This is a genomic window from Lactobacillus kimbladii (assembly GCF_014323605.1).
Lineage (GTDB): Bacteria > Bacillota > Bacilli > Lactobacillales > Lactobacillaceae > Lactobacillus > Lactobacillus kimbladii_B.
The window spans coordinates 115,344-172,502 of record NZ_SCMB01000004.1 but is presented as its reverse complement, the minus strand read 5'-3'; the positions used below and the strand labels follow the sequence as shown (position 1 = coordinate 172,502).

The 57,159-nt window shown below is 36.4% G+C and carries 63 protein-coding genes and 2 pseudogenes (2 of these 65 running past the window's edge); 14 read left to right on the top strand and 51 right to left on the bottom strand.

Annotated elements, in window-relative coordinates:
* The 8 genes from ERK18_RS07315 to rsmG all read right to left on the bottom strand — a co-directional run.
* Positions 1–823, bottom strand: the 5' end (the start) of a protein-coding gene (locus ERK18_RS07315; protein ID WP_045927482.1) for an ABC transporter ATP-binding protein. It extends 902 nt beyond the left edge of the window; only the first 823 of its 1,725 coding nucleotides appear in the window; it begins with the start codon at positions 821–823; the stop codon falls past the left edge of the window.
* 142 nt (positions 824–965) lie between these two features.
* Complete coding sequence (locus ERK18_RS07310) at positions 966–1,748, bottom strand: DUF1129 family protein (RefSeq protein WP_187154903.1); 783 nt, start codon at positions 1,746–1,748, stop codon at positions 966–968.
* Between the two features lie 9 nt (positions 1,749–1,757).
* Entirely contained in the window at positions 1,758–2,858 is a 1,101-nt protein-coding gene (ychF, locus tag ERK18_RS07305) for a redox-regulated ATPase YchF (protein WP_187154902.1), read from the bottom strand.
* A 25-nt stretch (positions 2,859–2,883) separates the two neighbouring features.
* Positions 2,884–3,159: a DUF951 domain-containing protein gene (locus tag ERK18_RS07300; RefSeq protein ID WP_187154901.1), complete on the bottom strand. Its 276-nt coding sequence runs from the start codon at positions 3,157–3,159 to the stop codon at positions 2,884–2,886.
* Entirely contained in the window at positions 3,152–4,039 is an 888-nt protein-coding gene (locus tag ERK18_RS07295) for a ParB/RepB/Spo0J family partition protein (RefSeq protein WP_034978907.1), read from the bottom strand. The genes ERK18_RS07300 and ERK18_RS07295 overlap by 8 nt, the downstream gene beginning before the upstream one ends.
* The gene (locus ERK18_RS07290) at positions 4,017–4,796 is read right to left on the bottom strand and encodes a ParA family protein (protein ID WP_187154900.1); all 780 of its coding nucleotides are present in this window, start codon (positions 4,794–4,796) and stop codon (positions 4,017–4,019) included. The genes ERK18_RS07295 and ERK18_RS07290 overlap by 23 nt, the downstream gene beginning before the upstream one ends.
* A gap of 15 nt (positions 4,797–4,811) precedes the next feature.
* The gene (gene noc, locus ERK18_RS07285) at positions 4,812–5,660 is read right to left on the bottom strand and encodes a nucleoid occlusion protein (protein ID WP_187154899.1); all 849 of its coding nucleotides are present in this window, start codon (positions 5,658–5,660) and stop codon (positions 4,812–4,814) included.
* Between the two features lie 15 nt (positions 5,661–5,675).
* Positions 5,676–6,398, bottom strand: a complete 723-nt coding sequence (rsmG, locus tag ERK18_RS07280; RefSeq protein ID WP_187154898.1) for a 16S rRNA (guanine(527)-N(7))-methyltransferase RsmG — start codon at positions 6,396–6,398, stop codon at positions 5,676–5,678.
* 157 nt (positions 6,399–6,555) lie between these two features.
* Here rsmG and ERK18_RS07275 point away from each other — a divergent pair, with 157 nt between their 5' ends.
* Complete coding sequence (locus ERK18_RS07275) at positions 6,556–7,092, top strand: CvpA family protein (protein WP_187154897.1); 537 nt, start codon at positions 6,556–6,558, stop codon at positions 7,090–7,092.
* A 123-nt stretch (positions 7,093–7,215) separates the two neighbouring features.
* On the opposite strand, the gene ERK18_RS07270 is transcribed toward ERK18_RS07275, so the two are convergent.
* The 11 genes and pseudogenes from ERK18_RS07270 to yaaA all read right to left on the bottom strand — a co-directional run bounded on the left by ERK18_RS07270 (position 7,216) and on the right by yaaA (position 15,523).
* Positions 7,216–8,145, bottom strand: a complete 930-nt coding sequence (locus tag ERK18_RS07270) for an FAD:protein FMN transferase (protein ID WP_187154896.1) — start codon at positions 8,143–8,145, stop codon at positions 7,216–7,218.
* 11 nt (positions 8,146–8,156) lie between these two features.
* The gene (locus tag ERK18_RS07265) at positions 8,157–8,948 is read right to left on the bottom strand and encodes a tyrosine-protein phosphatase (RefSeq protein WP_187154895.1); all 792 of its coding nucleotides are present in this window, start codon (positions 8,946–8,948) and stop codon (positions 8,157–8,159) included.
* Between the two features lie 85 nt (positions 8,949–9,033).
* On the bottom strand, positions 9,034–9,582 hold the full coding sequence (locus ERK18_RS07260; protein ID WP_034978918.1) for an NADPH-dependent FMN reductase: 549 nt from the start codon (positions 9,580–9,582) through the stop codon (positions 9,034–9,036).
* Positions 9,583–9,593: 11 nt separating this feature from the next.
* A complete protein-coding gene (locus tag ERK18_RS07255; RefSeq protein ID WP_187154894.1) occupies positions 9,594–10,133 on the bottom strand; it encodes an NADPH-dependent FMN reductase in 540 nt (179 codons plus the stop codon).
* Between the two features lie 142 nt (positions 10,134–10,275).
* Positions 10,276–10,887 carry a TetR/AcrR family transcriptional regulator gene (locus ERK18_RS07250; protein WP_187154893.1) on the bottom strand — a complete coding sequence of 204 codons (612 nt, stop codon included), beginning with the start codon at positions 10,885–10,887 and terminating at the stop codon, positions 10,276–10,278.
* Positions 10,888–10,996: 109 nt separating this feature from the next.
* A complete protein-coding gene (locus ERK18_RS07245) occupies positions 10,997–11,218 on the bottom strand; it encodes a hypothetical protein (protein ID WP_187154892.1) in 222 nt (73 codons plus the stop codon).
* Positions 11,219–11,710: 492 nt separating this feature from the next.
* Positions 11,711–12,385, bottom strand: a complete 675-nt coding sequence (locus ERK18_RS07240; RefSeq protein WP_187154891.1) for an ABC transporter ATP-binding protein — start codon at positions 12,383–12,385, stop codon at positions 11,711–11,713.
* Between the two features lies 1 nt (position 12,386).
* Entirely contained in the window at positions 12,387–13,448 is a 1,062-nt protein-coding gene (locus ERK18_RS07235; RefSeq protein ID WP_187154890.1) for an ABC transporter permease, read from the bottom strand.
* On the bottom strand, positions 13,448–13,969 hold the full coding sequence (locus ERK18_RS07230) for a TetR/AcrR family transcriptional regulator (protein ID WP_187154889.1): 522 nt from the start codon (positions 13,967–13,969) through the stop codon (positions 13,448–13,450). Before ERK18_RS07230 ends, ERK18_RS07235 begins: the two co-directional genes overlap by 1 nt.
* Before the next feature lie 138 nt (positions 13,970–14,107).
* Positions 14,108–14,712 (bottom strand): annotated as a pseudogene (locus ERK18_RS07225) (histidine phosphatase family protein).
* 43 nt (positions 14,713–14,755) lie between these two features.
* Positions 14,756–15,523 (bottom strand): peroxide stress protein YaaA, encoded by a 768-nt coding sequence (gene yaaA, locus ERK18_RS07220; RefSeq protein WP_187154888.1) that lies wholly within the window; start codon positions 15,521–15,523, stop codon positions 14,756–14,758.
* A 56-nt stretch (positions 15,524–15,579) separates the two neighbouring features.
* On the opposite strand from yaaA, the gene ERK18_RS07215 reads away from it, so the two are divergent.
* Positions 15,580–16,251 (top strand): hypothetical protein, encoded by a 672-nt coding sequence (locus ERK18_RS07215; RefSeq protein ID WP_187154887.1) that lies wholly within the window; start codon positions 15,580–15,582, stop codon positions 16,249–16,251.
* A 122-nt stretch (positions 16,252–16,373) separates the two neighbouring features.
* Here the strand turns inward: ERK18_RS07215 and ERK18_RS07210 are convergent, their stop codons facing one another.
* The 7 genes from ERK18_RS07210 to ulaG form a co-directional block, all read right to left on the bottom strand.
* The gene (locus tag ERK18_RS07210; RefSeq protein ID WP_187154886.1) at positions 16,374–17,069 is read right to left on the bottom strand and encodes an L-ribulose-5-phosphate 4-epimerase; all 696 of its coding nucleotides are present in this window, start codon (positions 17,067–17,069) and stop codon (positions 16,374–16,376) included.
* A gap of 11 nt (positions 17,070–17,080) precedes the next feature.
* The gene (locus tag ERK18_RS07205; RefSeq protein ID WP_187154885.1) at positions 17,081–17,962 is read right to left on the bottom strand and encodes an L-ribulose-5-phosphate 3-epimerase; all 882 of its coding nucleotides are present in this window, start codon (positions 17,960–17,962) and stop codon (positions 17,081–17,083) included.
* Positions 17,963–18,033: 71 nt separating this feature from the next.
* Positions 18,034–18,672: a 3-keto-L-gulonate-6-phosphate decarboxylase UlaD gene (locus ERK18_RS07200; protein ID WP_046331541.1), complete on the bottom strand. Its 639-nt coding sequence runs from the start codon at positions 18,670–18,672 to the stop codon at positions 18,034–18,036.
* A gap of 9 nt (positions 18,673–18,681) precedes the next feature.
* Positions 18,682–18,987 (bottom strand): PTS sugar transporter subunit IIB, encoded by a 306-nt coding sequence (locus ERK18_RS07195; protein WP_187154884.1) that lies wholly within the window; start codon positions 18,985–18,987, stop codon positions 18,682–18,684.
* Between the two features lie 21 nt (positions 18,988–19,008).
* Positions 19,009–20,502, bottom strand: coding sequence for a PTS ascorbate transporter subunit IIC (locus tag ERK18_RS07190; RefSeq protein ID WP_046331539.1), 1,494 nt, complete (start codon positions 20,500–20,502; stop codon positions 19,009–19,011).
* Positions 20,503–20,507: 5 nt separating this feature from the next.
* Positions 20,508–20,984, bottom strand: coding sequence for a PTS sugar transporter subunit IIA (locus ERK18_RS07185; RefSeq protein WP_046331538.1), 477 nt, complete (start codon positions 20,982–20,984; stop codon positions 20,508–20,510).
* A gap of 36 nt (positions 20,985–21,020) precedes the next feature.
* Positions 21,021–22,094, bottom strand: coding sequence for an L-ascorbate 6-phosphate lactonase (gene ulaG, locus ERK18_RS07180; protein WP_046331537.1), 1,074 nt, complete (start codon positions 22,092–22,094; stop codon positions 21,021–21,023).
* 202 nt (positions 22,095–22,296) lie between these two features.
* On the opposite strand from ulaG, the gene ERK18_RS07175 reads away from it, so the two are divergent.
* Entirely contained in the window at positions 22,297–23,058 is a 762-nt protein-coding gene (locus ERK18_RS07175) for a DeoR/GlpR family DNA-binding transcription regulator (protein ID WP_046331536.1), read from the top strand.
* 119 nt (positions 23,059–23,177) lie between these two features.
* Here the strand turns inward: ERK18_RS07175 and ERK18_RS07170 are convergent, their stop codons facing one another.
* Genes ERK18_RS07170 through ERK18_RS07150 form a run of 5 tightly spaced genes read right to left on the bottom strand, consistent with a single transcriptional unit; the run spans position 23,178 to position 26,227 of the window.
* Positions 23,178–23,525 (bottom strand): DUF202 domain-containing protein, encoded by a 348-nt coding sequence (locus ERK18_RS07170; protein WP_261982452.1) that lies wholly within the window; start codon positions 23,523–23,525, stop codon positions 23,178–23,180.
* Positions 23,494–24,336 (bottom strand): PTS system mannose/fructose/sorbose family transporter subunit IID, encoded by an 843-nt coding sequence (locus ERK18_RS07165; RefSeq protein ID WP_187154883.1) that lies wholly within the window; start codon positions 24,334–24,336, stop codon positions 23,494–23,496. The genes ERK18_RS07170 and ERK18_RS07165 overlap by 32 nt, the downstream gene beginning before the upstream one ends.
* Positions 24,337–24,338: 2 nt before the next feature.
* Positions 24,339–25,205, bottom strand: coding sequence for a PTS mannose/fructose/sorbose/N-acetylgalactosamine transporter subunit IIC (locus ERK18_RS07160; RefSeq protein WP_187154882.1), 867 nt, complete (start codon positions 25,203–25,205; stop codon positions 24,339–24,341).
* Between the two features lie 60 nt (positions 25,206–25,265).
* Positions 25,266–25,769, bottom strand: a complete 504-nt coding sequence (locus ERK18_RS07155; RefSeq protein ID WP_187154881.1) for a PTS sugar transporter subunit IIB — start codon at positions 25,767–25,769, stop codon at positions 25,266–25,268.
* Between the two features lie 17 nt (positions 25,770–25,786).
* Positions 25,787–26,227 carry a PTS sugar transporter subunit IIA gene (locus ERK18_RS07150; protein ID WP_187154880.1) on the bottom strand — a complete coding sequence of 147 codons (441 nt, stop codon included), beginning with the start codon at positions 26,225–26,227 and terminating at the stop codon, positions 25,787–25,789.
* 198 nt (positions 26,228–26,425) lie between these two features.
* Here ERK18_RS07150 and ERK18_RS07145 point away from each other — a divergent pair, with 198 nt between their 5' ends.
* Genes ERK18_RS07145 through ERK18_RS07130 form a run of 4 tightly spaced genes read left to right on the top strand, consistent with a single transcriptional unit; the run spans position 26,426 to position 30,731 of the window.
* Positions 26,426–27,439, top strand: a complete 1,014-nt coding sequence (locus tag ERK18_RS07145; RefSeq protein ID WP_187154879.1) for a substrate-binding domain-containing protein — start codon at positions 26,426–26,428, stop codon at positions 27,437–27,439.
* Positions 27,439–28,767: a sensor histidine kinase gene (locus ERK18_RS07140; RefSeq protein WP_187154878.1), complete on the top strand. Its 1,329-nt coding sequence runs from the start codon at positions 27,439–27,441 to the stop codon at positions 28,765–28,767. Before ERK18_RS07145 ends, ERK18_RS07140 begins: the two co-directional genes overlap by 1 nt.
* Positions 28,760–29,449: a response regulator transcription factor gene (locus tag ERK18_RS07135; RefSeq protein ID WP_187154877.1), complete on the top strand. Its 690-nt coding sequence runs from the start codon at positions 28,760–28,762 to the stop codon at positions 29,447–29,449. The genes ERK18_RS07140 and ERK18_RS07135 overlap by 8 nt, the downstream gene beginning before the upstream one ends.
* Positions 29,433–30,731 (top strand): ABC transporter substrate-binding protein, encoded by a 1,299-nt coding sequence (locus ERK18_RS07130; RefSeq protein ID WP_187154876.1) that lies wholly within the window; start codon positions 29,433–29,435, stop codon positions 30,729–30,731. The genes ERK18_RS07135 and ERK18_RS07130 overlap by 17 nt, the downstream gene beginning before the upstream one ends.
* A gap of 55 nt (positions 30,732–30,786) precedes the next feature.
* Here the strand turns inward: ERK18_RS07130 and ERK18_RS07125 are convergent, their stop codons facing one another.
* Together ERK18_RS07125 and ERK18_RS07120 are read right to left on the bottom strand one after the other, a co-directional pair.
* Positions 30,787–33,108: an SLAP domain-containing protein gene (locus ERK18_RS07125; RefSeq protein ID WP_187154875.1), complete on the bottom strand. Its 2,322-nt coding sequence runs from the start codon at positions 33,106–33,108 to the stop codon at positions 30,787–30,789.
* Positions 33,109–33,300: 192 nt separating this feature from the next.
* On the bottom strand, positions 33,301–33,447 hold the full coding sequence (locus ERK18_RS07120; protein ID WP_187154874.1) for a hypothetical protein: 147 nt from the start codon (positions 33,445–33,447) through the stop codon (positions 33,301–33,303).
* A 206-nt stretch (positions 33,448–33,653) separates the two neighbouring features.
* Between ERK18_RS07120 and ERK18_RS07115 the strand changes: the two genes are divergently transcribed.
* The gene (locus ERK18_RS07115; RefSeq protein WP_187154873.1) at positions 33,654–34,205 is read left to right on the top strand and encodes a hypothetical protein; all 552 of its coding nucleotides are present in this window, start codon (positions 33,654–33,656) and stop codon (positions 34,203–34,205) included.
* Positions 34,206–34,223: 18 nt separating this feature from the next.
* A pseudogene (locus ERK18_RS09630) lies at positions 34,224–34,415 on the top strand (hypothetical protein); the annotation flags it as partial.
* A 506-nt stretch (positions 34,416–34,921) separates the two neighbouring features.
* On the opposite strand, the gene ERK18_RS07105 reads toward ERK18_RS09630, so the two are convergent.
* From ERK18_RS07105 to ERK18_RS07085, 5 genes are read right to left on the bottom strand one after another with little or no spacing between them, the layout of a single operon-like run.
* Positions 34,922–35,770, bottom strand: coding sequence for a PTS system mannose/fructose/sorbose family transporter subunit IID (locus ERK18_RS07105; protein WP_187154872.1), 849 nt, complete (start codon positions 35,768–35,770; stop codon positions 34,922–34,924).
* Positions 35,767–36,588: a PTS mannose/fructose/sorbose/N-acetylgalactosamine transporter subunit IIC gene (locus ERK18_RS07100; protein ID WP_187154871.1), complete on the bottom strand. Its 822-nt coding sequence runs from the start codon at positions 36,586–36,588 to the stop codon at positions 35,767–35,769. Before ERK18_RS07100 ends, ERK18_RS07105 begins: the two co-directional genes overlap by 4 nt.
* Positions 36,585–37,061, bottom strand: coding sequence for a PTS sugar transporter subunit IIB (locus tag ERK18_RS07095; RefSeq protein ID WP_122037218.1), 477 nt, complete (start codon positions 37,059–37,061; stop codon positions 36,585–36,587). Before ERK18_RS07095 ends, ERK18_RS07100 begins: the two co-directional genes overlap by 4 nt.
* Complete coding sequence (locus ERK18_RS07090; protein WP_187154870.1) at positions 37,042–37,491, bottom strand: PTS sugar transporter subunit IIA; 450 nt, start codon at positions 37,489–37,491, stop codon at positions 37,042–37,044. The genes ERK18_RS07095 and ERK18_RS07090 overlap by 20 nt, the downstream gene beginning before the upstream one ends.
* The gene (locus ERK18_RS07085; protein WP_187154869.1) at positions 37,481–38,572 is read right to left on the bottom strand and encodes a tyrosine-protein phosphatase; all 1,092 of its coding nucleotides are present in this window, start codon (positions 38,570–38,572) and stop codon (positions 37,481–37,483) included. The genes ERK18_RS07090 and ERK18_RS07085 overlap by 11 nt, the downstream gene beginning before the upstream one ends.
* A 166-nt stretch (positions 38,573–38,738) precedes the next feature.
* Between ERK18_RS07085 and ERK18_RS07080 the strand changes: the two genes are divergently transcribed.
* Positions 38,739–39,539 carry a MurR/RpiR family transcriptional regulator gene (locus ERK18_RS07080; protein WP_187154868.1) on the top strand — a complete coding sequence of 267 codons (801 nt, stop codon included), beginning with the start codon at positions 38,739–38,741 and terminating at the stop codon, positions 39,537–39,539.
* Between the two features lie 90 nt (positions 39,540–39,629).
* On the opposite strand, the gene efp is transcribed toward ERK18_RS07080, so the two are convergent.
* The 3 genes from efp to coaA form a co-directional block, all read right to left on the bottom strand.
* Positions 39,630–40,202, bottom strand: coding sequence for an elongation factor P (efp, locus tag ERK18_RS07075; RefSeq protein WP_187154867.1), 573 nt, complete (start codon positions 40,200–40,202; stop codon positions 39,630–39,632).
* Positions 40,203–40,400: 198 nt separating this feature from the next.
* Positions 40,401–41,390, bottom strand: coding sequence for an ornithine cyclodeaminase family protein (locus ERK18_RS07070; protein ID WP_187154866.1), 990 nt, complete (start codon positions 41,388–41,390; stop codon positions 40,401–40,403).
* 74 nt (positions 41,391–41,464) lie between these two features.
* Positions 41,465–42,379, bottom strand: a complete 915-nt coding sequence (coaA, locus tag ERK18_RS07065) for a type I pantothenate kinase (protein WP_187154865.1) — start codon at positions 42,377–42,379, stop codon at positions 41,465–41,467.
* 94 nt (positions 42,380–42,473) lie between these two features.
* Here coaA and ERK18_RS07060 point away from each other — a divergent pair, with 94 nt between their 5' ends.
* Positions 42,474–43,046 (top strand): SGNH/GDSL hydrolase family protein, encoded by a 573-nt coding sequence (locus ERK18_RS07060; RefSeq protein ID WP_187154864.1) that lies wholly within the window; start codon positions 42,474–42,476, stop codon positions 43,044–43,046.
* Between the two features lie 15 nt (positions 43,047–43,061).
* On the opposite strand, the gene ERK18_RS07055 is transcribed toward ERK18_RS07060, so the two are convergent.
* Positions 43,062–43,511: a GNAT family N-acetyltransferase gene (locus ERK18_RS07055; protein WP_187154863.1), complete on the bottom strand. Its 450-nt coding sequence runs from the start codon at positions 43,509–43,511 to the stop codon at positions 43,062–43,064.
* Between the two features lie 9 nt (positions 43,512–43,520).
* Positions 43,521–45,815 carry an RNA polymerase recycling motor HelD gene (gene helD / locus ERK18_RS07050; RefSeq protein WP_187154862.1) on the bottom strand — a complete coding sequence of 765 codons (2,295 nt, stop codon included), beginning with the start codon at positions 45,813–45,815 and terminating at the stop codon, positions 43,521–43,523.
* Between the two features lie 203 nt (positions 45,816–46,018).
* Here helD and ERK18_RS07045 point away from each other — a divergent pair, with 203 nt between their 5' ends.
* Genes ERK18_RS07045 through ERK18_RS07035 form a run of 3 tightly spaced genes read left to right on the top strand, consistent with a single transcriptional unit; the run spans position 46,019 to position 48,236 of the window.
* Positions 46,019–46,687: a matrixin family metalloprotease gene (locus ERK18_RS07045; protein WP_187154861.1), complete on the top strand. Its 669-nt coding sequence runs from the start codon at positions 46,019–46,021 to the stop codon at positions 46,685–46,687.
* A gap of 23 nt (positions 46,688–46,710) precedes the next feature.
* Positions 46,711–47,355 carry a histidine phosphatase family protein gene (locus ERK18_RS07040; RefSeq protein WP_187154860.1) on the top strand — a complete coding sequence of 215 codons (645 nt, stop codon included), beginning with the start codon at positions 46,711–46,713 and terminating at the stop codon, positions 47,353–47,355.
* Between the two features lie 26 nt (positions 47,356–47,381).
* Positions 47,382–48,236 (top strand): class I SAM-dependent methyltransferase, encoded by an 855-nt coding sequence (locus ERK18_RS07035; protein WP_261982451.1) that lies wholly within the window; start codon positions 47,382–47,384, stop codon positions 48,234–48,236.
* Positions 48,237–48,309: 73 nt separating this feature from the next.
* Here ERK18_RS07035 and ERK18_RS07030 read toward each other — a convergent pair whose 3' ends face one another.
* From ERK18_RS07030 to ERK18_RS06995, 8 genes are all read right to left on the bottom strand, one after another.
* Complete coding sequence (locus ERK18_RS07030; protein ID WP_141639339.1) at positions 48,310–49,512, bottom strand: ABC transporter substrate-binding protein; 1,203 nt, start codon at positions 49,510–49,512, stop codon at positions 48,310–48,312.
* A gap of 357 nt (positions 49,513–49,869) precedes the next feature.
* Positions 49,870–50,580, bottom strand: coding sequence for an ABC transporter ATP-binding protein (locus ERK18_RS07025; protein ID WP_187154859.1), 711 nt, complete (start codon positions 50,578–50,580; stop codon positions 49,870–49,872).
* Positions 50,581–51,363 (bottom strand): ABC transporter ATP-binding protein, encoded by a 783-nt coding sequence (locus ERK18_RS07020; RefSeq protein ID WP_045927447.1) that lies wholly within the window; start codon positions 51,361–51,363, stop codon positions 50,581–50,583.
* 3 nt (positions 51,364–51,366) lie between these two features.
* A complete protein-coding gene (locus ERK18_RS07015; RefSeq protein WP_187154858.1) occupies positions 51,367–52,323 on the bottom strand; it encodes a branched-chain amino acid ABC transporter permease in 957 nt (318 codons plus the stop codon).
* A gap of 8 nt (positions 52,324–52,331) precedes the next feature.
* Positions 52,332–53,210: a branched-chain amino acid ABC transporter permease gene (locus tag ERK18_RS07010; RefSeq protein ID WP_046331507.1), complete on the bottom strand. Its 879-nt coding sequence runs from the start codon at positions 53,208–53,210 to the stop codon at positions 52,332–52,334.
* A 27-nt stretch (positions 53,211–53,237) separates the two neighbouring features.
* The gene (locus ERK18_RS07005) at positions 53,238–54,443 is read right to left on the bottom strand and encodes an ABC transporter substrate-binding protein (RefSeq protein ID WP_390885861.1); all 1,206 of its coding nucleotides are present in this window, start codon (positions 54,441–54,443) and stop codon (positions 53,238–53,240) included.
* A gap of 412 nt (positions 54,444–54,855) precedes the next feature.
* Positions 54,856–56,340: a hypothetical protein gene (locus ERK18_RS07000; protein ID WP_187154856.1), complete on the bottom strand. Its 1,485-nt coding sequence runs from the start codon at positions 56,338–56,340 to the stop codon at positions 54,856–54,858.
* Between the two features lie 525 nt (positions 56,341–56,865).
* A protein-coding gene (locus tag ERK18_RS06995; RefSeq protein WP_187154855.1) for a helix-turn-helix domain-containing protein crosses the window boundary here: on the bottom strand, positions 56,866–57,159 show its end. The gene runs 555 nt beyond the window's last position; only the last 294 of its 849 coding nucleotides appear in the window; the start codon falls outside the window, past its right edge — the gene reads right to left on this strand; the stop codon is at positions 56,866–56,868.

Sequence of the window (57,159 nt, the reverse complement as noted above, 5' to 3'; positions counted from 1 at the left end):
AGATAAGCTGACCGGTTTGTAAACTGCCACCAACAATTTCTTTGGCTCCAAACCAGCAAATAGCCAAGTTAGAAATATTTAACACTGCCATAACAACAAGTGAGTTCAGCGACATGATTTTTTGTGCAGTTGCAAATAGTCTGTAGATAAAGCCGGCAGATTTTTTAAATTTAACTGTTTGTGCTTCTTCTTGAACATAGGTTTTAACTTCACGAATGCCGCGAATGTTTTCCCGCACTACTTGGTTCATGCGGTCATAGCCCCTAAAAATCTTAGGAAAATACTTGCTGGCACTTTTAATAATGATACCGAGCAGAATGACAAAAACTGGTGCAATCACTACAAATACCAGTGATAATTGGGGACTGACAATAACAGACATGATTATTGACACCAATAACATCATTGGCGCTCTGACAGCAATTCTAATTAATATTTGATAAGACATCTGAACGTTATTAACGTCAGTCGTCATTCTCGTCACCAAACTGGCACTAGAAAAATTGTCAATATTTTCAAAAGAATAATCTTGCACATGATAAAACATGTCTTTACGCAAATTGGCTGCAAACCCAGCTGCAGCATGAGCAGAGGCATAACTGGCACCAGCACCTAAAACAAGTGAAAGAACCGTAAACACCAATAAAACAATACCGCTTTTAGTAATGTAGGGCATGTTCCCTTTCATAATGCCATTATCAATTAAAATACCAACCAAATATGGTATTAACATTTCAATGATAACTTCACCAGTGACAAAGAGTGGTGACAGCAAAGACAGTTTTTTATACTGCCTGATTGACTTACTCAGCGTGTTAATCATTAAATACCTCTTTCTAATTTATTAATGCGTTATTTTTAAACGTGTATTCAGTTTAAAAAGGATAAATAGATTCATGATAAATCTATTTATCCTTTAAAACATATAGTTATCTAAGTATAGCCCTTTTCTTGACAAAAAGCACCTATTTGCTCCTATCAGCTGGTGAAAAAGCAGAGCCGATAATTTGATAATGACGACGGAAAAGCCAGCGAATACCATATACCACTGCAGCAATTATTAAATTATATATTCCAGGCAAAACAGGATTTATAATTTGTAATGCTCTCAGAGATAAAACGCCAAAGCAGATAAAGAGCAATGCCATCATTGAAATAAAACCCCAAATTAATTTTGACCAGGGGATCTTGCGATTTTTACTGCCATTAGGTAAGACCCATTCATTATACTTCGTCATAAAAACGCCCAGTGCAGCACCAACAATCAACAAAGTTAAGGCACCCATCTCTGAATTATATTTGTTGTTCTTTTGGAATAAACCAATTAAGCCAAAAAGACCAAATAGCAAAGCTACATAAAACAGGGCATTATCCGCGGCATATTGCCAAAACGGAATATCTGAAGCTTTCTTCTTTTTGGGTTTTAACATGTCAGCAGCTTTTAATTTAGGTGACATGCCGTAATATGTACTGGCAGGTTGACCATGACGCTGTGCAATTATTAAATCATTCAAGAGCGCATCTACTCTTTTTTGAGCCTCTTCATGACTCATCTTGCCTTGTGTTTCAAGTTCTTTTTGCAAGCGAAAAACATAGTCAGAATTTTTATTGCTAAGTTGTTTACGCAACTCGGCAGGCTGCATTTGTTTGACCTCATCATCTATATTTTGATTGATTACTTTTTCCTTTAGTTTTTCCTGCTTGTTAGTATCTATTTTAGCTTGTGCTTCAGTTTTCTTTTCTGCCATTATTATTTCCTAAACGTTAAATCTAAATTCAATAATGTCGCCATCTTGAACTTCATAATCTTTCCCTTCAAGACGCAACCTACCAGCTTCTTTAACTTTCTGCATGGTTTCATATTTGTCTAAATCCGTGTATGAAACTACTTCCGCGCGAATAAATCCGCGTTCAAAATCAGAGTGAATAACTCCAGCCACTTGTGGTGCTTTCATCCCCTTATGGAAAGTCCAGGCACGAGTCTCAGGACCACCAGCTGTAAAGAAAGTTCTTAGTCCCAAAATATGGTAGGCTGCCCGGATTAAACGGTCAAGACCCGACTCAGTTACCCCTTCAGCTTCTAAAAACTCGGCTTTTTCATCATCATCCAAACCAGCAATCTCTTCTTCAGTAGCTGCAGAAATTCCTAGACATTCAGCATTTTCACTTTCAGCGTGCTTTTTAACAATTTGATAATATTGATCTTTTTCGGGATCGGCCATTGAATTTTCAGCAATATTAGCAACATAAATAACTGGTTTATCAGTTAGCAAGAACAAGCCCTTAACAATTTTTTGTTCATCTTCATTGAACTTGATTGAGCGAACTGCGCTACCCTCTTCCAAAACCGGTTTAATCTTTTGCAAAACATTATATTCAGCTTTAGCTTCCTTGTCATTTTGCTGAGCAATCTTTTTCACCTTGCTAATCCGACGATTAACGGCATCTAAGTCAGCGATTGCTAATTCCAGATTAATAGTATTGATATCTTCTTCCGGATCTACTTTACCAGTAACTGAAGTGATATTGTCGTCTTCAAAAGCACGCACAACATGAATGATCGCGTCAGTTTGGCGAATATTTTCCAAGAATTTATTACCCAAACCTTCTCCTTTTGAAGCTCCCTTAACCAAGCCGGCAATATCAGTAAATTCAAAAGTGGTATGAACTATTTTTTTAGCGGGAATCAATTCCTGAATTCTAGCAAGTCTCTTGTCTGGAACCTCAACCATACCAACATTCGGTTCAATCGTAGCAAACGGATAGTTGGCCATTTCTGCCCCCGCTTTAGTAATTGCGTTAAACAAGGTCGACTTACCAACATTAGGCAGCCCAACAATCCCAGCAGTTAGTGACATTTTTTATCCTCTTTCTAAAACAAAATTAGTTATTATCTTGATTAAAGTGTGGTTGTGCTATTTCATTTTTAGGCACATAAAGCTCATTTTTGGTGTTGACCGGATCATTCGCCTTAGTTAAAACTTTTTTAAAGTTATGTGTAAATTTTGAACGCGGCATCATTACGATGTGGCCGCAGCCCATGCATTTTAACCTGATATCTGCTCCTAAGCGTAGAATTTCCCAGTCATTAGTTTTACAGGCGTGAGGCTTTTTTATCAGTACCGTGTCCGCTAAACTATAGGAAATTTCTTTATTCATCAAGATCGACTCCTAGTACATCAAGTATTCTGTTTAATTCAGCAGTTGAAGAAAAGCCAATAGATAAATGACCACTGCCTTTTTTACTTTCAGAAATATTGACAGTTGAACCCAATTTATTAGCCAGCTGATGTTCAGTAGCTCGGATAAAAGGTGACTTCTGCACTGTCTTTTTGCGTGGCTTTTTAGCATTAAGATTGGCGACCAGTGCCTCAACTTTGCGCACTGGCATTCCTTCTTTAACCACTTGTTTTGCTACTTCATCAATCTTGTCTTTGTTTTTTAAACCTAAAAGCGTTCTGGCCTGACCCATTGAAAGATCACCATGCTGAAGCAAATGCTTTGTTTTGCTTGGTAAAGTAAGCAAACGCAAGTAATTTGCAATATAAGGACGGGATTTGCCCATTCTTTTTGAAACTTCTTCTTGAGTTAAGCCTAAGTTTTTTTGCAGCATTTCATATGCCTGGGCTTCTTCAAGCGGTGTTAAATCCTCACGCTGCAAGTTTTCCAGAACCGCAACTTCCATCATTTGGCTTTCACTAAAGTCACGCACAATGGCAGGTATTGTAGTCTTTTTGGCTAGTTTTGAGGCACGAAAGCGACGTTCACCAGCGATAATTTCATAGCCCTTAACTGACTGACGGACGATTATCGGTTGAAAAACCCCGTTTTCTTTAATTGAATCAGCCAGCTCTTTAAGAGACTTATCATCAAAATTTTTGCGTGGCTGATATGGGTTAGGTCTGATATCGCCTAAGTTTAAATCCTGAATTTCTTCCTCATTGTCTTCAATCTGTGGCTCGTCTTCAAACAAGGCTTCAATTCCGCGACCCAGGCCACCATGTTTTTTTGTATCTTTACTTCTTGAGTTTCTTGCCATGATTCTTCAACACCTCCTTAGCTAAATCATCATAAACTTCGGCACCACGAGAATTTGGCGCATATTCAGTAATTGCTTCCCCATAACTAGGTGCCTCCGCTAGTTTGGTAATTCTCGGGATAATAGTTTTATAAACTTTATCAGAAAAATAGGAACGTACTTCTTTAACAACTTCAGCGCCCAGATTAGTCCGGGCATCCAGCATTGTCAGTAAAACTCCCTCAACTCCAAGGTCTTTGTTAAAGTGTTTTTGTACTAAACGAATCGTATTAAGCAACTGACTCAGACCTTCCATTGCATAATACTCACTTTGAACCGGAATTAAAATTGAATCCGATGCTGTAAATGCATTTATCGACAATTGCCCTAAAGAAGGTGGACAATCAATAAAGATAAAATCATAATTGCCACTAATCGAATCTAAAGCAGATTTTAAGCGAGTTTCACGTGCCATCATACTAATCAATTCTGTTTCAGCACCTGATAAATTAATAGTTGCCGGAACTAAATCCAAGCGATTAGTCGAGGTACGGAAAATCGTATCTTTAAGCGGAACATCATTAATCAAAACACTATAAATATCTTGATCAATCTCGGATTTTTCTATTCCCAAGCCAGAGGTTGCATTACCTTGCGGATCAATGTCCACAATTAAGACTTGATATCCGCGTTCCGCAATCGAAGCCGCTAAATTAATAGTTGTGGTCGTCTTGCCAACGCCACCTTTTTGGTTAGCAACCGAAATTACACTCACCATATTTTCCATGCCTTCCTACTTTCTTTTTAATTCTATAGTAATCATATAATCATCAGGATCGTTATTTTCCTTAAACTTAACCTTAATACCTGACTGCTGTGCAAGCTTTATTGCCTTTTTAATCGTATTAATCTGCACTTTTAGGTCTTTGGGAATTCGATTGGCTGCTCGTCTTGTTCTTTCAGCCTGCTCTTTTTCTTTATCCATAGCATTTTTACCGGCAAAATATTGTTCTACATTTTTAACTATTTTTTCGGTGTCGCTCACATTAAGGTTATGAGCCAAAATTTCATCGAGAACGCGGCTTTGATCTTTTTCACTAAGTCCGACTAGACAGCGTCCATGACGAGGAGAAATTTCTCCACTGGCTAAATAGCTCTGCACCTTAGGCGTTAACTTTAAAAGGCGCAACTTATTAGCCACATAAGATTGCGACTTGCCAATATTTTGAGCCAAAGTTGTTTGAGTTAAATTATTTAACTTCATGAGGTTATTATAGGCTTGTGCTTCATCAATCGGATTTAAATCTTCTCTTTGCAGGTTTTCTATTAAAGCTAATGAAGCAGCTTGACTATCATCCATATTGTTTACGATAGCCGGAATTTTTTCCCAAGCTAGATGTTTTGCGGCCCGCAATCTGCGTTCACCAGCAACAATTTCATATTCATCGCCCTTTTCACGCACAATAATAGGCTGAAGCAAGCCATCTTTATCTAAAGTCGTTGCTAATTCACGAATTGATTCTTCAGAAAACTCATGCCGTGGCTGATATGAATTAGGTTTAATTTTACTTAGTTCAATATCTTGAACTTGTTTATTTTTAGGTATTTCTTCATGATGACGCAAAGAAGAAAATAATGACATTTTGAGTCCCCCTGTTTATTGAATTGGTTTACGGTGTGGTGTGCCCGCCTGCCGCGGGTACTTTTTAGGTGTGGCCTGCACTTTTTTCACCAAAATCAGCGTGCGGTCTTCACTGCTATGAGGCAATTGCAATTCTTTTACAGCAGTTGTCTTGCCACCTAAAGTTTTTAAGGCTTTTTGACTGGAATTTAATTCATCTTCGGCTTTTGGTCCTTTAAGAGCGATAAAATTGCCATTTTTCTTAACTAGTGGCAAACAATATTCACTCAACACAGCCATATTGGCAACAGCACGGGCAGTTACAATATCAAACTGCTCACGATACTGCTTATTTTGTCCAACATCTTCTGCACGCCCATGAACCAAAGCAACATTCTTCAAGTCTAGCTGAGTGACTAATTCCTGCAAAAAGTTCAGTCTTTTGCCAAGAGAATCAACTATTGTTACTCGTAATTCAGGCACCATAATTTTTAAAGGAATTGAAGGAAAGCCTGCTCCTGCACCGACATCACACAAAGTCTGAGATTTCGTAAATATTTCGCCAAACGTAAAAAGAGGAGTAATACTGTCAAAAAAATGTTTTAAGTAAACATCATCTTTTTCTGTTATTCGTGTTAGATTAACTTTTTTATTAGTCTCAATCAGACTGGTAAAGTATTGGTTAAATTGGTTGATTTGATTTTCATTTAATTTAAAATTACGTTTTGATAATTCTTGGACAAACTGTTCAGGATTCATTTTTCACCCGTGAAACCTTGTTTCACACCCTTTAAATTTAACGCTAAAAATGGCTTATTGTAAAGTCAATGCATCCCTTTAATTATGGAATATTTTTTGACTATCGTCAAAGTCTAAACGCATAAATTAAGCTATAATATCGTCAAAGGAGATTAATATGATTGTTACTTTAATTGTTCTGGCTTATTTGACACTAAAAACTTATAAAGGATTTCAAACAGGCTTTACCAGACTAATAATCAATTTGGTATTTTCTGCTATTGTCTTCATTGCAGCAATCCTTTTTCAAAATCCTGTCGGCAATTGGCTTTATAGTCAGATCACGGGACAAAATATTCAAACAACATTAACTCCCGGAACCAATCTGATGCTTTTCCGTTTTTTAGCTTTTTTCATTATTGTCTTTATCGGCAAAATGGTGGTTAAGATTTTTAAAGGATGGGTGCCAAATAAAAATCCTCATGCAACTAATTTTGGCAATTTACTAGATAGCGTATTAGGTGCTGTTGCGTCTTTTTTTGCCAGTTATTTTTTTGTTTATATTATTTTGTCTATGCTAAATGCTTTACAAAATCCGTGGTTTATCCAGCAAACTCTTGATTCATCATTTATCCGTTTCATTATTTACAGTACGCCAGGTTTATCCAATGGTCTGTTTAACAGCATTTTTAGCATTAGTCGAACAGCTGCTTAAAATAATTAAAATTCGAACTCCGTTTTTATTTTAAAAAAATAAAAATGACGCCTTTTTCATTTCCCTTTTAAGACAAAAACTTACTGTAACAAAAAAGTGCCTTCCGAGGCACTTTTTAATTTATTATTTTTGAAAATCGTCATACTCAACGTGCTCATCGTTATAAACAAAAACAGCTCCGATGCGATCAGGATTATCATGCCAACCAGCTACCGGCTTACCTGCAAAAAACAGCCTCTTGCATTCAATTTCTGCTTCAACTGAATACTTAGTAAAAGTAGTAACTCCAGCTAAATTTGTTTCAACCGGATAGCCAGTCCGAGGGTCAATTAAATGGTGATATTTATGTCCGTCAACTTCCAGGTACCGTTCATAAGTACCACTGGTAACGGCTGAACATTGTGGCACCATTACCGACGCTATATTATTGCCACGAGGCTCTTTAGGATCCTGCACTCCCACTGACCACTGACCACTAGCCCTTTTAGGAGAATCACCGACAAGTAGAATGTTGCCGCCAAGATTAATAATTCCAGCATGAACGCCATAAGCCATCCAGTAATCCTTAATGCGATCAGCAATCCAACCTTTAGCAATACCGCCAAGATCTAATTCCATTCCTGACTTTTTCAAAAAGACGGTTTGATTAACATCATTTAAGTCAACGCTAAACGGGTCAATCAGTTTCATCCTTTCTTTAATCTGATCATCAGTTGGAACATGGGCATCCTTAAAACCAATCGCCCATAGTTTAACGACTGGACCAATTAAAGCATTAAAGCCAAAATTTTTTCGGCTCTCTTCTACTGCCAATTTGATCAAATCATAGGTACCACTGGAAACTTGCACGGGATGTTTACCAGCCGCATGGTTTACATCCATAACTTCAGATTCATCACGATTAACTGTTAACAGATCTTCATAATGATCAATCAAAGTAAAAGAATCATTAATGACGCTTTTATCCAGTGCTCCAAAGATTTGTAAAGTTATTGATGTGCCTAAAGCATGATGTTGTCCCACTTGTTGTTCTAAAGCTAAATTTTTTATCATTGATTTTATCCCTACTTCTCCAAATAGTTTTCTCTTATTTTTTCCTGCATCTGTTCATCAATTCCTAATTGTTTATCAATATAAGAATCAATATCGCCATAGTTTTCATTGATTGTAATCAAGCTCGTATCAATATACGCATTTGCTACTGAACCTAAAATACGCATGTTAGCACGAAACTTATCATTTTCTCCGGCTTTTTTAAATTGTTCATCACGAACCTTGCGGTAATCGTTGAGCATCAAATTCGAATAAAGATAATCCTGTCGAATCGTCTCTAAATCTACTCCTAAAATGTAAAGCAATATTACAGTTACTAATCCTGTTCTGTCTTTACCTTCCGAACAATGGTATAAAACAGAACCCTCTGTCGTAGCAGCAATCAAATTAATGATTTGACGAATACTATTCTGAGAAAATTTATTGCTGACATGGTCATGATATCTCTGACACATAGTATAGAAGCCAGCATATTGATCATGGCGATAATGCTCAAAATCTATACTCATATCTAGTCCGTTGCCACCAGTATTGTCATCGACTGACAATGGAAATTCGTAATGGTCAACACCTGGTATTTTTTGGTCGGGACTAGCCTTGCACTCAGCTGGAGAACGCAAATCGATAATTCTAGTCAGACCATAATCAAGCAAAAATTTTTCATCTTTTGGAATTATTTTACTTATGTTGCCCGTACGCAATAAGCGATGGCTTTTAATTTTGTGACCACCAAAGCCAATATAGCCACCTAGGTCTCGGGGATTACGCACAGATTTTACAGGTAAAACGACAGGTTCAGTCATGCCAACTTCCTTTCACATCAAAAATAACCGGACAGGATGCTCCTATCCGGTTATTTTACTCTCTGCCAGTTAAACTGGCAAAACTTTATTTATGTGCTTGCTCAACAAACTTAAAGAAGTTATCCATCATGCCATCTAACTGCTTAATGGTTGCTTCATCGGTCAACTCACCAGTTTCTTTGTTAAACTTATCTGGAGCTTGACCAATCAAAACTTCGTTGCCTGGCAAAACATTTGCACTCATATCAGGTGAAAGCAAAATTTCACGCATATCTTCTTGAGCACGACCAGTACCTTGTGAACCGTATGATGCACCAGCAACAGCAACTGGCTTCATCTTCATCACATTAGGACCTGCATGTGAACCCAACCATTCAAGACTGCTCTTTAAAGCAGCAGGAATAGTATGATCATATTCAGGGGTAGTGATTACTATGCCATCAGCACTCTTAACGTCTTCAATCCAGGCCTTAATAGTGTCATCAGCCATTTCTGTTCTGCAGAAAGGAGTCAATTTATCGACTTCTTTTACTTCAATATCTGCTTTATCACTATAACGCTTGGCAATAAATTGTGCTAAAAAGCGATTATATGAAAAAGATGCATTTGTACCAACAATTGCTAATATTTTCATTCTCGGCCCTCCTACTTAGTTACTTGTGCGTACCAACTATCAACTTCATCGAAAAATTGACCTAAGAATTTAACGGTTGACTCATCTTTCAAGTCACCATTATCATCAAACTGTGTTGGTGCAACACCCATCATAAATTCATCACCGTTAAAGACTTTAGCGCCAAAACCCGGTGCAGTCAACAAACTCTTCAAACGACTTTGTGAACGAGAACCACCTTGTGGCATTGGTGAAGTTGAAACAATAGCAACCGGCTTGCCCTTAAATGGGTGAGTTACACAGGATAACCACTCAAGTGCGCTACTCAAAGCACTAGTAACAGAGTGTTGTTGCTCAGGAGAGCCGATTAAAACCAAATCAGCGTCTTCAATTTCTTTAGTTAAGGTTTGGATTGCTTCAGGAGCATCTTCACCTTCTTTAAACATTGGCAACCCTTTAACAGTTGCAAACTTAAAATCATACTTGTCGGCAAAATGCTTAGAAATAAATTTAAGCAATGCCTCATTAAATGAATTATTGGCATTTGAGCCAGATAATGCAAGGATTTTCATAAAAACCACCTTTCAGGAAACTAATTTCTGTACTAATTATAGCATATCCGTACCTTTTTAACATGTTTCTGCTTTCAGATGGTTTTAATAATTTAATACCCGCTTCGAACCAATAAATCCTTTACTAATAATGCATTAAGGTTTATTTTTTGTTCTTGCCTTCATTAGTATCAAATAATGAAACATTATTTGTCTTGCTTAGCCAGTCATTTAAGATTGCATCGTTAATCTGTGCTGTTAAAACATTTATAATTTGTGTTTGCGAAAATGTTGCAATTTTATTAACTAATAATGAAGCAATACCACTGGTAGTAATCCAGTTAGCAATGACAACACTTCTAATTTTATCTTCGGAATAATTACTATCTGGATATTGCTCCTTAAATTTTTCAATACCAAAATTAATTAATGTATCGGCTATAATTTTACTACCAAATTTACCGTCAACAAACATCGCCCTGAAAAGATTTTCTTCTTCCTTAGCAAAATCAATATACGATAAATCCATATCAATCAATGGCTTACCAGTGTAACTTTTTTGTAAAATATTATTCTTTAAGTTGTCCGCAATTTTACGCAAAACCTCTTTGCGTAAATCTTCCATACTATTAAACTCAAGATACAACGGTTGAGTAGAAAAATGACCAGCCTTAGCAATATTGCGAGCAGTTAAACTCCCAATACCATCTTTAACAACCATTTTGTAGGCAATACTTAATATCTTATTTTTTCCTATTTCTTTTTTTCTAGCCATTTTGGTTTTTCCTTGATTAACTTTAAACGTACTATTTATAAACCAGTTTTCTAGAGACAGTATTACTACTATCAAAACTTCATTTAGACAAATATTTGAAATGAGTCAATTAATCTCCATAATTTAAAAACTCATCATAATAAGTCGAAACCATGCCATTCACTTCTTCTTTGCTTAAGCCTTGCGCAGCACAATAGGAAAAGAAAGCAGCGGAAAGAATATAGCCTCGCTCAGAATCGTCTGTTAAATTGTCTGAGAAAGTCATATTAATACTATGGTTTTGGTAATCGGTTGATAACTTAATCGATTTATCTTCGGGGATATCATTCATTGCTTTACCTCTACATGAATAGCTTTACTCAGTTATATAGTATACTCGTACCGATAATAAATAAAATAAAAATTATACCAAACTGAAGCATATACTCAAAAATACCTTTTTGTTATTTTAGCAAAGAAATCATTATTTCCTAGTAATTTACTCAAGCAGTTAAAAAACAATTTAATAATTCTACTTTTAATTACATTTGTAATCTTACTATAAAAAATAACATCATCTTTTCACTAATAAGAATAGTAAATTTAAAAGTACTTTGTCAAGGGCAAAGTACTTTTTTCTAACACAAAAGAATTAAGGATTTTCTGTAAAATTTAAACTTTTTAAAAATAATTTTAATTAATAACATTATTAATATTAAACTAAAATTATTACAAATAATAAAATTACTACCAGCTTAAAAGATTAATTGATTTCTCGCTTTTAATCAAAATAATTTTTGCAGTTATTTTTTATAGTGTTATTTTTATTTACGAAATTTAATAACTAAATCTTTTGCTTTATTTCTCCATCCATCATTTCATAAATATGGTCTGCGTATTGCTTTAATCTTGGATCATGCGTTACCAACAAAACTGCCTTATTATAATTTTTCGCCAGTTTTTTTAACAACTTTCCTACTTCTGAAACATTTTCACTGTCAAGTGAAGCAGTAGGCTCATCAGCCAGCAAAATTTGAGGATTAGCGTAAAGAGCACGAGCAATTGCTGCCCGTTGCTGCTGACCGCCTGATAATTCATTCGGATATTTATTAAGTAAAGAATTGATACCAAGCTGTTTTAATAATTCCTGCAATTTTTCTTGATTAATATTGCCTGCTTTCTTTACCTTATTAACCAGTTCAAACTGCTCTCTAATCTTTAAAAATGGTACTAAATTATATGCCTGCAACACAAAACCCAGCTGCGTTAGTCGTAAATGATCACTTGCTCTTGCGGAAATACGCGCAATATTCTGACCATTGACAATGACTTCTCCTGTAGTTGGTTTTTGCAAAGATCCAGCTATTGTTAAAAAGGTGCTTTTACCTGCCCCTGAAGGCCCCATGATTAAGACTACTTCTCCTAAATTGGCTTCAAAATTAATATTTTTTAGAGCAACAACTTGTGCAGCTCCAGTACCATAAACTTTTTGAACATTTTTTAATTCGATAATTGCCATATTATTCACCTATTGCCTGCGCTGGATCTACCTTTAAAATTGATCTGATTGGAATTAAACTGCCAATAATTGCCGTTAACAGCAAACCTACTGTACCTGTCAGTATAATTTCTGGCGTGAAGCTGACAGGAACCGCGGCAGGTAAAACTTTGACTGTCACAAACATTGCTGCCAAAGCAATAATTAATCCAGCAAGGACTAATATAATTGCCTGGCTAACGGTCGCTTTTACTAAAGTGCTGCTAGAAATTCCCTGAGCACGCATGACTGCATAATTATGCATTTTTTGCATTGTTAAAATGTACAGGAAAACTGCGATTATAATTAATGAAATAATGTATAAAAAGCCAATCATTAATTCAAACGTCATATTTTGCGCTGTATATCCTGGAAGTTTTTTAATAAATTGGTCAATAGGATATGTCTTGCTATTTTTATAATTATATTTGTAGTGATTATTGCGGGAAATTATAGCTGAAGCCTCTAAAGTTGGCATCCCTTGCCGCAGTTTTTTCCAAGACCCCAATGTCCCGTAAATAATTGGAGCAATATTAATTTTCGCATTCTTAACAAAGCCAACAATTTTGTACTTTCTACTTGAGCCGTTTAGTGCCATTTTGTCACCTATTTTGTAACCTTTAGTTTTAAAGGCTTGGTCAACAGCCACCTCATAATTCTTTTTCGCTCTTCTACCCGCAATAAGTTCCTGATCATGATAGATAAATTGTTTCTTTTTAACCCCAATAAATTGTGCCGAAATCTGGGGGCGTCCGGCTTTCTTAACTACTACTGGAATTTGACCTAGCAATGCTTCATCTTTAGATAATGAGGCCCTTTTTAAATCGCTTTTGGTTAAAAATGACTGACTCATGCTTACGTTAGCATTCTTATTTAAGACTACTTTTTGAGCATCCCAAGATTCAAGTGCTTGCGTATTTTCACTGGCCAAGCCAGTTGCCAGCGCAGATAAGACAAATATGAGATAACTAATCAAAAAAATCATTAAAATTATTAAGCCATAACGTAGTTTCTCTCTTTTTATTTCTTTAATTGCTAAAAACATTAGTTCTTTCCTTTGTTTAACAGTTCCAAGCTCGCCTTAAAGCGAGTCATAAGTGCTGATTTTTGAACTGGATTTGCTAATACCAAGCGAATGGTGGCATGACTCAGCACCATTGCACTCCAGTTCTGCGGATCTAATTCAGCCAAAATTTTGGGTGAAACAGGATGACCAAGGGAACTTTCGTTATACAAAATATGCATCTTTATTAATCCCGCATATGTACTTGTCTTCATTTTTTCAATAAAATGAACAACATTATCATAATATTGTTGTGAATCAAACTGCGACTTTATTTTTATTGGTAAATGAATACTTTTTAGAGCCAACTTGTACATATAATAATATGCATCTTCTAAATCAGCAAAATATTTGTAAAAAGCTCCGCGTGCGATGCCCGTTTCTCTCACTATCCGTGCTACTTGCGCTTTGGCCAAAGGATAGTTGCTGAATTCTTTTAATAACGCACTTTCAATTTTCTTCTTTTTGCCAGCAGGCAAGTTAATAAAAGTTGACTTAGCCATTGCCCTAATCATCCCTTTTTTCTTCAAGTGACATTGTGTCACTTTATAAAAATAATAGTTTATTTATTTTTAGTCGTCAATTATAAAGCTCGCATAATTGCTTTCACAAAAAAAGCCTCTTGAATGAGACTTAGTACGTTATGCGAAAGTTAATATACGGTTATAATAATTTGCCCGAGGAATACCATTACGATAGGAAACTTTTGCTAAAGCGCAATTATCCATAGTATCAAAATAATTCATATCACCATGCGTAAAATAGTGGGCAAACATCATTCTGATTAAAGTACCATGACAAAATACGAGCACTTTTTTAGTCAAATAATTCTTTTTCATATCATCTAGAAAACTGCCGCACCTTTGGTCCAGTGCCGCAAAAGATTCGCCACTAGGGGCATACTTTATATATTCAGCCGCAGCTTTCCCCCAAGGATCTATGGCATCAGGATATTTTTGCACCAGCTCTGAAAGAAAATGACCGTCCCATTCGCCAAAATTAATTTCCGTTAACCTCTGATCAATTTTTATCTCTTTTTTCCCTTAGTAAAAATTTCAGCGGTTGTCAAAGACCTCTTTAAAGGGCTTGAAAAAACCACATCAAATCCTGAAGGATCGAAATTGGCAGCAACTCTTACAGCACTTGCGCGTCCAGATTCATCTAAATCATGATCAAAAACGGAACCTTGAATACGACCGGTTTTATTTAAATCTGTCTGACCGTGACGAATAAAAACAATTTCCATAATAGCCTCACATTTCTATATCTTAAATTTTGTTACTAATTTTTTAGCGCCGTTTGAAATCGAACTCTGTCCTGAAAACATAAGTGTCATTAGTACTAACTTCTGACTCAAACCTAAAACCAAAATCATGAAAGTCCTGCAGCTGCTCCGGTGCAGTTAATTGGTTTTCAGCAATATAGCGCACCATCTCTCCGCGAGCCATCTTGGCATGTACTCCAACTGTTTTCCACTGACCGTTTTTCTTTTCTTGAAAGTCAACAGAAATCATCTGCCTGCCATTCTTAACGTATGGGATGACATTGCGCGAGTATTCTTTAGAAGCCAAATTAATGAGTATCTGATCTTCATGAAAAAGATTGTCTGCAATTGTCGCGCCCCAAAATCGGTATAAATTTGGTTGCTTAAAACCCTCTACTTTATTTTTCATTTCCAGTCTGTAAGGCCACACTCCATCAAAAGGCCGCAAAACACCGTACAAACCTGATAATATCCGGACATTTTCTTGCAAGTAAGATAAAGCGGGCTTAGTAAACAGGTCGGGAGCCATATATTGATATTGAATGCCAGAATAGGAAATAATGGCAGGAGTTAAACCATCTTTTTGACTCAAGTTTAGAGTTTTAATCTGCCCTTGACCTTCTTTAGTTGTACGCTCACTAGATTGCCAGATTTTTTGTAATTCATTAAAACTGCATTTCTTTAAAAAAGCGGCTAATTCTTGAGCTTGAGCTAAAAATTGTGGAGACGTTTTTGCAGAAAAAGAATCATTATCAACTGTCATTTTCATTGCTGGTGAAATAATAATTTTCATCTTTACCACCTTTTGGGTTAAACTTATTAATAATATCTACTGAAGGAGAGAAATCAATGAGTCCTGATTTTGCCATCGTATTAAATTTTAAACTAAAAAGCGCAAAAGATGTAGACGCTGATTTTTTAGTTCAAACTGCTCGCAATATAGGTGCCCGTGCTGTCAGCGTTGACGCCCAGCAAACCGCTTTTAAAAAAGCTTGTGCAAAATACACTATTGCTTTGGTCGATGCAGAAACTATTAAAGAAAGTTGTGATTTAGTCCCAGCAGATGCAGTTGCAAAGCTTGTAGCAAATCGTAAAGATGGGCAAAAGACGATAATTAATATTCCAGTTACCGATAATGGCAAGCTGTCCTCTGAAACCGAAACTATGCTTAAGCAAATCAACAACTGGATGCATCTTTTTGGTCACGCTTTTAATGAAGGCGAGCCATGCACCCTCAAGGCTGCTCAAAATAATGCTTTTGTATTACAAAACAGACACGTGCACTACCAAAAGTATCTTTTTGTCAAAGCACCTCTGCCAGAAGCAATTAAAGTCCAAGGTTTAGCTAATAAGCCTAATCGCATCGAAATGATTGAGCACAGGACTGAGCTCGATTTCACTTCTGCTGATAATGAATTGAGCATCAACTTAAAGGATGTGCCTGAAAGTGATTTTGCCTGGCAGGTAATTCGGATACAAGAACACCGGCCAGAAGACGACATTAAAGAAACTAAATATTAGCAGCTTAACAATTTCAAATTAAAAACTGATAAACCTTGTTAAAATTATGCCACTTGAATAAAAATTCAGCCTGCATCTTCAAACAAAGACTTATCAGTTTTTTTAATAAATCAGTTTTTATTTTACCGTTGACCGTAATAAGCATTCGGACCATGTTTACGGTAGTAATGTTTATCCAGCAAATACTGCGGTAATTCGGAATTCTGATGGGTTAACTCTAAAGTGTGAAAGTCTTCTTCTGCCACTACTTCCAACACCTTGGCATTATAAACAGCTTTTGCAGGAGTTACACCCCAAGCAAACGGGCCATGCTGACTGACTAAAGCTGCTGGTGTAGCTTCGTAATCAAGATTACGTTCTTTAAAAGTACGCACAATTGTCTTCCCAGTATTGCCTTCATAATCTTCCTCTATTTCTGCCTTAGTCAAGGCATCAGCAGCGGGCACAGCAGTATAAAAGGTATCTGCATGAGTTGTGTTCAGTGCCGGAATATCCATTTTGGCAGCCGCAAATGAAACTGCCCAAGGTGAATGGGTGTGCACAATCCCACCAATTTTAGGAAAATGATTATACAAATAAGTATGGGTTGGTGTGTCTGATGACGGATTTTTGTCTCCTTCAACTACCTCGCCTTTTAGATTAATAACCACTAGATCTTCTGGCTTCAGCTTCTCATAAGGGACCCCAGAGGGCTTAATTACAAATAAACCCTGCTCTCTATCTATTCCTGAAACATTGCCCCAAGTAAAAGTCACCAAATTTAACTTGGGTAGTGACATGTTAGCCTCATAGACTTCTTCTTTCAATTTTTCCAGCATCTTATTCTCCTTTAATTTACCTTTTCTTGAGTAATGCCTACCCGTTTAAAAATATCATCAAAAAATGCCTTGGCACTTTTTACTTCATCAAGTGCATTGTCATCACCATTATCTCCAGACCACATTTCAATAGTAAAACTGCCGTTATAATCTAATCTGACTAAAGTACGGAGCAAACCAGTAAAATCAACGCAGCCCTGACCAAAAGGCACATTCTTAAACTGACCCTTAAAAGTTGGGGTAACTTTTTTACTGTCTTTTAAATGAATGGCACAGACAGTATCAATGTATTTTTCAAGTTGGGCCGGCACATCGTTTTCAGGCCATGCACTCAAATTGCCTAAGTCAGGATATGCCTGCAGCCACGGGCTTTTAGCTAAATCATGATAATGGGCAATCTTAGGCAGGTTATTAATAAAAGGATCATCCATCGTTTCAATTGACAGCATAATATTTTTCTTGGCTGCCATATGGACGCATTTAATCAGATTTTCAACGTAATATTCTCTGGAAGTCATAGTCTTTTTTTCATAATAAACATCGTAGCCGGCCATTTGAATATTGTGAATGCCCAAATCGACACAAAGATCAATTGCTTTTTGCATCATTATCAAGGATTTCTCGCGCATTGCCGGATCAGCTGAACCTAGGGGGAAGCGTCGGTGACCTGATAGCATTAAGTTATTTATCCTGGTATTTGTCTCCCACATTAGATTACGGATTTCATTTCTCTTTTCTCGTGTCCAATCTAAGCGTGCTAAACGTTCATCGCTTTCGTCAACTGAAAATTCTAAAAAATTAAAGCCCAAGTCATGTGTTAATTCAAAAGTTTCCCGCCACGACAAGTTCTGGGGCAAAGCTTTTTCATAGATTCCTAAAGCATTAACTGTCATTATTCTCTCCTCATATTTATTAAAAAAGGGAAAATGAACGTTCGTTCACTTATCCCTTTTTTAGTATTTAATTAACCCCAAATTCTGTTGATTTCGTCTTTAAACTGTTTGGCAACAGCGTGTGGGTCATCTGCTTCTCTAATTGCACGACCAGCAATAAAGGTATAAACCGGAACTCCCTTAAACAGCTTTAAAATTTCGGGATGAACGCCACCGGTAACGGAAACCTTAAAGCCCATATTGATCAGATTTTTGACATTTTCAACATCCTGCTCCGACCATTTTTGGCCAGCAAACTTGGCGTCACGACTTTGATGGTAAACTACCTGATGAATACCGTGATCAAGCCATTCCTGCATTCTTTCTTTATTATCCCAGCCTTCATAAAGTTCTACTTGAACTTCAATTTCCTTTTGAGCATTGCTCATAGTAGGAACAGTAGCTGCGTTAATGCATGTCATCCAGTCAGCACCGGCATCTTTGCATGATTGACCACACTTTGTACCAGCATCAGCACATTTAATATCAGCCAGCAAGATTTTATCTGGAGCCATTGCACGCAGGTTCCTAACCGCACTTAAGCCATCTTTATAAACCAGAATGGTCCCCGCTTCAACAACATCAATTACGTCTTCTACTTTACGTAAAACTTCTATGGCTTGTGCAGTATTATCACTGTCTAAAGCCACTTGTAATTTTGGTAAATCCATTATTTTCTCCTATTTCTTTTTAAACTTTGTGGGAATGTCAGAAGCATTTACTTTGTCTTCAACTTCTTTAGCCGAAATAACATTTTTTATGCCAATGACCTCACCGCCACGCTTTTTAACTTCATCAAACATATTGATAAATGGAATTGAGGTAAAAACTACGTCATAGTTACGCGCAATACCTTTTGCTTCTGAAATGGAAGTATGATCAGCTTGAGTTACTTGGTAGCCCATCTTCTCCAATGTCTTCTTGACAGTCCGCAGCAACATTAAGCTCGTTCCTGAACCATTAGCACACGCAGTCAAAATCTTCATATAGAATCGTCCTTTCTCTAGTTATTCTTCTTTATTATTTAATTTCTTCCATGCTGGGTAATCTTCAGTGATCATAAAGTATCCTTCGGGATCGGCACGGTACTGTAATTGTGGAATAGCTAAAAGTAAAATAATGATTACTGCTACACCGATATAGCCGAGATATTTCATGATTACCGTGAAGAATGGCCAAACAGTAGCCCAGTCAAACATGCCGAGGTAGCCACCGTATCTTGCCATACCTACCCAGGTAGCGATTAAAGCTGAACCTGCAACTTGGATTAAGCCAGAAATGAACGGCATAATCATCGCACACTTATAGCCTCCACGGTCATTTGAATAAAGGCCTATAGCGGCATTGTCAAAGAACAGCGGAATAAATCCGGCTATGACTAAAGTTGGGGAGTGGAAAACAAGCAGTAAGATAATCATAGTAAATTGGCCTAATGCACCAAACATAAAACCAATAGTTTGTGCATTTTGGGAGCCAAAACCTAAGGTGGCAGCAACGTCAATCCCAGGTACAGCTCCTGGCAGCCAGCGATCTGAAATTCCCGTGAAGGATTCAGTTAGTTCATTAACGAAAGTTCTGACGCCAAGCTGAAGGATTGCCAGGTAAACTGAGAATTGCAAGGCTGTTTGCAAAATGTAAAAGATAAAACTTTGACCCTTTTGCATAAAGTGAGCCTTGGTTAAGTAATCTGGCCCCAGAACTACTAAAATTGCGCCGATAAAAATCAACATTAAGATTGAAGTTGATACCATATTGTCATTAAAGATTGACATAAAACTTGGCAGTTTAATGTCTTCAAGTCGTTTGTTTTTACCATTGCTCTTTTTCACCGAATGCTTTTCAATCATTTCGGAAAGCTTGGCAAAAAAGTAAATACCAAACATCTGCTGGTGAGCAACAGCAAAACCGGCTCCATCAGTTAGTTCCTGAGTAATACCAACAGTCAGGTTTGAGCCTACAGCCCAGTAGAGTCCTAAAATCAAACTCATGATTGCTAAAATCGAAAAGCGGTTTAATTTAGGAAAACAGAACAATATCAACCAAAAGGCAGTTGCCGCCTGCTGCACCTGCACATTGCCCGTAGTAAATACGGCCCGCAGCTTAGTGTATTTTGAAAATCTGACCAATAAGATATTAATAATATAGGCAAATAACAGTAAAAGCATTGTGTCCGCAAATGAACGACCAAAGCGCTGCATGATGCCGGCGTTAACGGCATTTTGCCCAAAATATGGGTCGATAATCATCGCACTAAGATGAAACCGATCTTTAAGACCTACAAGAATCGGCCTGAAAGTGTTAACTAAACCACCAGACCCGGCAGCTAATATAAAGTAGCCAACTGTAGCCTTTAAAAAACCTGACAGAACTTCATACCACTTTTTACGTTCCAAAATATAGCCAATGAGAACGATAAAGCCGATCATGAACGCTGGTTGATTTAAAACATTAGTGGCAAAGTAGCTCCAAATAGCTAATAAAGCATTTAAAATATTTTGCATTTTTCTTACCTGCTTTTTTCTTTACTCTTATCATGTTTTTGCATGACTTTTTGATAATCTTGTAAATTCTTCACTTTACGTAGGTCTTCAATCATGTCATCTTCCATCAGCAAGTTGGAGAGGTTAGCAATATTTTTCATATGAGTAGGGTTATCTTTAGCAGCCAGCATAAAGAATAGTTGCGCATCTTTTTCTGAATCATTTGGGTCAAAGGAAACTGCCTCTGGGAATATTGTCAGACCAATACCAGTACCTAAAACCTCCGAACTGTTGGCTTGCGAATGGGGCATTGCCACACCGGGAACAATCACAATATACGGTCCATATTGTTTGACGTCTGCAATTACCTGATCAATATATTTATCCGTGACAAGATTATTTTTCTTCATTATTTCACCGGATATCCTGATGGCTTCCTGCCAATCTTTTGGGTGTTTCTGACTAATATTAATCAAGTGATTTTCTAAAAAATATCTGAGCATGATTTCCTCCTACCAAATTTTTAATGAAAAAGAGAATTATAGTAATTCTGGGAATGGTAAGTCAGGATCATTCTTAAATGCATCATGAAAGCCACGATCGTACATATATTCAAATTTATCTTTATCTTGAGGGAAGTTAAATTCTCCACCGACTTGCCAAATGTAAGGCTTAAATTGATATTGTAAGCGGTTCTTTTTTCTGTTCCACAGAGCCAGAATATCTTTAGGATCGCTGTAGAAGTTTGTCCAAATGTCATAGTGCATTGGGATAATAACTTTTGTCTTTAAAGCTTCAGCCATACGTAAAACTTGTGAATCATCAAGTTTATCCGTAATTCCGCGTGGATTTTCACCATATGCACAAAGGGCTACGTCAACTTTATTTTCGTTACCATGTTTCACAAAAGTGTTAGAATAGTGTGAATCGCCTGAATGGTATAAGTTTCCACCTGAAGTTTCAACGAGATAGTTAACTGCTACTTTAGCCATTTCTATTGGCTTAGTACCTGCCAATTTAACATTCGGATCATCTTCTGTAACAAGTTCAGTCCGGTCAAAAGCTTCTAAAGCCTTGATGGTTACTGAACCAACCTTAACTTCATCTCCAGGTTTAACTACAGTGATTTTTTCTGCCGGAACGCCCCATTCTTCCCATTCATCAGCTACGCCTTGAGGGCCGATAAATTTTGCATTAGGGCAAAACTTGTTAACACAAGCTGCTGTATAAATATCCAAGTGGTCGTGGTGAGTATGAGTAACGCACAGTGCATCTAAATCTTTGATAGCAAATGGGTCAATTACGTAAGGCTTATTACGTAAATTAGGTTGTAAAGCCTCGCCACCTGTCATTCTCATCATTTGGTGTCCTTGACGCATCTTGCCATCGCCATGAGTATGTTTACCGGTACCGTTCCACATATCGATTGCAATATTCGTACCTTCATGTGTTTTAAGCCAGGTACCCATGCAACCTAGCCACCAGATTGCAAACGATTTTTCTGGTACCTTTTTGGCAGCAATTTGCTCGTTTAAGAAAGTTCCCCATTCTGGGAAATTATTTTCTGCAAAAACTTGTGGTGTCACTTCATTAATATTAGTTGGCTTCGTCATTTTTTCCTCCTATGTTCTTTTTATCCTTGTTTTCATGTTAAATTATATTGTAGTATGTTATCGCTTTCAACCATATTAAAAGATAATTATTACTTTTTATGGTGTTTTTACAAAAAATAAGTTATTTTATTGATAATTATCATATTTTATGGTAATTTTTGTTACTGAAAATAAATAGTTGTTATTATGGTGAGAATTTAAAATGAAGAACTCGTATCAAGAAATCAAAAATAGACGCCAAAAAATCATTGATTTACTTAACCATCAAAAAAAGATCAGCTTAGATGAATTGAGTCAAAAGCTGAACGTTTCTATTATGACAGTTCGCAGAGATTGCAGCAATCTGGCTAATCAAGGCAAGATATTGCAGGAAAAAGGCATCATCTCGTTAGTAAAGCCCGAAGAAGTTCCTTTTACTGATTCTGTCAGCTACATTAAACAAAGGCTCGGCGAAGAAGCAGCTTCTCACATTGAGAAACATAACTGGGTTTTTATCAATTCAAGTACTACCGCTTTTGAGGCGATCCCGTACTTACTCAAAAAAGACGTCAATATTTTGACCAATAATGGCTATGCCGGAAATTTAGACATGCGTGCCAGTAACAGCCAAATTATCCTAAGCGGTGGCAATGTCACTCGCAAAATGATTATGAGCGGTGACTTGGCAGTTGAACCTTTTTTAAAAATCTTTGCCGACTGGGCAATTATCGGCTGTGCGGGTTTAAGCCTTAAGCGAGGCATTTCAACACCTTTTATGGAAGAAGCCAAAGTAAACAAAGCTATTATTAGACAGTCCCGTAAACTAATAGTGGTTGCTGATTACAGCAAATTTAACCAATTTTCTAATTTTGTAATCGGTCAGGCCAGTGATATAGACTTATTGATCACTGATTCTTTTACGCCTAGAGATACGGTTGAAGGGTTCATCAAAGCTGGTGTGCAAGTTATCCAAATACAGTTATAAGCATTAAATTTAATATAAGCATTTATCATCTTTATTTTTATAACTAAACAAATAAAAAGACTAATAAATTAACGCGTCATTAACGTAATTTATTAGTCTTTTACTATTTGCCAGAACTTTTATTTATTTTTTAAATAGTTAACTTTCTTTTCGTAATCAGAAATTATCAATTTGACATTCTGCTTGCCACGGTGCCTGCCATAAGCAACAATAGCCCCGCCAAGAACACCAAATACCAGTAAAATCACACCCACAATAAAGAGCCAAGTGGTTTTGCCATAAAAATAATAGCATAAAACCAAACCAATCGCGGCAATTGCTAATAAAGTCTGCAGCCAATACTGTAAATTTTGCAGCATCTTTTTTTGATAATTAACTTCGTTTTGATAACCGGCAGTTATTTTCTTAAGGTCCATTATTACACCGTTTTTACTTCTAGTATTTAAGTCCTGGATTGAATAAGCCAAGGACAACACCGACAAAAGCTACACCAATTAGAATGATCATTGTCCAGATAGCAGAAACATGCTTTTTGGACATTAACCACCAGCAGAAAAGAGTAACGACTACTGTTAAAATACCGGGGAAGATACCATCTAACTGCTTTTGCAAATCAAGGAAAACATGTCCAGTACTATCTCTAAGTTGTAAAGAAGTAGTGACGTTAACCCAGGTAGCCAAAACACCACCAACAACCATACCACCGATAATGGAGATTGCACGTCTAACGGCTTTACCTTGCTTACCTACTAAAAAGCCGACAGCTTTATCTCCCAGCTTGTAACCACGGAAGTATAGGAAGCGTTGCCCAAAGTAAGCAATGAGATCCCAAACGATGATGTAAAAAATAGCACCAACTGGTGAACCGTTTCTTGACATACCCAAAGCGATACCAAGTAAAATCGGAATCAAAGTACCGTCAATTAAAGAGTCACCAATACCAGCTATTGGTCCCATCAAACCGGCACGCATGTCATTAATAGTTTGACCATCAATATTTTCACCGTTTGCACGAGCTTCTTCAAGACTGGCAGTAGCACCGATGATAACTGAACCTAACATTGGGTTGGTGTTGAAGAACGCTGTATATGCCTTAATATTATTAGTCTGTGTTTCATTATCATTAGGATATAATTCCTTGATAATTGGCAACATCGAACATAAATAGCCAAACGTCTGCATGTGCTCTTGTGAAAAACAGGTTAATGCACCCCAAAACCAGATATTAAAAGACTTACTTAGGGTCTTATGACTAATTCTCTTTTTTTCTGCATCCATTTTTAGATGTCCTCCTCTTCTTCATCGTCACCAACGGCATTTTCATTTGATGAGGCGTAACTAGTACTTGAACTTTCTGAGCCCTTAGCCATTTCAATTTCGTACATAATTACAGCAAATAATAATGAAATAACAGTCACAGCAACAAGGTTTAAATGTAATGAAGCTGCTAAAGTGAAACCAACTAAAAATGGAATGAAATCAGTCGCTTTATTAATAATTTGGCGAAGCAAGATAGCAATACCAACACATGGCAGCATCGCACCAACAGTAAATAGGGTCTTCATTGGAATGCCATCCATTGGTAGGGCTGTTCTCAAAGCTGTTACAGCTTCTGCACCAAAATGTGTCATCAAAAGTGTCGGCAGGAACGAAAATACCAAATGAGATAACCAAGGCCAGCCAAAGTCAACTCCGTAAAGACGATTTAACTTACCTTTTTCAATATCTTTCCAGCCAAATGCCTGCCAAATCAGGTTCATGAATGCCACTGCATAAAATAGTACCGATCCGACTGTACCTACCAAAGTAGCAAGAGATTTAGCCATGTTTGCAGCTGCTGAACCCATTGGATTAAGTCCACGTGATGAAATAGCAACCATAGCCAGAGGAATACCAATATATGAAATTGCCCGCACATCAGCAGCAACCGTACCTCCGGGTGTAACTAACGCAATGTAAACCAACTGGGTAGCAACTCCACAAGCAATTCCTAGCGGCAGATTGCCTAAAACAATACCACAGACCAATCCACCAACTAGTGGTCGTCCAATAGTATAATTACCTACTGCTTGACCAGCCATACAGGAGTTTGAACATAAACACGCAAATACTCCCAAAATAGCGGCTTGTAACCAACTTATAGTCATTTTTTCTCCTTCTTCTTACTTAAAGTTATTAGGTTAGATACTCGTTTGAGTAAATGTATTTCAATAACCGAATTTCCCTTTGAATTTATCCCAGTAGCCTAATTGTTTATCTGGTAATAAAGCAAAGTGAACCTTATATCCTTTTTGGCTAATTGCCTCAAAAGCATCACCTTCTTCTTGTGTAAAAGATTGATTACTGCCTAATTTGATTGCTCCCGGACGGTCATTACCTGGACCCACAATTAACTCTTTTTGGTCACTTGGGACAAAATCAAGATCGACCAAAATGTGTTTCATATCTTGTGGATTCTTGGTAATCAAAAAGTACCGCGTCTTAGAATTCAATACTTTATCCTTAACATCATTAAAATGAGTCATTGTCCATATAAATGTTTTCTTACCCTGATCTTCACCCGCGGATTTATATGCGGATTTTAAGATAGGGTTGGTAGCTGCCTTGTCATTTACAGCTATAATCCCGTCACAAGGACGTTCTTTTGCCCAACGGGTAGTAATTAAACCATGAATTATCCGGTCATCGACTCTAATCAATGAAACAGTCATTGTTTTTCCTCCTAGATTTAAATGTCATCTTCGTTATCAACTGAATTTTGAGGTACTTCATATCGCTTTATTGCTTTTTTACCTTCACTTAAAGCTGACTTAACCAATTCTTCTTTAGGCATTGTGTCCAAGGAGATTAGCGCGGTAAGTGCCATTGAAAAGTTCATTCCGCCGATTACTACAGAATTTGATAGATAACCCTTTTCGGAAAAGACATTTAAAAAAGTAGTAAGCGGACTACCGCCAATGATATCAGCAATGACGACAAATTCATCTTCTTTTTTAAACTCTTCTTTTTGCAAAAAGGCGGTAACTTTCTTAGTAAAGTCTTCTGCAGAATCACCATTGTGAAGACATAATGCAAAACAACGCTTAATAGCATCCCCAGCAAACATTTCCAATGAAGTTTTTACTCCTTCAGCAAATTGTCCGTGAGAAACCAAAATTAAATATTTCAATACTTCATTCCTCTCTTCGTTAGTATAAGTTAAAATTAGCACAAGCACTGTTTATGCTAATAGTGCTAAATGTCATAAAATCAGGTATGACAATTGTCACTATTTAAAAGCGCTTTCTAAAATATGGTTGAATGTAAAAGTCTTTTCAGCAATAATTACTATATAAGTAATAAATTTTCAATGTAATGAGATGATGATATGAATTTATCCAGGAAAAAAAAGCAGCATAATTTAAAATCCCACTACAAAACTAGAATCCTGCTTTTGAGTGAATTGATTTTTGCTGCTTTTTTTATATCGATAGTATACGTAGCATTTATTGCATATCCCAGTCAGAATGATCAGATAAAAATTGGCTCTACTTATATGACTATGAATAATAGTTTTTTCCCCGTTTTAAACGAGCAAATAGCTAATTATATCGAAGACCACCATGACCGTTTATACAATAGAGATCCAGCACTAATTGTGAATAAACAGGTTGAAGAGCTTCATGCATTCATCCGCCAAGGTGTTAATGCCATTATTATTAATCCGGTTGATGGCAACAGTATGAAAATTCAAAATGCACTGCGTTTAGCAAAGAAAAGGGGAATTAAAATCGTCGTGGTCGACTCACAGATGAAATCAGCTCGTTATGCCGACTGTACCATTCTTTCAGATAATTATCATGCTGGTCAATTATGTGCTCAGCATCTATTAAGACATAAAAGATCCGCACAAATTTTACTTTTGGAACACTATTCAGCTTATTCAGCAAATAATCGCATAAAAGGATTTACTGATACTATCAAAAAATCACCGAAAGCCAACCGGTTTCACATCGTGGACAAAATTAATACTTACGGGCAGTCCGAAATAGCATTACCATTAGTAGAAAAGGCGCTTAAAAAAGGACCCAAATTTGATACCATCATGGCATTGAATGACCAAGCAGCTGTTGGCGCCCTAGCCGCAATCGATGAGGTGCAGTTGGAGCGACAAATAGCTGTTTATAGCGTGGATGGATCTGAAAACATGAAAAAGCTTTTAGGCGTTAATCAAAATGCCATTGCCACTGCTGCTCAAACTCCTTTAAATATGGGTAAGACAGCTGTCAAAATAGCGTACAAGCTAATTGCTGGCAAAAAAGTGCCTTCAAAGATTATTTTGCCGGTCTATTTAATAACTAATAAAAACATCAATCGTTATAACATTTTAGGGTGGCAATAATGCCTAAATTCAAAGTCTTAATTTTTTTACGCAGAACAATGTTGTGGCTCAATTTTTTTGCCATCTTATTTAATGCCACATTATTTATTTATGCCACAGACTATGTCATTAAAACATCACAATCCTACCAATTTTTGGAATCATTACACCATATTCCCGATTCGCCTCAAGCAATTTTTGGACAAAGCATGGTCAGTTTCTCAATTTTGGCAGTTGTAATGTCATTTCACCACCATTATTCAGCTTTTAAACATGACACAGAGTTAAATAACACCATAATCTTCGTAGAGTTCATTTTAGCTATTTTTGTTTTTCTATCTCTACGCCTGACATATAATGGTATTTTCTTGTTAATTTTCGTAGATTTTATTATTAGTAACCGCAATCAATATGACTTTCGTGACTATTTAGTCTGGGTAGTGGTAGCGATATTTTTACTTTTTTTACTTGTAATCACAGATTATTCAATTCTTAGTCATTTTATAACCTTGCCAGACTTAACGATTTACTTAAATTTCTTACCCATTAATATCGGACCAAAATTATTAGTTTGGAAAAACTTTATTACCATTTTTAATTTGACCTTATTCATCTTAATTTTAATTTATTTTGCCATTTACCAGTTAAACCAAGAAAATGATATTCAAAACAAATTGGCTTTAGCTTCCAAAGCCAACTATGAATTAAAAAATTACGCTGCTTTGTCAGAATATATCGCGAAAGATCGCGAAAGGAAACGCATCGCACGTGATATACATGATTCTGTTGGGCACGCCCTTACAGGTATTGCAGCTGGAATTGATGCAACTTTAGTTTTAATTGATATTAATAAAGAAGAAGCCAAAAAGCAGTTGGAGAAAACTCAGATTGCTGTTAAACAAGGAATTAAAGATGTGCGTAAAGCATTAAATCGTATTCGCCCCGGCGCGCTAAATAATTATACTTTACAAGAATCTCTTAAAAAAATGCTAAGGGAATATGCTGATATTTCCCGCATTAAAATTGATTTTTCTTACCATTGGGGCTCAGCAGATTTTGAAAAAACAACCGAAAACGTGGTTTTTCGAATAATTGAAGAATCAATTACTAATTCGCTCAGACATGGTCACGCAAGCCAGGTTTCTATTGCCTGCACTAAACCGGATCAAAAGACATACCAAATGGTAATTAAGGACAACGGCACGGGAACCCAAAAAATTGTCCCCGGCTATGGAATTACGCAAATGAAAGAACGGGTAGCTATAATAAATGGGAAAATTAATTTTGACGGCCAAAACGGTTTTACAATAGTAGTTGATATTCCAGCAGAGGATGATATGTATGATTAAAATAATGATAGCTGACGATCAACAATTAATAAGAGACTCGTTAAAAATAATTCTTGATGCCAATTCCGACTTCACCGTTACGGATACCGTTGCGAATGGTCAAGAAGTACTGGCGAGTATTAAAAAGAAGAAACCAGACATTATCCTAATGGATGTGCGGATGCCGGTCATGGATGGTACTGTTTGCACAAAATATGTCAAAGAAAAATATCCTAGTATTAAGGTAATAATCTTAACTACTTTTGATGACGATGATTTTATTTTCAGCGCGTTAAAATATGGTGCTTCAGGTTATTTATTAAAAGGCGCTTCAACAAAGGAGCTATATCAAGCAATCAAAACTGTGTATCACGGCGGGGCAATGATCAATCCCGATATTGCCGAAAAAGTCTTTCGGCTCTTTTCCAAAATGGCGCAGGCAAATTATGCTATTCAAGTAAACGATAAAGATACTAAGAACTTTTCCCAGCATGAATGGCGGGTAATCCAGCAAGTTGGGCTAGGCTTATCCAACAAAGAAATTGCAGCTAAACTCTTTTTATCAGAAGGAACCGTTCGGAATTACATTTCAAAAATTCTGGATAAGCTACAACTGCGCGATCGCACACAACTAGCAATTTGGGCTGTACAAACTGGAGTTACAAGCGAAAATATTAAGGATGACAATGAAACGCAAAAATAAAATCATTATAATTCTGGTTATATTTATCCTAGTCATCAGTGGTGCTTTTTATTGGCGCTACCGTGTGAAAGAAAATGAAAAGACGTTAACCATCGGGCTTTATACCAGCAGCAGCTGGAACGTACCCAACGGACACCAATATAAAGTAATTGACTATGCTATCCGCAAATTTAAGCAAGAGCACCCTAACATCAAAATAAAGTATGAAAGTGGTATTCAACAAGAAGATTACCGCAATTGGTTAAGTGAAAAAATCATTGAAAATAAAACTCCAGATTTGATAATTGTTCCCAACCGCGATTTTAATGCTCTGGCCAGTGAAGGCGCATTTAAAAGCTTATCCTCTTTTATGTGGCAAGATAACATCAAAAATTCAACTTTTTATGCCAGCACACTTAAAGCGGGGCAGTATAACGGTCAGCAACTGGCCTTGCCTTATGAAGCTAACCCCACACTAATGGTCATGAACAAAACGCTGCTGCAGAAATTCAACATCAAGATGCCGAGTTATGACTGGACACCGCAACAATTTTATAAACTGTGCCACCAAGTGACCTATTCCAATACCAAGAAAAAATACTATGGTGTAACGATGAATTACAATTGGCAAGACGCCCAATTTGCCTATGGTGCACAAATATTTAATAAAAATGACGGCAACGTTGAATTAACTTCGGATCGTTCCAGACGAGCTTTTGCTCTGATAGAAAACATTGTTAACGATCAGTCGACTTTTAACGTCACCTCCGAGCTATTTGACAAAGGGCGCGTAGCCTTTATGCCGTTAGGGCTCGCCCAATATCGGACCTATACTTCTTATCCTTTCCATATCACCCGCAATAACAAATTTTTATGGAAGTGTACCAAAATGCCCGGTATTAAAAAGATTAAGGCGACGCCAATTGAAACCACCATGTTTGCAATATCGAGTAAAGCTAAAAACACCAAGGGAGCTTGGGAATTCATGAAGTTACTATGCACCAATAAAAAAGTCCAAAGAGAAGTCATGAAGACCAATATGGGATGCTCGGTTTTACCAGCAGTTGTAAAAAGCACACAAGCACAAAAAATTTTGGATGAAAAGGTGATCAATTTTCATAACCTTACTATTAAAAAGCTTGATTTGATTATGAAAGACGGTGCAGTTTTACCTAAATTCAAAGGTTATAATGATAATCTGGAAAAGCTAGATTATAAAATACAAAATGCCCTTAAAGCCGGCAATTTAGAAACCCAACTATTCAATATCCAATTACAGGTTAATCAGAGTGAAACAAATTAAATAGCAAAAATGCACTTTCAGATTGTGAAAGTGCATTTTTATCTATTTAGAGTAGTTAAAAATTAGCTCGTTTGACATACATGTTCTTGCCAATGATATAAAAGGCTTTATGCTTGAGTTTCACGCTGCCACCAAAAGTTACCAATTTTTTGCCTTTCTTAAAGTAGTAACGTTTAATTCTTTGTCCTTTTTGATTGTAGACAAAAGAATTGTGGCGTAGTTGCCGTTTCCTGCCCGTCACATTAGTTGCCAGAATATACTTATCATTTGCCAAAATATAGTATTTCTTGCCTTTGATTTCTTTTACACCATACGTAGAAATCGTTGCCCCAGCATTTATTTTAAGAAAAGACTTTTTGCCATTGCTGTGATAAACCCAAGAATTATGCATCACAACCCTTTTTTGTACCTGTTTTTTCTTTGTTGAATTATCAGTTTCTTTATTTGTATCAGGCTTATTAGCCAGAGGGTTATTTACGTTAGGAGTTTCAGTGTTAATTACGTTACTTCCGCTATTTGTACTTCCACCAGGTTCACTTGCTGTAGCTTTTTCTGCAAAGCCGATCAGGTCTTTGCCTACTTGACCATAGTTTATTTCGTATTGATTCTTATTACTTTCATCTTGGGCGTCTATTTTCACATCTTGCACATTGTTAACACAAAAGCGGGCTACAGTTGCCGCTTGACCATTCTCAAAGAAAATTTCAATAGCATTTTTATCAGTATAAACTGTGATTGTAAATTCAGCTGAGCCTTTCAAGCCGGTGTCATTAATATAACCCATGCCGCTTTCATAACCATTCTTATAATAATTAGCCGCGTTTCCTGATAACTCACTGCTTACGCCATCAAGACGATACTTGCCGGTTGCAGGATCAAAAATTAGGATATTGTTGTCCTGCCCCTGATTAAGCACCAGTCTCACAGCCCCTTGATATGCACTTTGGACTTTAGTTGAAAAGTGCAACACATACTTACTATTTGCTGGTTGCTTTTTTAAATTTAATAAATTGTAGTAGTCATCAGCAATCGGCTTTTGGCTGGCAACTTCTCCTACACTCTTTTGAACATTCTTTTCCTTTAGTTCAGTAGTTAAAGGCACACTATTGATTGTCAAATCGTCATTTAAACTTATTTTTCTGGCTAAGGAATATGTTCCTATCCGCGTTGAATTTGGTAAAAAGCCTTCTTGATTCGCCTTAATCCCTGAATTGGTATAGTTCCAGTTGCCAATCCAACCCATTGAGATGAGTGAATCATCCGCTTTTTCCAAGTTGTAATTGCCACTAAAGTTGGCACCATAATAATCAGTACCCTGGTCTAGCCTTTTCGCTTCCGTTTCGGGGGTAAACATTCCCTTGTCGTCCAGGTGTCCAACTATATAATAAGTGCCAGTTGTCTGTTTCGCTTGTGGCGCTTTGGCACCGAAGAAAAGCACTTGTTTTGTTTCTCCGCCTGCCGTTTTCATGCTTCTTAAAGCGGGGCATTCGACAGGTGCTTCAAACGGCAGTCCTTTGAAAAAAGTACTGCTGGCAATTTTGCTGTCAGCCTGATTACCATTTGCGTTAGACCAGTTAAGACCATCATCAGACTGGTAAACGCCAATATTATCGCCTTCAGCTACGTACATAATGAGTTTATTGTGCCAATAAAAAACAGCAGGGTCTCTTTCATCTGATCTATTAATTGAAGTCCACGGCCAATAATGATCTAATATGATTTTTTTTTCATTTAAAGGATGAGCAAAGGTCTTGCCGTTATCATCAGACCAAGGGGCCCAAATATTCTGCTGGTTATCCTTATTACTTAAGCCTGAAAAGAATGCGACTTGAGCACCTTTGGGAACGCCCGTAATATTGCCTTCGTTAACAATGATTGAGCCTGTCCAAACACTACTCCAGGCATCACCTATATCACCTTTTAAATCCTTGATGGCGATAGTGGGCTGAGAAAAATGAATGAAGTCCTTTGTGGTTACACGCTGCCAATTTTGCTGGGCACCAGCATCACCATTAATTATTTTGGCTGTATGTAAATAATAAATAACCCACTCTTTATTTTCATTATCATAAACTATTGTTTGCAAGTCATTAGACCAACCTTCATCCGTATCCAGATGATAGGAGCTCTCCCGCTCCGGTGATGTGTCACTGGGGTTGAGATATGTATAACCACCATCTGTATAACCATTAGAAACATACTTGCCGTTTAACAAGGGATCCTGACCTTTCCGCTCAAAGTTTTTTTGTTGTATCAGTACTGCTGGAACATCAATTTGAGCTGCTTTGGCATTGGTTGTACTTAAAACTTTTAGACTTAAGCCCAAAAGTGTTGCCACAGTGATTTGAGTAATAAAACGATATTTACTGCACTTCATAGTTATCTCCTAAAAATTAAATTACATTTTTTAAAGCGCTTTCTAAGTCATGACAAGGTCATTATAACGGTAAAATATCAAGACTCAAAGATGATAAATGTCACTTTTTCATGATTATTAATTGCTCTTTGCCCTTAAAAAAGGTATCTAGCGTTTAAACTAGATACCCTTTTAGTTAAGATATTGCAGCAATTATTCAATATCTGCTTCTTTTTGAGCATGTGGAATATGATCATTATTCAGAATTTCGATATTATGCTGCACTATTGAATATACCTTTATCATCATTGCTATCTCAGCAGCTGCTATCACCCATTTAGATAATGGCTCTATACTCATAGTAATTTGCCTCCCAGCTATTCTTACACCTTTAACAAATGGGCGGTGGAGCTCTTTTTAACGTCTGTTTTTATTCTATATAGTAAATAAATAAAAGTGACTATTATTTTGTATTGTATATATTTATGCAAAAAATATGTGAATTTTAAATCTATATGCGGTATCATTATATTAAAGAATATATTGTAATATTGAGGAGATAAAATATGCAGTATAAAAAACCTTTTTATAAAAAATGGTGGTTTTGGCTTGTTATTGCAGTAATCACTGTCTTTACTAATCTCGGGTCTGGCAACAATGAAACAGAAAATACACACCATTCCACTGAGTCTCGCTCAGCAAAAGTAGAAAAAAGCAGTAGGCAAAAAGCAGTAGCTGAAAAAAGACAGGAAGAAAAAGCGCGAAAACTAGCTGCTAAAAGAAAAAAAGTCCAAGCCAAAAAACTGGCAGCTAAAAAAGAAAAATTAAGGAAAAAGCAGTTAGCGCAAAAGCAGCGGGAAAAGCGCGCCAAACAACTAGCCCAAAGAAGAAGACGCGCACAAAAAAGGCAGTTACTTGCTCAAAAAAGGGCACAAGCAAAGCAGGCTGCCGCTAATGACCGCAATAGTCGGACAGTTTACGTAGCTCCAACCTCCGGCAAACGCTACCATTTTGATCCTGATTGTCGCGGATTGCGACCGGCAAATGGAAACATTACTCAAATGCCTTTAAAAGAAGCTATTAGCGAGGGTTACACCTTATGTAAATGGGAAGATTAGGGAGAAGAATAAATAATGATCAAAATCGGTTTTAGAAAACCCAGTTTAAGAAAGTCTATCTCTGCCAGAACAAAAGGCAGAGCGACGAGAGCTATTAAAAAAGCCATTATCCCCAACTATGGCAAGCGTGGTATGGGTTGGGCCCATCCTAAAAGAAAGATATATAATTCAATTTATAATAAGACTACTTTTGATACTCGTAAATTATTTATTAATAATAGTTCTAATAAAAGCCAGTCATCTTCTGGCACTATTAATAAGCAATATAAAATGAATTATCAAAATGAAGCAAGCATGAAAAGTAATAAAAATAATTTTCAGTCAACAGCAGGTAGCCCAAAAGCACAAATTAGATATTTTAAAATTAAAAGCCAAAAAGATATCAAAACTAACCGCCAGTTATACTATCTAAAAATTGTCCGTTCCTGCTTCTTATGGCTGGGAACAGTCCTTGCAGTATTCGGACAACTGAAAATAGGGATCTATCCTTTAATTATTTGGGCTATACTAAAAATTCCTACACTGTCATTTGGAGAGCCAATTAATCCCAAAGAAGTTAAAAATAAAGTTTCTGAACTCCATAAGAAGTCCTAGAAAAATATTTTAATAAGCAAGAAATAGCAAGGTTACACCTTAAAAGGCTGCTAAATTTTGTTAACACAATTTAGCAGCCTTTTTAATTATATTAAAGCTTTAAACTAAAGAATTGCCGGGTATTATAAAATCTTGAAATAGGTTAAGCCAACTACTACCACCATCATTGCAATAATTAACATTGCTGCATGTTTACCATTAGTCTTCTTTAAGATGTAGTAAACCAAAACAGTTACCAGTAGGCTTAACAGACCCGGCATAATTTTATCAAACATCGATTGCAAGCTAATGACATTGCCACCAACTTTGTTAGATACATTAGAGTGAACAACAATTTTTAATGGTGTTTTGACTTTAATAACTGTTGAAATCAGAGCACCAACAACCATTAATCCAACTACATTAGCCATTGTGGAAATACGCTGGATGACATCGCTTTGTTCGTTATTATTTAAAAAAGCAATTCCCTTTTTATAACCAAATGAAACAGCATAGTATCTTGCTCCCATATTAATTATGTTATAGAGAATAAACATCAAAATTGGGCCAAAGATGCTGCCACCAAAAGCAATTGAGGCACCAATACTACCAACGATTGGCAACCAGGTAAATTTAATCAGACTATCACCTAAACCAGCTAAAGGCCCCATCAAACCGGTTTTTAATGGGTTGATCCCATCTTTTTCATCGGGAGTTGTTGTCTCTTCCATCGCAGCTGATAATCCTAAAATCACGGCATCAAAGTTAACGTGAGAATTATAGAAAACCAAATGTCGCTTCATAGCTTCTGATAAGTCTTTTTTATTAGGATAAATCTTTGCCAGCGCCGGTGCAATTGCCCGCATAAATCCTACACCTTGCAGTGTTTCATAGTTTAAGGTAATGCGCATTGTATTGAGTCGCATAAACATGCGCCAAATATCTCTATTATTTAATTTATGTTCTGGCGCAGTTAATTTTTCTTCACTCATAGGTCATAGTCCTCCTCATCATCTTCTTCAGCGCTATTTGTATTGTCGACTTGAGTATTTGGTGAAACTTGCGCTTTAGCATTCGGCTCACGAGTTGCTCTTTCATATAAGAAGGCAAATACTAAGGCGATCAGTGTAATCGGTAAGATATCCAGCTTTAAATAGGACGATAACACAAAGCCTAAAATAATAAACATCCATAATTCACCTTTTTTAAGCATTGTCATCATTAATAATGCAATACCTACAGAAGGAATGATTGAACCTGCTGTACTTAAGCCATTAATGATAAATTTAGGCAGGTCATTTATTGCTTGTTGAATGGCTCCAGCACCAAATTGTAGAGCCAAAAAGGTAGGGAATGCACAAGCAAAACCGTATAAAAATGCTGGTGGCCATGTTAGCCAAAATGTACCTTTAACATCAGCATTATCAGCTAGCCGTTTGGCCCAGCCGTTAAGAGAACAGTTAATTGTTTCGATTAAAACAAGTAGTTGTTGCGCCAAAATTGAAGTTGGAACAGCCAGTGTAATGGCAGTTGCCACCATTGTTGAAATATTGCCACTGGTGTTACCCATTATTGCAAGAGAAGTACTAATCATCGTACCGGTAATGATGTCTGGAGCCATATAGGCACCAACATCACCAATACCCATCCACATAACTTCAAGTGTTGCGCCAATAATAAGTCCAGCTTGCAAATTGCCTAAAATAATACCCACAATTGGTGCAATTAACAAAGGACGCCTGAACATCTTTGTACTGACATTATCAATTCCTAAAAGAAAGGCCAAAGCCGTTAAGATAAAGACTTTCATTTTTGTAAAACCTCACTTAATTTAACGGCTCCATCTGTTGGAACCATTTGAATCTCTATATCTACTCCTAAATCCAGCAATTTCTCCAGTGATTTCTTTTCCTCATCAGTTAAAAAAACAGCTTTGGTATATTGTTTACGTTCATCATTGCCGCGAATGCCACCAATATTTAATTTTGGTATCTGATAACCACTGTCAACAATCTTTTCCACCGTAAATGGAGAGGCAAATAAAAGCATGGTTCTTCTTGTAACTGGGTTATGAGGGACAATTTTTAAAAATTTCTCAGTTGAAAAAATATGTAATTTAACATTACGCGGAACACTCATTTTTAGAACATTCGATTGAATCTTATCCTTGGCAACCTTATCATCAACAATTATCACTTGCTCAATCTGCTTAACATTAAGCCAAGTCGTTACCACCTGTCCGTGAATTAAACGATCATCAATTCTACAAAATTCCACTGCCATCTTTGTCTTGCTCCTCTTCTTTAAATCTTTCTGAAATATTCTGAAAGCCCATGTTATAGGACTTCTCTAGTGATTCTGCTAGTTCAGCCAAACTGCGATTGCGGTTGGTGAATAAATCTAGCAACATTGGCAAGTTCAACCCGCTTAACACCAAGATGTTGTCTTTTTCTAAGCAAAAGGTACCACTGACATTTGACGGGGTGCCACCTAAAATGTCGCATATAATGATGGTGCCATTACTGGTGTCAAGTTCATCATACATTTGATTCATTTTTTCTTTTGCCTGATCCAAGTTCAGGTCTTCAGTCACAGCCAAATAAGCACAATTATCTTGCTTACCTACAATCATTTCTGCACTTCGCAATGCTTCTTTTGCCATGTAGCCATGACTAGCTAAAATCACTGCAACTGCGGAATTTTTATCTGCCATTTTCGTTCCCCTTTTCCAAATAAAAATCTCTGGCATTGGTAATTTCTGCCATAGTTAATTTAAAATGTTGCTGAAAATAATTTTCGGGAGTATCAAAAAGCTTGTATATTTTATTGATTGCCGCTTTAATGTAACTTTCGCGCGTATCAATCATAGCCATTAAATAATCAAGATATGATTTTTTCTGAACCAGTTTATGATACAAGTCATACTTTAACTGGTTCCTCTCTTTGCGAATAATTTTAGTCAGCATGTAATCGCGCACAATATCTTCTTCTTTAATATTCAAAAGCAGCAATATCAGCATTGAGCCAAAACCGGTTCTATCTTTGCCACCACGGCAATGGTGAAGTAATGGCAAAGCTTCTCTGCGCACCACAGCTTTTAGCATTCTGCCATAAGACTTTTGCGCAATCGGAGAGGTTACTAGGTCCTCATAACTTTCAATGACATTGTCGCCACGATCGTTGATATATCTTTCTGGGACTTCACCATTTTCCAAAGACTGTACCAGCTTTTCATTTTCACCCTTTAAATCAACTACATTTGCGGCAGCCTCAGAAAAGCTTGACTGTGGATCACAATTGAGAATTTGTAAAACTGTAGGCAAATATTTATTGGGATGATACTGTCTTTCATGTGGTGAACGATAATCAACAATTGTTTGTAAGTTATAATTTGTTAATATTTGCTGGTCACTTTCATCCAGCTTTGATAACTGATCTCCGCGAAACAAAACACCCCATTTTAAAAAGCGCCCGTCTTTAGCTGAGTAGCCTCCCATATCTCTGATATTTATTGCATTTTCAAGTGGAATAACTCGTTCAGCAAAGATATTCGTCACAAAATGAGAAGCGGTGTTTTTGATAATATAGTATTTTGGTAAATTCTTGCGTGGAATTTTGACTGTAAAATCGCCGCTAGAGCTTTCAGCTATAAACTTTTGTATTTTTTCAAGTTCTGGTACATCACCCATTAAAAGCTGATAAGGGCCATTGTTTTCATTCTGCAATTTAATTATCAGTTGCTCACCATCACGTTTCATAGAAATGTTCGGTAAAATGTATGGTTGCTTTTTCATTAGCTTTTGATACCCCTTTCATTAATGATAATACTACAAGAAAATATTTTTCTCAATTTATTTTTTTAGAAAATTATTTTCATTTTTTATAAAATGTATTATAATGAAAAAAAGCAAATCTATCCGCTTACAATAAACTTTAAGGCTTTCTTGGGAGGAAATTATTTTGAATCCACTTATAGCAATCCAAAAAAATTATTTGAATTTTTCTAAAAATGAAAAAGTTATTGCCAATTATATTTTGCAAAACAGTCCTCAAATAAATAATATGAAAATTACTGAACTGGCACGTCACACTTCAACCTCTATTTCAACCATTACCAGGTTCGTCAAGAAAATCGGCTGTCAAAGTTATTCCGACATGAAGGTTAGCATTGGTCATCATTTAATTAATACTGTTCCTAAACAAAAAGATGACATTTTAAGTGAAGTTTTTACTTTTTATCAAACAGTTATTAAAAATACTCAGCAAATGATAGATCAAAGTCTAATCAAGAAGTTTATTGCGTTGTTAAAAAAGCAAGAACATATTATTGTAATTGGTTCCAGTAGTTCCGGTGTTTCTGCTGCTACATTTGGTCTAAGACTTATGCGAATGGGTTTCGATGCTCAAAGCTTCAGCGATCCAAATTGGATGGAAATGCGTGCCAGTATTGCCAACAGTAATGATCTTTTTTTAGCTATATCAAATAGCGGTACAACTGACTGCATTGTTAAAACACTGACCTTAGCGCAGAAACATCGGGCAAAAATCGTTTCGATTACCAGTTATCTCGAAAATCCTGTTGCCCAACTTAGCGACCTGATTTTTCACGTATATAATCCGCGCTTTGCTAATAACGAGAAATTTATTAATTCCCAGTTTTCGAATATGTACCTAATTGATATTTTGACTTCATGCTTGCAAGAAGAAGCTGATTTACAAGAGTCAATGCTTACTACCAGAAAAGCTGTAGGTGATATTTAGTAATAAAAAGGCCCCAAAAGTTGGACAACTTTTGGGGCTCAATACATTTTATAATTACGTCTTTTTATTATTCTTATAGTAAATATGTAATTATTTACTTCCTTCGGCCCTTGACTTATAGGCACCCTCTGCCGTATTGATAACCAGTTCTTCACCTTCCTTAATGAAGTCGGGAACTTGGACTACCAAACCTGTTTCCATAGTAGCTGGTTTGCCGGAACCGGTAACAGTTGCGCCTTTAATGCCTGGCTCAGTATGGGTTACTTTCATTGTGACAGTTGATGGTAATTCCACACCAAGCAGCTTGCTGTCATTAGCAAATTCCAACTGAACCTCAATATTAGGCATCAGATAAAGTTTATCATCACCTAATTGTTCTGCTGAAACCTCATATTGTTCATAAGTTTCAGTATCCATAAACGTATAAATATCACCTTCATTATAAAGATACTGCGCATTTTTTTTGGTGATTTCGACTAAATCTACTTTTTCCGTTGGACGCATAGTTTTATGAACCACAGCACCACTTTCAACATTACGCAAATCCATCTGCATAACAGTGTTGCCCTTTCCGGGCTTATGATGGTTAGCCTTTAAAACACGAATTAGTTTGCCATCTTGACTAAAGACCATACCTTTTTTTAAGTTAATTGCTTGTAACATTTTTTACTCCTTTAAATCTTTTTCTGAATTAATTACTGATTTTAAGAAAACCACGCTGGAGGTAAAGCAAATTTTTTAATTAATAGTAAAAAAATCTCATTCATAATGATTAGTATAACAAAGTCTGGACTTTATCAACACCACTAAATCGGTGATTTATGATTTTAATATAAACCGCAGGGTTGTTTGATGGTGAAATTACATATTAACTTGTGTGCCTACTTTTTGCTTTGCGGCTTTATCATAAATAGACTTCGTTGCCATCAGGTCTTGAGCTGCAATGCCAACAGTTTCAAAGAAAATTATTTCGTCATCGTTTTCACGCCCAATTAAGTCGCCACTGACTACTTGACCGATTTCGCCAGTAAAACTAGTATTTGCAACCATGCCCTTATTTAAAGGAATAATTATGTCACCAGATTCTGCTAAAACAGCATCTTTAGAATCAAAGTAAATTTTATTTGCTTTAGCGACTAGCTCGGCCGGGGTCTCTTCCATTTGTGGCTGGTAAGCACCAACACCGCAGATTGTTGCGCCTTTTTTAATAAATTGAGCATCATAAACTGGTTTAGTCGACGGCGTAACCGTAATAATCACATCTGCATCCTTCACGGCTTCATTGCCTGTCTTAACAGCAGTAATTTTTGTATGGTATTGCGCTAGTTGTTCTTGCATTTTGGCAGCAAACTTTTGGGCACGTTCAAAATCAAGATCGCTGACAGCCACTTCATCTAGATTACGTACGATCAGCATCGCTTCAAGTTGTGTAGCAGCTTGCCCTCCCGTGCCAATCAATGCACCCTTTCTGCAATTCTTTTTTGCCAAATATTTCAACGCCACGCCAGAAGCAGAGCCAGTACGCAATTGGGTAACATAATTACCATCCAAAATAGCATTAACTACTCCTGTTTTGGTATCAATATTTAACACCTGAGCATTAATTGAAGGCAAACCTTGATTAATATTTTCGGGAAACATGTTCAACACTTTCACACATGCCGCATCATAATCTTCACAAAAAGCCGGCATACACAAGAAGGTATCTTTGCCATTTTGCTTAAGAATCTGAGTTCTTAAAGGCACATCTACTTTACCGGCAGAAAAATATTTAAAGGCATCGGCCACTGCAGCAATGCAGTCTTTTAAGGAATAACATTTTTCAATATCACTTCTGTTTAACAGTAGCATTTGTTCCTCCTATATTTACTCTTTATTTCATACTTTTACAGCCTATTATAAGTTACTCTTTTAAAAGGTACACATTAGATTTGTTTAAGATAAATCTGATCGATAACATGACCTGCAGTTTTATGCAAAATTAAATTGGCGCGTTGCTTGGTTGGAGCAATATATTCACGCAAGTTGACCAAGTTCACCATTTGCCAAGTTTCCTCTGCAAACTTTAAGGCTTCATCCCTAGGGCCATTAGCCATCTCATAATAAAAATTATGCGGATTATTCTTATTTAGTTCCATTACCCTGACAAAACGCTGCATAAACCACTTTTCAATCAGGTCCTCAGGAGCATCAATATAAATTGAAAAATCAAAAAAGTCACTCGTCACAATTTGGCCATTGGTTGGCAGCTGCAACGTATTAATGCCCTCAATAATTAAAATATCGGGTTCACACACATGGCCATATTCCCCAGGCACAATATCACTCAATTCTTGAGAATAAAGGGGATAAACAATATCTTTTTTGCCACTCAATACATCTTGCAGAAAATCGGTAAGTAATTTCATATTATAGCTTTCAGGAAAGCCCTTACGATCAGTCAGATTGCGTCTTTCCAATTCCTGGTTAGAATAAATAAAACCGTCTGTGGTCATTAAGTGCACTTTCAAATCAGGATATGTCCGGCTGAGCAATACTTGTAAAAGTCTGGCAGTGGTAGATTTACCCACCGCAACTGAACCGGAAATACCAATAATAAAAGGTGCGCTAGCAATTTTCTGATGCAAAAACTCGCTTTGCTTTTGCTGCAATGCCCGTTTTTCCTGATAAACCAAATAAAGATACTTAATTAAACTGCTGTAAACTTCTTTAACGTCAGTTAAATTAATAATATCTCCTAAAGATTTTATCTTTGCCAGTTCTTCTTTAGTAATTTTAACTGGTTCAGTGGCAGAAAAAGACTGCCATTTTTCTCTGTTAAATTGTAAATAATTTTTCATCCTAATGTCCTTAAATCTTATGTTCATCAATATAGTAAAATAAAAGTATAAAGTTTCCTAATTAATTCTTCTAATCAAAAAGAAAGGCAAAACTATGAAAAAGATAATTCTATTTGGCGATTCTATATTTAATGGCTACCATGCTGGTCATGACACCAATGTCATAACTGCAGGCGTGCAAAAAGAATTGGGTGCAAATGCGCAAATTATAAACTTATCTTTAAGCGGCGCCACTACTGCTGAAGGCAAGCAGCGCTTAAATTTAATTCCGCAAGATGCAGACATAGTAGTGCTCGAATACGGTACAAACGACATGTCAAGTGATTGGGGCATTAACAGCGCTGATTATGCTAAGAACCTGGATTACATGGTTGAAAATATCGGTGCTGCTAAAATGATTATCACAGGTCCATCTTATGAAGATCCTAATAACAAGGACATCATGCAATACTATAATCTTAAAGATATGAAAGTATATAATCAAATTGCCGCAGATTGTGCTCGCAAGTATAATATCCCTTTTATTAACTTAATCGCCAATTTTTGCCCATTAGAAAATTTATCTTCGTATTATCAGGAAGATGGGCAGCATCTCACTAGTGACGGAAATCAAATTTTAATAAATCTGGTAGTGACGGCAATTAAAGAAAAACTTGCACAAATATAGTGCAAGTTATCATTTTTATAAATCTTTATACATCATAACATGCTTAATGCCAGCCTCTACAAATGGCTCACCTTCATTGTGATAGCCTAAAAAATCATAAAACGGTTTTGCCTGCCATTGTGCATGACAATAAAGTCGGTCAGCACCCTGATTATGCAGGTATTCATGAACCTGTTTCATCATTTTGGTTCCTAATTTTTGCCCACGGGCTGCTGCAGCTACTGCTACTCTGCCTAACATCCACTTACCATTTTCTTGAAAAATACGACAAACGGCCAGTGCATTTGTTTTTTCTGCATTAAGCAAATAAACCTGAATTGAGTCTAAATCTTGGTCATCAAGCTCTGGTACTGTTATTTCCTGCTCGGTTACAAACGTATCTATTCGTAAACGAGCTACACAAAACATTTCGCGTCCTGTCATTTGCGCAACCCGTCTGAAGGTAAATTTTTCACTGTCAGTCATAAAATCTTCCTACTTTTCTATATAAGTTTTCGGGTCTACTTCCAGAAGTGGACTCTTTTCGTTAGTATAAATAATATCAAGCTTGTACATCGCCCGAGAAGTTATTGTGTATACAAGTTGCGTTTCATCAATGCGATGATAATTTTCTTTTGAGGCAGCCCACATAATAACGGCATCAAATTCCAGACCCTTAGCTAAATATGACGGGATGACCAATGTGCCATCAACTAAACGCTGATTAGCAGTAGCAATTAGCGTTGCTTTCACTTTGTCTTCTTTAAGCTTTTCTGCCACAATTTTGGCACTAGCCAAGTCCTTGGTAATAATTGCAGTTGTCATGTTAGCCTGATTATTTTCATCTAATATTTGTTCCAAAACCTTGATTGTAGTAGTATCATCAGAACGTTGCCACAGAGCTGGTTTAGGACCCTGACGGTTAAATGCCTCAATTTTTTCACCTTGCCGCAGGATTTGCTTGGTAAATTCAGTCAATTGTTTTGTTGAACGATACGATTTGGTTAATTGGACGACATCAGTTTTTTCAGGATCAAATAAACCACTGATCTGCTTAAGCAGACTTCTACTTTCATCTTTGGTAAAAATAGCTTGGTTTAAATCACCCAACATCGTGAATTTAGCCCGAGGAAAATTATATTTCAGATAGCACAGCTGAAACGGCGTATAATCTTGAATCTCGTCAATAAAAGCGTAACGCATTTCAAAATCTACATGACGACCTGTGATCAGATCATAAAGGTACAAGTATGCTGAAACATCATTCATATGAATATAATGCTTCATAAAACTTTGCTTAACTTCTTCGATGTGCTTTTGCCAATCTACTTCTTCAATTTGCCATTTACTTAGATCAGTCATTTTAGGAACAGCACGTAAAAAGTTCAAATATTGTGCACGCATATTAATAAAATTATTCCGTCTAATTTGCTGGAAAACTTTATCAAGTTCCTTCACGACAATTTTACGGCTGAGGAACTTTTCCTCTTTTTCCTCCGATTCAAACTCTTGGTCTGGACGATCATATAAAGCATTTAGCTGCTCTTGACTAAGATTTTGGATGGCATCAGACACCCAGGCTTTTTTAGTTTCACTGTTAATCTTGCGATTGAGCGACTTTATTAGTCCTTCTCGCGTAGCATCTATTCTATTACTCAAATTATAATTGGAATTAAATGAATAATAGAGTTCACTAATTTTTTCTTTCATAAAAAATGGTTTCTTTTTATTACGGAAGTAAATATTCTTAAAAATTACGCCGCGATTATTGAGGTGTTTAGCATAATGGTGCAACAAATTAAAGAAATTTGTTGAATCCTTAAATTGACTAATTGCGGAATCAGCTTTACTATCTTCAAATTGATCAAATAAATTTTCAACGGTCATTCCCGGCAATCGTCTCGCTACAAATTGCCAGTAAGTCATTTGCACCATGTTTTGTTCACCCATTTCAGGCAAAACATTCTTGATATAATCATTAAACAATTGATTAGGGCTAAACATGATGACATCACTACTGGTAAGGTTGCCGCGATAGCGATATAGCAGATAAGCAATCCTCTGTAATATTGCAGAGGTTTTACCCGAACCAGCCGCTCCTTGAACAAACAATAAGTCAGCACTGGTATTTCTAATGATTTTATTCTGCTCACGCTGAATAGTCGTCACAATTGATTTCATTTGCGTGCCGGATTTTTCACCTAAAACTTCCAGCAGCATCTGATCACCAATAGACTCATTGGTGTCAAACATGTTAATAATCTTGCCGTTTTCAATCATGAATTGCCGTTTTTTGGTCATATCAACGGTAATTTCACCTTCAGGCGACATGTAAGAAACCTTACCAATCTTACCATCATAATAAATTGATGAAATTGGTGCACGCCAATCATAAATCAAGAAATGATTATTTTTGTCCGCAAAAGAACCCAGACCAATATAAATAGTTTCCGGCTTTTCATTAGTTTCTTTAAAATCAACTCTGGCAAAATAAGGCTTTTGCTCTAATTTTTGGACCGTGCTTAGTTGCTTTGCGGCATGTTGCCAAGCATTTTGACGTTCATCAAGTAACTGCTGTTGCTGGTGAATAGACAAAGCAGTTTCCATAGATGTTGAATAGCCGTCATAATCTAATTTTACATCATCAAAAAAGTGTGAATTAAGATCTTGGGCTTCTCCTTCAGCGGACTTAATTGACGAGGACAACTCGGCTTTTTTAGCCCGTATCATTTTTAAAATCTTATCGAGATGCTTTTGCTCAAATTCTCTATCATCCATCGCTTTTGTCATAAACTCACCTAATTTTTCAAAACTTGCATTCTATTTTACCATGAAATCGGTTTATATTAAAACCTTGGATTCGTTTTTTGCTAAACAGTGAAATCTGCAAAAATTTCCTGATAATGATTATAATTTTATGTGTTAAAGTCAGTAAATTATGAAACTTTTACTATTTTTCCTATATAATGTAAGGTAATGGAGTTGATTAAGGTATGAAAAAATTTAGTCATTTTTTATCAAAATTAGCATGTGCGCTGGTTGTAATTTTTACAATTGGAAGTACAATTGCTCCGATTACTGATGATTCAGTATTCAGTTGGCCTTCTCAGACTGTTTATGCCAAGAAAACTGCTAAAAAGGCAAAAAAAGCTAAAAAAAAAACTAAGAAAAATAAGAAGGCCAAGAAAAAACGTACAGCTGCTGTAGCTTCTTCTTGGCACTGGAAAAAGCCTAAAGCCACTGTTTACATTGATCTTGATAATAATGAAGAATTAATTTCAGCTACTAAAGATGCAATTGATGCATGGAATGATACCAAAGCCTTTACTTTTACCGAAGCCAAAAGCAAGAAAAAAGCTAATATCGTAATTGAACAGGTTTATAGTCCCAATACCAATTATGCGGGTTATACTACTTTTCATTATTATGTGAAAACCAGAATCATGTATTCCGCAGTTACCAGGTTAAATATTTATTATTTACAAAATTTTTCACCATATAGTTATACTTACCAACGTATTTTAAATACTGTAGAACATGAATTGGGACATGCAATCGGACTAAAACATAATGATGGGGTGTCTGTAATGTATCCTACCGGTTCTTTGTATCCAATTGAACCGGTCGATGTTGAGCGTGTCCAAAAATTATACAAGGAATAAATATTAGATTTGTGAGGAGTAAAATGAAAAGAATATATATAGTGCGTCACGGTGAAACTTTTATTAACCGCTATAACAAAATGCAAGGCTGGTGTGATACGCCACTAACAGAAAAAGGAATAGCAGGTGCTGACCAAGTTGGTGAAGCTTTAAAAGATGTGCCTTTTGACATTGCATTATCAAGTGATATGAAAAGAGCCAGCGACACTTGTGATATCATCATTAAACACAATGTTAACCGTGATGAAATTCAACATATCGCAACTCCCTTTTTCCGTGAACATTTTTACGGCTATTTTGAGGGTATGGATTCAGATGCTGCTTGGCAAATGATCAGTGGTCCTCACGGTTATAAAAGCCATGCTGAAATGCTCAAAAATGAATCATTAGACACTGTTAAGGACTGGATTAAAGAAGCCGATCCTTTTCACGATGCAGAGAATGCAAAAGAATATTGGGATAGAATAAATAAGGGATTTAAATTAATCGGTCAATTAGATGGGGCTGAAAATATTTTGCTCGTAACTCATGGTTTTACCATCCATAGTATTGCCGATCGTTACAGCGATTTTGATATTAAAGAACGACCTCGTAATGCTTCAATTACAGTGATGAATATGACAGAGCAAGAGAAAAAAGTTGTTTCATATGACAAATTAAAGCTCTGATGCCTCAATTAACAGGAGAACATTTTATGAAATCAAAAAATGATATGTCTGACGTTGCTGACAACTTGAATAACTGGAATGATCGCGCTGATGTACATGCAAATGGTGGTTATGGCGATCTTACTCAGTTTGCTAAAGACAAAAATGCTATAACTACAACTGTTAAACGTGATTTAGACGTACTCAGACCATTTTTGACTCATAATTCAGTTGAAAATAAGCGACTACTTCATTTGCAATGCCATATTGGAGATGATACGCTCAGTTGGGCGCGCCTAGGAGCTAAAGACGTTTACGGCCTGGACTTTTCACCTGCTGCATTAAAGTATGCACGCAAATTGTCCCAAGAGGCTAATACTTCAATTACCTACGTTGAAGGCGACGCTCGCTATGCCGCAAAAGCTATGCCGGAAAAATTAGGACAATTCGACATAATTGTGACTAGCGCAGGTACAATTACTTGGCTGCCAGAATTAAAATCATGGGCAAAATCTATTGGTCAACTCCTTGCTCCTGGTGGAATATTCATGATTCGTGACAATCACCCTTTGTTATTTGCACTCGATAATGCCGGGTTAGAAATTAAGCTGGGTTACTTTAGCGGCACTGAGATTACTTATCAATCAGATGCTTCATACACACCAAACTCTAATGGCAAAATAAAGCATCAGACAAACCATAATTGGGCTCATGATTTTGCAGAAATTATTAATTCATTAATTGCTGCTGGTTTAACCATTAAAAACGTAGGAGAGCATAAAATTAGTGATTGGAAGTCCTTGCCATCACTAATCTATGATAAAAGCCAAGAAGGTTGGGTACTTCCAGCTGATTCACCACAGATTCCATTGACTTTTTCAGTAGTTGCACAAAAATTGTAAAATCAGTATTAATACAATCAAAAAGGTTAGCTTTTCTAGCAAAGCTAACCTTTTTATTACCTAAAAATAAGTCTTATTCAATTTTAAAAGTTTTACCCACTTTACCATTAATTAATTCTTCTACAGCAATTGGTTTTTCAGGATTATGATCTTTATCTACAGTGATTTTCCCAGTTACGCCAGTAAAATCTTTAATTTGTTCCAGACCCTTCGTGATTTTTGCAGAATCATCAGATTTTTCATTTTCAATTGCTTCTTTAATCATATATACCGCATCATACGCTAAAGCAGAAAAAGTTGGTGCTTCTTCATGGTAGCGGTTTTTGAAATCACGCATAAATTTAGAAGCAGTTGGATCCTTGGCAGCTACCTGTGTTGAAAATGGCGTAGTATAGTAGATTTTACTTGCATTTTTAGCACCAGCAATCTGTACCAGCTTCGGATCAGCCATGCCATCACTACCAACAATTGGTGCTTTAATACCAATTTGACGTGCTTGTTTAATTATTAAACCAACTTCAGTGTAGTAGCCAGGAACATAAATAGCATCAACTTTCTTAGCTTTAAACGAAGTTAATACAGCGTTAAAATCTTTGTCACCCTCTGAAAATGTCTGACTATCAACTATCTTGCCTTTATATGTTTTCTTAAATGCTTTAGCCAGACCATTGCCATAGTCACTTGAATTATCAGTATAGACAGCCACTCTCTTTGCCTTAATATTATTCATTACGAACTTGGCTGCACTACCGCCCTGAAAATTATTTTGGTAACATGCTCTAAAAACAAATGGCTGAACTTTACCATTCTTTTGTAAAGTGTAATTTGGATCTGTCGCTGAAGGGCTGACACTTGGTACCTTAGCTTTAGTGATATTAGGAATTTCGGCTGTGCCGGCATTAGTAGTTGCTGGTCCTACAATAGCCGCTACCTTTTCTTTTGTAGCTAATTGGGCAGCAACTGAAGCAGAAGTAGAAATAGCAGTTTTATTGTCACGCATGATCAGTTTGATTTTTTTCTTACGACCATTAACATCAATGCCGCCTTTTTTATTAATTTCACTAACTGCTAATTGAATACCTTGCTTTTGAGCGTTGCCATAACCAGCTGCAGCTCCAGACAACTCCATGTTGACACCAATTTTGACTGAATCTTTATCTTGCTTAGTTCCATCCCCACTACTGCTTTTAGCAACAGTACAGCCTGCCAGCATAAAAGCTGCCATGCCAGTGATTACAACATTCATTATTTTTTTAATACCACTAATATTATCCATCATCTTGTTCCTTCTAACTATTCTTTCTATTCTTTAACTAAAATTGCCAACAAAAAAGCCTCATTCAAATCAATGAATGAGGCTTAAATTACCAATTAGTTAAACCCCAATCATTGACACGCAAACTAGGGCTTAACTACTATAAACTACATTACGTAATTCATGTATGTTAAGTCCTGCGCTCCAACAACAAGGTAACTAAATCCTGGGCTTGAAAGATATTAATATTGTTTTGTTTTTTAAAATATTTGGCTTTCATTATGATTACCTCCTCAGAATTTTATGTAACTTCATAGTTTTCACTATGTGACTCAACAATGAATTAACAACATTGTCACTATAATAACTTGATTACTACTAACCACCAAAATATACCTTCTGTACTTCTGGGTTAGCCAACAATTCTTGACCAGTACCACTTAATTGCACTACACCAGTGGCCAATACATAACCACGATCGGCAATAGATAGTGCTTGTTTAGCATTCTGTTCAATTAACAAAATAGTGGTACCTTTTTCGTTCAGTTCTTTAATAATTTTAAATATTTCTTGAATATACAAGGGAGACAAACCCATTGATGGTTCATCAAGCAGCAGCAATTTGGGTTTTGCCATTAATGCACGACCCATGGCTAACATTTGCTGCTCACCACCAGACAAAGTGGCTGCATCCTGATTACGTCTTTTTTGCAAAATTGGAAAGCGTTCAAAAATGTCTTTATAGGTTTTTGAAACTTCATCATGATTCTTTTGCAAAAACGCACCCATCTGCAGATTCTCCATTACGGTCATTCCAGCAAAAATATGCCGACCTTCTGCAACTTGGGAGATACCTGCGCTGACAATTTGCGGAGCACTTTTGTGATCTATTTCTTCGCCAAGGTAGGAAATTTGACCACTTTTTGGCTTGAGTAAGCCAGAAATTGTCTTGACAATAGTTGACTTACCAGCTCCATTAGCTCCGATTAGGGTTACGATTTCACCTTGGTTAATTTCAAAACTGACATTCTTAACAGCTTGAATAACACCATAATTTACAGACAAGTCACGAACTTCTAACATTGCCATCTAGTCATCACCCTCTCCTAGATATGCTTCAACAACTTTAGGATTTGCCTTGATTTCTTCAGGAGATCCGGTAGCCAATATCTCGCCTTGATCAAGTACATAAATTCTTTCAGCCAGGTTCATAACTAAAGACATGTCATGCTCAATTAACAAAACTGTGATCTGAAATTCTTTTTGAATATATTTAATAAGATTAGTCAAATCCGCTGTTTCTTCTGGGTTCATACCAGCAGCAGGTTCATCCAGGAAAAGAATCTGTGGGTGAGTAGCTAAAGCTCGTACTATTTCCAAGCGTCTTTGTGTTCCGTAGGGCAAGTTCTTAGCCAAGGTTTGTTCATTATCCGTTAAATCAAAGATTGCTAATAGCTTTTGCGCAGCTTCTTTCATTTCCTTTTCCGTTTTATAAAAACTGGGTAAACGAAAAACTGTTGTTAAAAAGTTTTCTTTATATTCATTTGTCATTGCAGTTAGGACATTATCCATAACAGTTAAGTCTTTAAATAAGCGAATATTTTGAAATGTACGGGATAAACCTAAGTCTGCAATTTGCACAGCACTTTTATGCGTCAAATCATAATTTTTATCATCAACTTGCAAATTAATCTTTCCACTAGTAACTTGCACCATTCCAGTTAACAAGTTGAACAAAGTGGTTTTACCTGCACCATTAGGACCAATCAAGGCAACTAGTTCATGTTTATCAAGGTGAAGTGAAACATCATTAACTGCAGTTAAACCACCAAACTTGCGCACTACGTGGTCAACGTCTAATAAGTGTGGCATATACTAGCCCCTTTCTTTTTTGCCGAAATGGCGCGCTAAATTTTTAAGAGAGAATTCCCAGTTACCTAAAAGTCCTGATGGCTTGAAAATCATGATTAATATCAGGACTATAGCATAGATGACCATCCTTAACGCACCGAAACTTTGTAAAACGGTATCTAAAACGCCTAAAACAATCGCTGCAACAAACGTGCCAGTCATACTGCCAACACCACCCAAAACAACAATAACCAATATAGAGATTGATTCCATAATGCCAAAGTTTGAAGGTGAGATTGTTTGTAAAAATGAAGCATGTAGACTGCCAGCAATGGCAGCAGTTGCTCCACCTAAAACGAAAGCAGCCAATTTCCATTTAGTAGTATTAATACCCATTGCTTCAGCAGCAATTTCGTCCTCACGAACGGCTTTAATTGCCCGACCATCTTTTGAACGAATAAAGTTTGTAAAAATGATTGTGGTCACACAAACTAAAATATAAACAGTCGGCCATGAGCATAATTGAGGAATATTATATAATCCTGCCGCTCCACCAGTAATTTTCAAGTTATTAATGACATTACGGATAATTTCAGCTGCTCCTAAAGTAGCAATGGCTAAATAGTCACCCTTTAAGCGAATGAAAGTGGCCGTACCGATAATCGCAGCAATTACAATTGCTATCAGCACACCTACGAGCATTGAGATTAAAAAGCCAGCTTCGCTACTCATGCGTTGAGTAATAATCGCGGTAGCATATGCTCCAATGGCCATGAAACCAGCATGACCTAGAGAAAATTGACCACTAAAACCGATAATCAGGTTTAACCCGGTAGCTAAGATAATATTTATTCCAATCGTGACCAGCATGTTTTCAATGAAATCATCTATCACGCCGACCATGATCAACGCGTTGATTAAGTAAAAGCCGCCTACCATTAATAACAGCCACGACAAAATGTATTTCCAATTCGATTTCATTTTGCCACCTACACCTTCTCTTTAGCATTTTTGCCAAAAATACCAGCTGGTAAGAAAAGCAAAATGACTATTAATACTAGATAAACAACTGAGTCTTTATATGCCGACAAACCGATAGACTGGAAAAATGTCTCCAGGATACCGATTAAGAAACCTCCAATTGAGGCTCCTGGAACAGAACCGATTCCACCCAATACGGCAGCCACAAAGGCCTTAATTCCTGGTGTCATCCCCATTAAAGGATCAATTTGGTTGTAGTACATCCCAATTAAAATACCGGCGGCACCTGCTAAAGCTGACCCTAAAGCAAAGGTAAATGAAATCGTATGATTAACATTAACGCCAACTAATTCAGCCGCAGCAGGATCTACTGATACTGCACGCATGGCCCGGCCCATTTTGGTCTTTTGAATAATTAACTGTAATGAAACCATCAATATTAAAGCAGTAGCCAAAATTAAAATCTGAACATTTGAAATTTGTACTCCACCAATATTGTAATTAACCTGCTCAATTACTTGTGGAAAACTACGAGCATTTGATCCTACAAAGTATGACATACCATTTTCCAGTAAAAACGAGACACCGATAGCTGTAATTAAGACAGCTATACGAGGCGACTTACGTAATGGCCGATAAGCAAAATACTCAATCACTACGCCTGAAACTGCACCAATAATCATTGCAGAAAGCAGTGCTGTAATAAAGTTAAAATGCCAAGCATTAATCACATAGTAGGCAAAGAATGCACCTAGCATATAAATGTCGCCGTGGGCAAAGTTAATTAAATTAATAATGCCATAAACCATGCTGTAGCCTAAAGCCAACAGGGCATAAATCGAACCCAGTGACAAGGCGTTAATGATTTGCTGTAAAACTGTTTGCAAATTTAAGCACTCCTTTCATTTTCATATTTACTCAACACGGAATGAGTCGCTTACTTTACCGTTAGTCAATTTTTCAATCGCAATTGGCATTTCCGGATTGTGGAATTTATCCATGGTAATTCTGCCAGTCACACCGTCAAAGTCTTTAATCTTAGCTAGACCTTCAGTAATTTTAACTGAATCATCTGATTTTTGTTCTTCAATAGCAGTTTTTACTAAATAAACTGCATCATAAGCTAATGCTGAAAATGTCGGTGCATCTGTATGGTAGCGAGCTTTATATGCTTTGATAAACTTAGCAGCTTTTGAATCTGGGTTCTTAGCAGCTACATTAGTTGAAAACGGTGTAGTGTAGTAAATATCAGTCGCGTTTTTAGCACCCGATATTTGAACTAGTTTAGGATCACACATACCGTCACCACCAACGATTGGAGCTTTAATGCCCATTTGCCGTGCTTGTTTGATGATCAAGCCTAATTCTGTGTAGTAGCCCGGTACATAAATAGCATCGATTTTCTTAGATTTAAATGAAGTTAAAACAGCATTGAAATCTTTATCACCTGCAGAATACGTTTGACTATCAACTATCTTGCCTTTATAAGTATCTTTAAAGGCTTTTGCTAAACCAGTACCATAATCACTGGAGTTATCAGCATAGACAGCTACTCGTTTGGCTTTTAGCTTATTATCGACAAACTTAGCTGCGCTCTTTCCCTGGAATGTATCTTGGAAGCAAGCTCTAAAGACGTAAGGCTGCACTTTGCCGTTCTTCTGTCTGGTGTAGTTTGGATCAGTTGCAGATGGACTAATACCAGGAACAGAAGCCTTAGTAACATTAGGAATTTCTGCTGTACCACAGTTGGTGGTAGCTGGTCCTACAACTGCAGCCACTTTATCCTTGGTTGCCAATTGTGCAGCGACTGAAGCCGAAGTAGCAATTGAGGACTTGTTATCACGGATAAGCAACTTAAGCTTCTTCTTATGCCCATTGACGTTAATTCCACCAGCTTTATTAATTTCAGAAGCTGCTAATACTATACCTTGCTTTTCAGCACTGCCGTAGCCGGCAGCAGTACCAGACAACTCTATATTAATCCCGACTTTGACTGTATCTTTATCTTGGTGTGTACCCTTGCCGCCCCCACTTTTTGCAACTGAACAGCCGGCTAGCGCTAAGCCGGCCATTCCCAACGTAAAAATACGCAACAAATTTTTTGAAAATTTACTCATCATTTTCTCCTTTTCAAATAGCCTGGTAACTAAAAACCTCATTCATTTAATGAATGAGGCTTAGATCAGTTATTAGATAAGCCCCATTCATTAAGACGCAAACAAGGGCTTTTCATGTAAAATCACTAAAAGTAATTTAATCATGCTAAGTCCTAGACGACAACAACAAGGCAATTAAACTCTGGGCGATAATATTTTTAATGTTGGTTCGTTTATTTAAATATTTAGCTTTCATTAAAATCGCCTCCCAAAATTTAATTTAATACTTAGAATTATAGAAAAAGAACATTAGCATGTCAAGAAATTTTTGTAATTATTTTTATCAAAGTTCTCAGTATTTTTTATTAATTCTATTGTTTTCATAGGAAAAACAAACGCACGCTGTTAAAGCGTGCGTTTTACTTACCAGACTTTTTTAAAATACTGCTTTTTTCCTCCAAAATACAACCATGATACATAAAGCAAAATAGCATAAAATCATGAGCATTATTGGTAACCATATTTCATAATATGCTGTCGGCAGAACCTGATTAAAGATTTTTAGACCAAACAAAGCATCAAAGACACCAAAAACCGCTGGAATTAAGAACAACAGTCCCGTTCCATAAGTGCTGCTTTCCTGCGATACTTTTTGAGTCTTTAATTTCTGATCAGCATCCGGGTTTTTCTTAGCAAATTTTATTACTTCTATTATCAAAATAGCAATCAAAGTTACACCAAATACAAATGCCAGTGAGAAGCCTAAAATCTTCATTTCTCTGGTCATCCCCAGTGCCAGCTGATAAAGAGCGGCCTTGGAACTGCTGTAGAGTGGACTATAGGTAAGACTACTTTGAGCCTGTTTATGTTCAATTTTTAATAAAAATGGCCAGTCTCTATCAAAACTGTTTAGCTGCGCCAAAGTCAGATATTTAGTATTGCCTTTAATCTTATTTAATTCTGCAGTTGAACAAAGTGCAATCGTTTTATTTTTAAAACCATTGGGAACGAGTTCGCGGAAACTGTTACCTGCCAGAGAATTTTTATTCAATTGGTCTAATTTAATTGATTTGACTTGAAAATTGCGTCTACCGGTATTTCTGACGTACTTAATTGGATTATCTGCCAGCTCATTACGAACAAAATAAAAGTGCCCTTTTGTTTCTTTATAATGGTATGTTGTCTGCTTTTTAATTTTTAGTTGAGCAACATCGTTTTTAATATTGGCGGTATTGCTGACAATTACGCCATCATAATAAGTTCCCCTCTTAATATCTTGAGAAAAGGCATTAAAGTCATGACTTAAAGCCAGAGCGCCCATAGTCAAGGCAAAGAGTATGGAAATGATAGTAAAAACACTGGCATAATGATGAAGTCTCAGCTGCGTTTTTCCTTTAGCTAACTTAATTTTGCTAAACCAAGTTGTAGGTACCAAGCTTAATAACGAGTGGCAAAGTAAATAAGTACCTGACACAATTGTAACAAAGGCTGCCAATAAAGTATTAAACAGATTTTGACTAGGCAAATTTAGTATAAAATAGCCGGTTACTATTAGTATCAACCCTAAAACCATTTCAATTATTCTTAGTCCTAAATGTTTTTGAAAAATTGCAGGTGCATCTTCTTTTGCAGCTACACTTTTTAAAATTGTTCTGGTTAGGTTATAAGTTACTATTATACCACCAACAATTATTAGAACCGCCAGTAACATAACCACTTGCATGCCCCAATTGATCCGCAGAAAACTGTTAATGACGTTAAAATTCGGCACATTTGGTTTTATTAAACCGCTAAATAACTTAATAATTAAGGAAGCTAAATCCAACCCTAAAATAATACCAGCAATTATCATCAAACCGCCAATAATAAGTGTCGCACAAAGTTCTATCAGTCCAACGCGCATATTTTTTAATCTTTGCATCAAGATCACCAAACTTTCTGTTCAGCTCCTTCAAGCAGACCACCTTTTAACTTAATTATAGTTAGCGCTGTCATTTTTTAAATGACCTGAACAGTTTCTTGAACATATTTTAATATTTGCTTTTTAAACCATTATTCTTTTTTAAATATTGTTTTTTGTTAGTGTCAATTTCCTCCAGCTTGATCGCCATTTTTAAAACATTTTTCCTATCATATTTCTTTATAGAAAATTTACTTATCTTTATAATTTTTTTCCGGTCTAAACTTTATAAATAATCCATCTACAAATGCTTCATAAATATGATCATCTACTTTACACATAATTTTTAAATCTTCGCTTAACTTACAAAACATTTTTCCCATGTTTCTAATTAATCTAAATTGAGCCCAATAAGAATTAATTTATGTAATAAATTTTCAATTTTCTTACTCCTTTCTATTTACTTCTAGTTTATTACGATTTTATATAAGCATATAAAAAATGTCATATTTAACTCTTAATGGTTTAATATGACATTTAAAAATTTTATTTATTAGCAATCATTAGTTCTTCAAGTTCTTTACCATAACTGGGCATGCCAGCAATTTTTACACATTTAGTTATTGTTTGTACTTCATCAAGATACTTGGGATTTTGATCATAATGATATTTGATTATATTCTCATAAGCTGGAGCAATAGTTTTATAGAAAAATATATCTGGTTTTGTTTTGATTTGTTGTTCACTACTAACATAAAATGCTGTTTCTTCGAATTTTTTGTTACGAATACACAAAATCATCATATTAATAATTATAGATAAAACTAACTTCTGAATATC

Coding starts and splice junctions, on each gene's coding strand:
- ERK18_RS07310 (WP_187154903.1), bottom strand. CDS start 1,748: ATGGCAGAAAAGAAAACTGAAGCACAAGCTAAAATAGATACTAACAAG.
- ychF (WP_187154902.1), bottom strand. CDS start 2,858: ATGTCACTAACTGCTGGGATTGTTGGGCTGCCTAATGTTGGTAAGTCG.
- ERK18_RS07300 (WP_187154901.1), bottom strand. CDS start 3,159: ATGAATAAAGAAATTTCCTATAGTTTAGCGGACACGGTACTGATAAAA.
- ERK18_RS07295 (WP_034978907.1), bottom strand. CDS start 4,039: ATGGCAAGAAACTCAAGAAGTAAAGATACAAAAAAACATGGTGGCCTG.
- ERK18_RS07290 (WP_187154900.1), bottom strand. CDS start 4,796: ATGGTGAGTGTAATTTCGGTTGCTAACCAAAAAGGTGGCGTTGGCAAG.
- noc (WP_187154899.1), bottom strand. CDS start 5,660: ATGTCATTATTTTCTTCTTTGCGTCATCATGAAGAAATACCTAAAAAT.
- rsmG (WP_187154898.1), bottom strand. CDS start 6,398: ATGAATCCTGAACAGTTTGTCCAAGAATTATCAAAACGTAATTTTAAA.
- ERK18_RS07275 (WP_187154897.1), top strand. CDS start 6,556: ATGATTGTTACTTTAATTGTTCTGGCTTATTTGACACTAAAAACTTAT.
- ERK18_RS07270 (WP_187154896.1), bottom strand. CDS start 8,145: ATGATAAAAAATTTAGCTTTAGAACAACAAGTGGGACAACATCATGCT.
- ERK18_RS07265 (WP_187154895.1), bottom strand. CDS start 8,948: ATGACTGAACCTGTCGTTTTACCTGTAAAATCTGTGCGTAATCCCCGA.
- ERK18_RS07260 (WP_034978918.1), bottom strand. CDS start 9,582: ATGAAAATATTAGCAATTGTTGGTACAAATGCATCTTTTTCATATAAT.
- ERK18_RS07255 (WP_187154894.1), bottom strand. CDS start 10,133: ATGAAAATCCTTGCATTATCTGGCTCAAATGCCAATAATTCATTTAAT.
- ERK18_RS07250 (WP_187154893.1), bottom strand. CDS start 10,887: ATGGCTAGAAAAAAAGAAATAGGAAAAAATAAGATATTAAGTATTGCC.
- ERK18_RS07245 (WP_187154892.1), bottom strand. CDS start 11,218: ATGAATGATATCCCCGAAGATAAATCGATTAAGTTATCAACCGATTAC.
- ERK18_RS07240 (WP_187154891.1), bottom strand. CDS start 12,385: ATGGCAATTATCGAATTAAAAAATGTTCAAAAAGTTTATGGTACTGGA.
- ERK18_RS07235 (WP_187154890.1), bottom strand. CDS start 13,448: ATGTTTTTAGCAATTAAAGAAATAAAAAGAGAGAAACTACGTTATGGC.
- ERK18_RS07230 (WP_187154889.1), bottom strand. CDS start 13,969: ATGGCTAAGTCAACTTTTATTAACTTGCCTGCTGGCAAAAAGAAGAAA.
- yaaA (WP_187154888.1), bottom strand. CDS start 15,523: ATGAAAATTATTATTTCACCAGCAATGAAAATGACAGTTGATAATGAT.
- ERK18_RS07215 (WP_187154887.1), top strand. CDS start 15,580: ATGAGTCCTGATTTTGCCATCGTATTAAATTTTAAACTAAAAAGCGCA.
- ERK18_RS07210 (WP_187154886.1), bottom strand. CDS start 17,069: ATGCTGGAAAAATTGAAAGAAGAAGTCTATGAGGCTAACATGTCACTA.
- ERK18_RS07205 (WP_187154885.1), bottom strand. CDS start 17,962: ATGACAGTTAATGCTTTAGGAATCTATGAAAAAGCTTTGCCCCAGAAC.
- ERK18_RS07200 (WP_046331541.1), bottom strand. CDS start 18,672: ATGGATTTACCAAAATTACAAGTGGCTTTAGACAGTGATAATACTGCA.
- ERK18_RS07195 (WP_187154884.1), bottom strand. CDS start 18,987: ATGAAGATTTTGACTGCGTGTGCTAATGGTTCAGGAACGAGCTTAATG.
- ERK18_RS07190 (WP_046331539.1), bottom strand. CDS start 20,502: ATGCAAAATATTTTAAATGCTTTATTAGCTATTTGGAGCTACTTTGCC.
- ERK18_RS07185 (WP_046331538.1), bottom strand. CDS start 20,984: ATGCTCAGATATTTTTTAGAAAATCACTTGATTAATATTAGTCAGAAA.
- ulaG (WP_046331537.1), bottom strand. CDS start 22,094: ATGACGAAGCCAACTAATATTAATGAAGTGACACCACAAGTTTTTGCA.
- ERK18_RS07175 (WP_046331536.1), top strand. CDS start 22,297: ATGAAGAACTCGTATCAAGAAATCAAAAATAGACGCCAAAAAATCATT.
- ERK18_RS07165 (WP_187154883.1), bottom strand. CDS start 24,336: ATGGATGCAGAAAAAAAGAGAATTAGTCATAAGACCCTAAGTAAGTCT.
- ERK18_RS07160 (WP_187154882.1), bottom strand. CDS start 25,205: ATGACTATAAGTTGGTTACAAGCCGCTATTTTGGGAGTATTTGCGTGT.
- ERK18_RS07155 (WP_187154881.1), bottom strand. CDS start 25,769: ATGACTGTTTCATTGATTAGAGTCGATGACCGGATAATTCATGGTTTA.
- ERK18_RS07145 (WP_187154879.1), top strand. CDS start 26,426: ATGAATTTATCCAGGAAAAAAAAGCAGCATAATTTAAAATCCCACTAC.
- ERK18_RS07140 (WP_187154878.1), top strand. CDS start 27,439: ATGCCTAAATTCAAAGTCTTAATTTTTTTACGCAGAACAATGTTGTGG.
- ERK18_RS07135 (WP_187154877.1), top strand. CDS start 28,760: ATGATTAAAATAATGATAGCTGACGATCAACAATTAATAAGAGACTCG.
- ERK18_RS07130 (WP_187154876.1), top strand. CDS start 29,433: ATGAAACGCAAAAATAAAATCATTATAATTCTGGTTATATTTATCCTA.
- ERK18_RS07125 (WP_187154875.1), bottom strand. CDS start 33,108: ATGAAGTGCAGTAAATATCGTTTTATTACTCAAATCACTGTGGCAACA.
- ERK18_RS07120 (WP_187154874.1), bottom strand. CDS start 33,447: ATGAGTATAGAGCCATTATCTAAATGGGTGATAGCAGCTGCTGAGATA.
- ERK18_RS07115 (WP_187154873.1), top strand. CDS start 33,654: ATGCAGTATAAAAAACCTTTTTATAAAAAATGGTGGTTTTGGCTTGTT.
- ERK18_RS07105 (WP_187154872.1), bottom strand. CDS start 35,770: ATGAGTGAAGAAAAATTAACTGCGCCAGAACATAAATTAAATAATAGA.
- ERK18_RS07100 (WP_187154871.1), bottom strand. CDS start 36,588: ATGAAAGTCTTTATCTTAACGGCTTTGGCCTTTCTTTTAGGAATTGAT.
- ERK18_RS07095 (WP_122037218.1), bottom strand. CDS start 37,061: ATGGCAGTGGAATTTTGTAGAATTGATGATCGTTTAATTCACGGACAG.
- ERK18_RS07090 (WP_187154870.1), bottom strand. CDS start 37,491: ATGGCAGATAAAAATTCCGCAGTTGCAGTGATTTTAGCTAGTCATGGC.
- ERK18_RS07085 (WP_187154869.1), bottom strand. CDS start 38,572: ATGAAAAAGCAACCATACATTTTACCGAACATTTCTATGAAACGTGAT.
- efp (WP_187154867.1), bottom strand. CDS start 40,202: ATGTTACAAGCAATTAACTTAAAAAAAGGTATGGTCTTTAGTCAAGAT.
- ERK18_RS07070 (WP_187154866.1), bottom strand. CDS start 41,390: ATGCTACTGTTAAACAGAAGTGATATTGAAAAATGTTATTCCTTAAAA.
- coaA (WP_187154865.1), bottom strand. CDS start 42,379: ATGAAAAATTATTTACAATTTAACAGAGAAAAATGGCAGTCTTTTTCT.
- ERK18_RS07060 (WP_187154864.1), top strand. CDS start 42,474: ATGAAAAAGATAATTCTATTTGGCGATTCTATATTTAATGGCTACCAT.
- ERK18_RS07055 (WP_187154863.1), bottom strand. CDS start 43,511: ATGACTGACAGTGAAAAATTTACCTTCAGACGGGTTGCGCAAATGACA.
- helD (WP_187154862.1), bottom strand. CDS start 45,815: ATGACAAAAGCGATGGATGATAGAGAATTTGAGCAAAAGCATCTCGAT.
- ERK18_RS07045 (WP_187154861.1), top strand. CDS start 46,019: ATGAAAAAATTTAGTCATTTTTTATCAAAATTAGCATGTGCGCTGGTT.
- ERK18_RS07040 (WP_187154860.1), top strand. CDS start 46,711: ATGAAAAGAATATATATAGTGCGTCACGGTGAAACTTTTATTAACCGC.
- ERK18_RS07035 (WP_261982451.1), top strand. CDS start 47,382: ATGAAATCAAAAAATGATATGTCTGACGTTGCTGACAACTTGAATAAC.
- ERK18_RS07030 (WP_141639339.1), bottom strand. CDS start 49,512: ATGGATAATATTAGTGGTATTAAAAAAATAATGAATGTTGTAATCACT.
- ERK18_RS07025 (WP_187154859.1), bottom strand. CDS start 50,580: ATGGCAATGTTAGAAGTTCGTGACTTGTCTGTAAATTATGGTGTTATT.
- ERK18_RS07020 (WP_045927447.1), bottom strand. CDS start 51,363: ATGCCACACTTATTAGACGTTGACCACGTAGTGCGCAAGTTTGGTGGT.
- ERK18_RS07015 (WP_187154858.1), bottom strand. CDS start 52,323: ATGAAATCGAATTGGAAATACATTTTGTCGTGGCTGTTATTAATGGTA.
- ERK18_RS07005 (WP_390885861.1), bottom strand. CDS start 54,443: ATGATGAGTAAATTTTCAAAAAATTTGTTGCGTATTTTTACGTTGGGA.
- ERK18_RS07000 (WP_187154856.1), bottom strand. CDS start 56,340: ATGCAAAGATTAAAAAATATGCGCGTTGGACTGATAGAACTTTGTGCG.